Here is a 57,671-nt window from a genome sequence, read left to right as displayed (position 1 = left end):
GCTTTTAATTGTTCAAGATAAATATTATCAAGACCAGTCAACTCGTTTAATAGTCGATGCGCGGCATTATCAGTGCTTTCTTTTTTATAAATCCATCCTCCTGGAAGCCCCCATTTTCCTTTACTGATCCCTTCTCCATGCTGCACCAAAAGTACTTCAAGACTTCCTTTGTCAAAACCAAATATGACGCAGTCAATCGTGATGGCGTTCATCGCACTTTGTTCGCTTTTTGCGAAAGGTTTCTCATCTCCATTTTCGATCATAAGTTGCTATAAATTTTGACAAATTAAGCAAATAAAATGCTAAAGTGTCTTTGTTCGTTACTTAATATTTTTTTAACAAATTAAAATTTTGATAATCAAGGCTTTGAAATTCGTAAAAAGGAACTCTTTAAAATGAAATTCTTTTAAATACTTGATTGTCAAATTACTATTTAGCTATTTTTTATTTAAAAATTATTTCACTAAAACAAGTTCGCTTGTTATATTAATAAAAATGACTCCTCTTAAATCAGAATTAAAAAAAAATAACCTTAATATTTTGCTAAAATAGAAAAAAAGTTTTACACTTGTAGTCAAATTTACCATAAGATAAATTCAAATTGACTATAAGCAAAGATGGCAAAGATAAAACTTAACTTAAACTTACCACAATTGTTTTTTTAAATTGATTTTAAAAGTTTTTTGATAACAGAATTAAAAATCATAATACAAATCGATTTTGATGCTTTGAAAAACTCAGGTTTTTCAGGTTTCTGCTAATAGTTTTTCAAGTGTCTAATGTTAGAAATGAGATTCAGGCCCTCATTTGTAATAAGAATTGCTTGGGGAGTTTTCCAAATTTTCTTAGGGTAAATGATTACTAACTATAACTTAAACTTAATCATTTCTTATTATGAAAAGCAAAAATTGTATTAAAACAACAAAGCTTCCATATTTTTTGGGGCTGCTGCTTAGCGTATTTATGATACAGTTTGGATTTGCCCAAGACCAATCCAAAACTGTAAGTGGAACTATAACTTCGTCTGAAGACGGATTTGGAGTTCCTGGAGCAACTGTACAAGTAAAGGGAACAAACTCAAGTACTGTTACCGATTTTGATGGAAAATATAAAGTTGAGGCTAAAACAGGAGATGTTTTAGTGATCACTTTTGTTGGTTTTAGATCACAAAACATTACCGTAGGAACTCAGAAAGTAATTAATGCCGTTTTACAGCCCGAAACTTCGGAGCTTAAAGAAATTGTTGTAATTGGTTACGGTACTCAAAAGAAAAAAGTAAACACTGCCGCAACTTCATTAGTATCTGGAAAAGATATCCAGCAAGTAGCGAGTCTTGATGTTGTAAATGCTTTACAAGGTCAGGCTTCTGGGGTAAATGTTACTTCATCTTCGGGACAGCCAGGTGCGAATATGGTGGTAAATATTCGTGGTGCTGGTACAGCAGGGAACAGTGATCCTCTGTATGTTGTAGATGGTGTTGTGGTTGATAACGGAATCGGATACCTTGATCCATCTGTGATTGAAAGGGTAGACGTTCTTAAAGATGCTTCGGCTGCATCTATCTACGGAGCAAGAGCGGCAAACGGTGTAATTTTAGTAACAACTAAAAAAGGAAAAGATGGTAAAATGAATGTGTCTTTCAATTCTTATACAGGTTTTCAGCAAATTGCTAAAAAACTGGATTTGATGAATACACAAGAATATACAACAATAATGAACGAAGCTCGTGTAAATTCTGGATATTCTCCATTGTACACTAAAGCACAAATCGCTTCATTCCCAAATCACGATTGGCAGAATGATTTGTTTAATGAAGGTGCTATGAAACAAAACCATTCATTATTAATTACTGGCGGTGATCAAAAATCAACTATTGCTACAGGTTTGTCTTACTATGGACAAGAAGGTATGATTGGAGGATCAAATAATCAATCGCAATACGATCGTATTACTTTTACAGTAAACTCAACTTCTGAAGTAATTAAAGATTATCTTAAAATTGGTGAAAACTTTACATTTTCAAATGTTAAATCAAGCGGTGTTGCCGATGATGGTATTTACAGCAATGCAATTAGAAGTTTCTTAAATGCGGCTCCAATAGATGCAGCGTATGATGAAAATGGAGATTTTGCACGTTCTATTATTTCAGCAGATGTCAGCAATCCGGTTGGATCTTTGTATTACAATAACTTCAATCAAACGAAAACAAATCGTTATGTAGGGAATATTTTTGCTGAATTAAAAATTATCAAAGACCTTACTTTTAGAACAAGTTTTGGTGTTGATATGACAGACAGTAACTACAGATCTTTTAGACCAGTTTATTCTCTTTCTTCCAGCGATAACAATACGGTTTCTAGTGTTACACAAAGTGGTACAAAATCGATGGGATGGATTTTTGAAAATACACTTCAATATAAATTCAACATTGCTTCTTCTCATAATTTCGATATTTTGGCGGGTACTTCTGCTAAAAAGAATACTTCTGATTACATGGAAGGACAAGGAAGAAACTTGATTTTTGATGATTTTGCACATGCTTATTTAGACAATGCAAAAGATCCTACATCTAATGTTGTAAAAGGAAACCGTAAAGATTATGCGATCCAGTCTTACTTCGGACGTTTATTATACGATTACAATAACAAATATTTATTTTCGGCGACAATTCGTCGTGACGGTTCATCAGAATTTGGACCAGACAACAAGTATGCTATTTTCCCTTCCTTTTCTGCAGGTTGGAATTTAGATAAAGAAGCTTTCTTTAAAGAAAATAAAGTGTTGAACACATTTAAATTAAGAGCAAGCTGGGGACAAAATGGTAATGACCAATTCGGAAGAAGATTTGCTTATTTGTCAACTGTAAATTCTACAGACAAAACGTATCACTTTGGTACAGGAGACGAAACTTTATTAGTAGGTTCAAGCCCTGACCAATTGGCAAACCGTAACTTAAAATGGGAAACTTCTGAACAGTTAGACTTAGGTTTTGATGCGACTTTGTTTACCAACTTTACTTTGACTTTTGATTATTATGATAAAAAGACAAAAGACTGGTTAGTTTTAGCTTCGATTCCTACTTATGCTGGAGCAACTGCACCGTATATTAATGGTGGAGATGTAAGCAATAAAGGTTTTGAAATTGGTTTGGCATACAGAACGCGTTTTGGAAAAGACTGGAATTTTGGTATTAATGCCAACCTTTCTCGTAACCAAAACGAAGTACTTAGAATTGCGAACAATGAAGGAATCATTCACGGAGAAAGTAACGTTTTATTCCAAGGTTTAGACGAAATGAACCGTGTTGAGGTTGGTAAACCAATGGGTTATTTCTACGGATTAAAAACAAATGGTATTTTTCAAAATGCGGCAGAAGTTGCAGCGGGAGTTCAACCAAATGCTCAACCTGGAGATGTTCGTTTTGTTGATTTAAACGGAGACGGACAAATTGATGCTAACGATAAAACACAAGTTGGTAATCCAAATCCGGATGTTACTTATGGTGTAAATTTAGAATTGTCATATAAAGCTTTTGATTTCTCTATCAATACTTATGGTACAGCTGGAGGACAAAACGTTTTCGGAATTCATGATTATACACGTGCTTATACAAACAATACTACTGATATCTTAAACAGATGGACAAGCGAGGGGACTTCAAACTCAGTTCCGAGAGTAACTTATGGAACTGATGAAAACGGGAATTATACTAAATTCTCTGATCTCTATATTCAGGATTCTGATTTCTTTAGAATTAAAAACGCAACTATTGGATGCGACTTAACAAAGTTAACAGACAAATTGAGATTCTTCTCTAAGTTCAGAGTGTACGTTGCAGGAAATAACATTTACACATTTACGAAGTACAAAGGGATGGATCCTGAAATTGGTTTCGGAAACGTAAATCAATCTTGGGCAAAAGGAATCGATGTTGGGTATTATCCACAGCCTAGAACCTACATGATGGGTCTAAATGTTAACTTTTAAATTTTGAAAAACATGAAAACATATATAAAATTATTCGCTCTTTCAAGCTTACTTGTTTTAGGTGCTTGTTCGGAAGATTTTTTGGAAAACGAACCATATACTGATAAAGTAACAGAGAATTTTTATAAAACTCCGTCTGATGCTTTTGAAGGTTTGGTAGCCGTTTATGATGTATTGCAAAGAGAAGCTTACGGTACACAATTGATTGTAAGTGAGCAGGCATCTGATAATTGCTTTGGAGGATTTGGTATTGCAGATCCAACAGTAGATTTGCAGTGGGACCGCTTTCAATATACTACAGATAAAGACATGAATGCGCTGACGTGGACAAACTCTTATCTTGGAATTTACAGAGCTAACATTTTGTTAGAAAATTTAGATAAAGTAAACTGGGGAGCTAATACAGCTTTAAAAACAAGATACGAAGCAGAAGCACGTTTCTTGAGAGCGCACTTTCATTTCCAGGCAGCAAAAATGTTTGGAGATATTATTCCGTTGGATCATACAGTGACAACAAGCGAATTTCAATTACCAAGACAAACACCAGAAGTTACTTATGCCTTAATTGCTAGCGATTTAAAATTTGCAGCAGATAATTTAGGAAATGAAAACTATTCTCAGGCAGGAAATGCAAACTATGGGCGTATTACAAAATGGGCTGCAGAAGCTTATTTAGCAAGAACGTTTTTGTTCTATACAGGAGCTTACAACAAAACAGATTTGGCTGGAGTTGTTACAAAAGCACAAGCAACAACTTATATTAATGATGTGGTAAGCAACAGCGGACACGGATTGGTTCCAGATTTTGCTAATCTTTGGCTGGCAGCTTCTTTAGAAAATTTTGTTGGAGAAGATAATACAGAAATGGTTTGGGCAGTTCGTTTTAACGGATCTGGAAAAGGAAACTGGGATCTTCACGAAGGAAACCGTTTTCAAGTAAATATTGCACCTCGTGGAGGAGCAATCGGAAGATACGCAACAGGATGGGGAGGAGCAACTGTTAATCCTAAATTAGTTGCAGCTTATGATGCAGCAGATACTAGAAAAGCGGCTTCTTTTATTGATTATGCGAATGAAACTCATAACGGACAACCTTTAAATTTTGATCCACAAGCAAGAGAGCAACGTCAATACACAGGATATTCTTGGAAAAAATACTGCCCGATTACAAACGCGGCAGGAACTGCAGTTGTAGAAGCAAATGGAGGAAATTTCCAAATTGACAACTATCAAGATTATGCAATTATTCGTTTTGCAGATGTTTTATTAATGGCTGCCGAATTGAATTTGGACGGAAATGCAGGTTTAGCACAGACAGATTTTGACAGAGTTCGTGACCGTGCATTTAAAGACACTGCTCACAGAATTACTGTAACTAAATCTGTTATCATGGAGGAACGTCGTTTAGAATTGGCACTTGAAGGATTACGTTATTTCGATTTAATCAGACAAGGAATGGGTGTAATGAAAGCGGCTATTGATAACAATACTGGAGATCAGTTTGCTGTAACTTTTAGAACAGAAACTCAGGGCTGGTTTCCATTGCCACAATCTCAAATAGTACTTTCAAATGGTACCATTACTCAAAATCCGGGTTGGAATTAACTAAAAACAAATTGATTATGAAACGTATATTATATATAGTATTAGCGGCTGTAACGATCAGTTCGTTTTTATTCTCATGTGAAGCAATCGAAGATCGCGAAAGTCTTCCAGCAGTAACGCTTACGCCAGAGACCATTAAATATTCTGTGACTCAAAATGCGGCAAAAAAGAATGAAATAGTTTTAAAAAATGAAGATCCAACAGTGATTCCATTTTGGAAATATGTAGACGCACAAGGAAATGAGTTAGGACATTCTAACAAAAGTGAAGATAAAATTACTTTTCCATTTGCGGGTAAATACACTGTTTTTTACACAGCATTCGTTAGAGGAGGTTCAGTAGAAGCAGCACCAGTTGCAATAGATGTTCCAGAGAACGATAATACTTTTTTCAGTGATCCGAGATGGAACAAATTGACCAACGGACAAGCTGGAAAAACTTGGGTATTGTACATGACAGCTCCATTAGAATTTATTGGTAATACACCAAGCTATGTTAATAGAGCGGTAAGCGGTCCAGGCTGGTGGCCAAATCTTACTGATATTTCTTGGGCAGGTCTTGAGAATAAAGATTGGGGAGAAATAACATTCAATTTAGATGGAGGTTATAATGTTTCGGTAACACAAACGAACCCAGCTTTAGGAGCAACACAAAAAACAACAAAAACAGGGACGTTCAATTTTAGTTTAACAACGGGAGAAACAAATGACAGAATTTCGTTTAACGGAGGAACAGAAATGCTTCACCCAAATGAACCAAGTTATTTTAGCAGTTCGTTCAGTTTTACTAACGTAAAAATTGTTGAACTTACAGATACAAGTTTATGCTTTATTGCAATTAGAGCAGATGGTGATTATCTAATTTATCATTTAGTTCCAAAATCATAATTAGTTAGTTTTTGAAGTCTCAGTTTTAAATAAATATCCAAAAGATACTTTAAAGCTGAGACTTAAATTGTTTTTATGAAGAAATAAATGGACTCAATTTTTATTTCTATCTTCAAATTTCAAAAACAAAAAAATACCCATGCAAATTAGAAAAAACATAAAAAACGTAAGCTTATTAGTAGTGTCAGCTGGAATTATTTTCTTGAATTCCTGTGCCAAAAAAAACGATGCTTTTGTAAATAGAAAAGTTTCTTTTAATGCAGATTGGAGTTTCCATCTTAATGATAGTATTATTGATAAAGACACTATCGGCACAGCAACAAAATGGAGAATTTTAGATGTACCACACGATTGGGGCATCGAAGGAAAGTTTGATGAAAAAAGTCCGGCCGGATATGGTGGAGGATCGCTTAACGGAGGTTTAGGCTGGTACAAAAAGACATTTAAAGTTGCTGCAGAAGACAGTACAAAAATAACTTCAATCACTTTTGACGGCGTTTACAAAAACAGCGAAGTTTGGGTAAACGGTCATTATTTAGGAAAACGTCCAAACGGATATATTGGTTTTCAATATGAAATTTCTAAGTATTTAAATTACGGAGAAAAAAACAACGAGATTATTGTTAAGGTTGACAATTCAAAACAACCCAATTCACGCTGGTATTCAGGTTCAGGAATTTTTAGAAATGTCTGGATCGAAACCACAGATAAACTTCATGTTGGACAATGGGGAACGTACATTACAACTCCAAAAGTTACGGCTGAAAAAGCTTCTGTAAATATTGAAACTACAATCAAAAATCAATATCAAGAAAGCAAAAAAGCAACGGTAACTACAACCCTTTATAAAGAAGATAAAAAAGTAACATCGGTTACTCAAGATATAACCATCAATGCCAACGGAAATCAAACTGTAAAGCAATCAGCTGAAGTTGAAAATCCTGCATTATGGTCAGATGAAAATCCAGAATTATACACGGCAGTTACGGAAATTTCGCTTGACGATAAAATCATTGATCAATACAAAACGACATTCGGAATCAGGGATTTTAAATTTGATTTGAATAAAGGTTTTATTTTGAACGGAAAACAGGTCAAAATAAAAGGAGTTTGTATGCACCACGATTTAGGTCCGTTGGGTTCCGCAATCAATACGCGAGCACTTGAACGTCAGTTGGAAATTCTGAAAGAAATGGGCGTAAACGGAATAAGAACTTCTCACAATCCGCCTGCTCCTGAACTTTTACAGCTTTGCGACAAAATGGGTTTCATTGTCATGGATGAAGCTTTTGACATGTGGAAACAAAACAAAACCAAATACGATTACGCAAATGATTGGGACAAATGGCACAAACAAGATTTAATTGATCAATTGTTACGCGACCGAAATCACGCCAGTATTTTTATGTGGAGTATTGGAAACGAAATCCCGGAACAATGGAACGAAACGGGAATTGAAATTGCAAAAGAATTAGCTGCAATTACACGTCAATACGATAAAACAAGACCCATTACCGCAGGAATGAATCCGCCGGTAAATATGAATATTGATGCGGTGACTTTACAATTCGAGAAAAAAAATGTTTCGATTAATCCGCTTGCGGGATCTGGAGTTTTAGATTTGATCGGATACAATTATGCGCATCAGACATTTGAACATCATTTAAAAAACTTCCCAAAAACCCCTTTTATAGCAACCGAAACTACTTCAGGTCTACAAACAAGAGGTTATTATGATGCTGTTTCAGACACAATCAAAAAATGGCCAGTTAGTTGGGATAAAAAATTTGAAGGAGGAAATCCTGGAAATACGGTGTCGGCTTACGATCAAGTACAGACGCCTTGGGGTTCAACTCACGAAGCAACTTGGAAAATCATTAAAAAACACGATTTCTTAGCGGGAATGTACGTTTGGACAGGTTTCGATTATATCGGAGAACCAACTCCATACGAGTGGCCATCGGTAAGTTCGTATTTCGGAATTGTCGATTTAGCCGGTTTCCCGAAAGACGTGTATTATATGTACCAAAGTGAATGGACTAATAAAACTGTTCTTCACGTTTTCCCACATTGGAACTGGAAAGCCGGACAAACTGTTGACGTTTGGGCTTACTATAATAATGCAGATGAAGTGGAACTTTTCGTAAACGGAAAATCAGTTGGAAAAAGAGCTAAAAAAGGAGAAGATTTACACGTAATGTGGCGAATTCCTTTTGAAGCAGGAACGCTTAAAGCCATTTCTCGCAAAGGCGGAAAAGTGGTTTTAGAAAAAGAAATCAAAACCGCTGGAAATCCTTCACAATTAAAATTAACTGCGGACAGAAATACCATCAAAGCAGACAAAAATGATTTGTCTTTTGTAACCGTAGATATTTTGGATGCAAACGGAACGATAGCGCCAAATGCAAACAACGAAATCAACTTTTCATTAAAAGGAAGTGGGAAAATCGTAGGCGTTTGCAGTGGAGACCCAGTTAGTCACGAACCTTACAAAGGAACTAAACATACCGCTTTGGCAGGAAAATGTTTGGTAATTGTACAATCGGGAGATAAAAGCGGAAGATTAGAATTAACCGCTAAAGCGAATGGATTAAAACAAGCCACAATCGTAATTACAACAGAATAGTAAGTTTTACTATCCTAACAGGTTTCCAAAACCTGTTAGGTATCTATAAATTTTTATTAAGATAGTATATAAAATACCTAACAGGTTTTTAAAACCTGTTAGGATAACTAAATTAACCAATGAAAAACAGACAACTAACCACATTGTTTTCGGCTTTTATGCTTGGATTTGTTCTGACGCCAAAAGCATCAGCTCAAATTCAAAATGCAGATGTGCTGAATGCACCAATCGATATCAGTAAAGATTTTCAGAACTATCTGAACACTTTTTACTTTGCAGACGAACTAGCTTCTTTCGACCCTGCAACGGGAAAAGGAGCCATAAAATATTTGAGATACAACTATAAAACACGTCAGGCATTCAACAACATGATGATGAAACCCGATGTTGAAAAAGCAAACGAATTCCCAACAACAGAATATGCAGAATCACCAGTTTTGCCATTCGAAATTCAGTTTGTTTCTGATAGAACAGTTCGTATCAAAGCCACTTCTGGCCCGCAATTTCACCCACAAAAGGAATCTTTAATGTTGGTTGACGGCGTTGCGCCAAATCATCCGGAATTATGGAAATATGCTAAAATCGAAGGCGGTCACAGTTATACAAGCAAACACGGAAGAGTTGAAATTTTGACAAAACCTTGGCACGTAAAAATCTTCGATGAAAAAGGAAAACTGTTGACAAGCACCCTTCACGATACTGATTTTAAAAATACGTATACACCAACACTTCCGTTTTCATACGTTCGCAGAAACAGTGATTATTCAAGAAGTATGGGCGCTGCGTTCAGTTTAGAACCAGACGAAAAAATATTTGGTTGTGGAGAATCCTTCACGCAATTCAACAAACGCGGTTCAAAAGTAGTTTTATGGACAGATGACGCTAACGGAATCCAGAATGAAACGATGTATAAACCTATCCCGTTTTACATGAGTAGCCGCGGTTATGGCGTTTTCATGCATCATTCAACTCCAATTACAGTTGACTTCGGAAAGTATTTCTCAAGTGCCAACGAAATGTACATTGGAGACGACGAAGCCGATTTGTTTTTCTTCATTGGAGAACCAAAAGACATTTTAGATCAATACACTAATTTGACTGGAAAAGCTGCCATGCCGCCACTTTGGTCATTCGGTTTTTGGATGAGTCGTATTACCTATTTCTCAGAAAAAGAAGGACGTGACGTTGCGAGAGATCTGCGTAAATACAAAATCCCAACTGACGTAATTCACTTTGACACAGGTTGGTTTGATGTAGATTGGAGAAACAACTATGAGTTTGCAAAATCGCGTTTCCCAGACGCAACAAAAATGATGTCCGATTTAAAGAAAGACGGTTTCCAAGTTTGTTTATGGCAGTTGCCATATTTCACACCAAAAAATACTTTGTTTCCAGAAATTATGGATAAGAATTTAGCGGTTAAAGACAGAAAAGGAAATCTTCCGTACGAAGATGCAGTTTTAGACTTCTCAAATCCTGAAACAGTTACTTGGTACCAAGGAAAATTGAAAAAGTTATTCGATGAAGGAGTTGCCGTTTTCAAAGTAGATTTTGGAGAAGCAGCACCGCCAGACGGAATTTACCATTCTGGAAGAACAGGTTTCTACGAGCATAATTTATATCCTTTAAGATATAACAAAGCCGTTGCAGAAATCACTCAGAAGGAAAAAGGATATACTTTAATCTGGGCGAGAAGTACTTGGGCAGGATCACAGCGTTATCCGTTACATTGGGGAGGAGATTCTGAAACTACGAATGGTGCCATGTCGGCAGAATTACGCGGTGGACTTTCATTAGGATTAAGCGGATTCAGTTTCTGGAGCCATGATGTTGGAGGTTTCGCAACAAAATCTCCTGAGAATATTTACAGAAGATGGACACCATTCGGAATGTTGACTTCACACGTAAGAAGCCACGGAGAACCACCTCGCGAACCTTGGTTATACAGCAAAGAATTCTTAGAGGGATTTAGAAAAGCTGATAATATGCGTTATGAATTAATGCCTTATATCTACGCTCAGGCAAAAGAAAGTTCAGAAAAAGGATTGCCAATGATGAGAGCTTTATTTGTAGAATATCCAAACGATCCGGGAGCTTGGTTAGTGGATAATGAATATTTATTTGGTTCAAGTATGTTGGTTGCACCACTTTTTGAAGAAGTTGAAGAAAGAGACGTTTACCTTCCAGAAGGAACTTGGATTGACTATCAAACTAAAAAAGTATATCAATCTGGCTGGCATAAAATTAAAGCGGGCGAAGTGCCAATTGTAGTTTTAGTAAAAGATGGAACTGCACTTCCTCATATCGGTTTAGCGCAGTCTACAAAAGATATGGATTGGAGCAAATTGACTTTAAAAGTATATGCAAGCGATAAAACAACTTCGGCTTCAGCTAAAGTTTATTTACCAAACGGAGATGATTTACAAGAAATCAAAGTGACCAAAACCGGAAACAATTTTGACGTAAACGCAAATCCATTAAAAGGAAAAACCACTTTTAAAACGGAGTGGGTAAAATAAAAAGTTAGCCACGAATTGCACGAATTTTCACGAATTTAATTTGTGATAATTTGCGGAATTTGTGGTAAAAAAAATATAGCCACAGATTAAAATGATTAGAAAGGATTTTTTCTTTCTCTCACTTCCGATAACTATCGGGATTGCAGATTGAGCAGATTTTTAATCTTTTTTAATCCTTTAATCTGTGGCAAAAAAATAGTCAGAGATTTGAAAAATCAGTGGCAAAAAAACATAATACCAAAAAACATGAAAAACTATCTTATTCTCCCAGCCGTATTGTTTTCAATGACAATCGGCTACAGTCAAAAAACGAAAAGCGCTTACGAACTGGCATCGCCAAACGGAAAAAACAAAATCAAATTTGAGCTGGTGAAAAACGCTCCAAAATACGTCGTTTCTCACGGAAAGACAGAAGTAATTTCTCCTTCTGAAATGGGATTTGTATTAAAAGGAAATGAAGACTTAAGTTCAAATTTCGAAATCAAAGGAGCAAAAACTTCTACGTTTGACGAAACTTGGGAACAAGTTTGGGGAGAAAAGAAAAACATCAGAAATCACTACAATCAATTAGTAGTTGATTTACAGCAAAAAACAGGAAACAAAAGAAAATTACAAATTCAGTTTCGTGCTTTTGATGATGGAGTAGCTTTTAGATATGTTTACCCGAAACAAAATGTAAAAGACAGTATCTTCATTACAGATGAAAAAACAACTTTCAACTTAAAAGAAGACGGAAAGGCGTGGTGGATTCCGGCAAACAGAGAAAACCGTGATGAATATTTGTTTAAAGATGCACCCGTAAGTACGCTTGATACGGTTTTAACGCCATTAACAATCGAAAGCAAAAGCGGATTGGCTTTAAGTTTCCACGAAGCCAACTTGTATGATTTTGCTAGTATGACTTTGGTAAACACTAAAGGAACAGAATTAAAATCAGATCTAGTGCCTTGGCCTGATGGTGTAAAAGTTCGCGTAAAAGATTCGTTCACTTCATCTTGGAGAACCATTCAAATTGGAGAAAATCCGGGAGAATTGATTACTTCTTATTTGGTTTTAAACCTGAACGAACCAAACAAATTAAAGAACACAAACAGCTATTTCAAACCATACAAATATCTAGGAATTTGGTGGGGAATGCACATCGGTAAATATACTTTCTGGGAAAGCGACAAACAAGGTGCAACGACAAAACACGCCGAAGAATATATCGATTTTACGGCAAAAGAAGGTTTCCACCATTTACTAATCGAAGGATGGAACAAAGGATGGACGCCGGGCTGGTACGAAAACCGTATGCACATGTTCAGTTTCACGAAAAGCGCTGACAATTTCGACTTAGAAAAAGTGGTGGAGTATGGAAAGAAAAAGAACATCGAATTAATAGGATACCACGAAACAGGTTCTAACTTAATCAACTATTTAAAAGAAGTTGACGAAGGTTTTGCATTATACAAAAAATTAGGAATCCACACCGTAAAAATTGGTCACGTAGGTTCTAAATTAAATATGAAACAAATGCACTTCGGACAGTTTGGAGTGAATTATTTCAGATACATTTTAGAAAAAGCGGCACAATACGATTTAGCGGTTTTATACCACGAATCAATTAAAGATACTGGAGAAAGAAGAACTTTCCCAAACATGGTTTCAAGAGAAGCGGCGCGCGGACAAGAATATAACGCATGGAGCGAAGGAAATCCGCCGAACCATTTAAGTATTATTCCGTTTACAAGATTACTTTCAGGGCCAATGGATTTCACACCAGGAATTTTTGATGTTGAGGTAAAACAAGGTTATCCAGGAAAAAGAATTCAGGGAACAGTTGGGCAGCAATTGGCATTGTACGTTACGATTTATTCTCCAATTCAAATGTTGGCCGATCTTCCTGAAAATTATGAAGGAAAACCAGCTTTGCAATTCTTAAAAGATGTTCCGACAGATTGGGAAGACACAAAAATCTTAGAAGGAAAAATTGGTGAATACATCACGACAGCAAGAAAAGACAGAAACAGCGCAGACTGGTATTTAGGAACTTTAACAAATGAAAATCCAAGAAATGTAAATGTTTCATTATCATTCTTAGATCCAAATGCCACTTACGAAGCGCAAATTTATGTGGATGCTGAAGGAACAAATCAGAAGAATAATCCAGAAGCGGTAGCAATTTCGAAGAAAACAGTAAAAGCTTCAGATAAATTACAATTGAACTTAGGCGGTGCTGGCGGTGGAGCTGTAAGATTTAAGAAATTATAATTCGCAAAGATTTTCTGTAGAGACGCACTGCAGTGCGTCTAACATATAGTTGGACAATAAAACATTTAGCCACAGATTAAAAGGATTAAAAAGATTTAAATCTGCTCGATCTGCTAAATCTGCGAGAGAAAAGAAAAAAATCCTTTAGAATCCTATTAATCTGTGGCAAAAAATAAACAAAACTATTTTCAGATGAAAAAACTTTTAATACTAGCAACAGTTTTAATTTCTTCAATGAATTCGTTCGCTCAAGACCGAACCATAAAAGTGGATTTCAAAAAAGAAGCAGGAAAACTAAACACCATGTTCAAAGAATGCATTGGTGCCGGAAGAGCAAATGAAGGTTTGCGAGCAGATTGGCAGCAGCAATTGGCATTGGTAAAAAAAGAATGCGATTTTAAATACATTCGCTTTCATGGTTTGCTGACAGATGATATGGCCATTTACCGTGAAGACGAAAAAGGAAATCCAGAATACAACTACCAATATGTAGATGTTTTGTTCGATTACATTATAAGTCTGAAAATGAAACCTTTTGTAGAATTAGGTTTTATGCCAAATGCTTTGGCAAGCGGAAAAGAAACTATTTTTTGGTGGAAAGGAAATGTTACTCCTCCAAAAGACTATAAAAAATGGGAAGATTTAATTCGAAATCTAACGGCTCACTTTAAGGAACGTTATGGAGACGAAGAAGTAAAAACGTGGTATTTTGAAGTGTGGAACGAACCAAATCTTTCGCCAGGATTTTGGAGCAGTACGCAGGACGAATACTATAAATTATACGATTACGCAGTTCGCGGTGTAAAAGCAGTAAATCCGGTTTATAAAGTCGGCGGGCCAGCGACAGCAGGTGCGGCGTGGGTTCCAGAAACAATCGCTTTTTGTGAAAAAAATAATGTGCCGATCGATTTTATTTCAACACATACATATGGAGTAAAACATGGCTATTTGGACGAATTCGGAACTTCTGGAACGATATTGAGCAAAGACGAATTTAGCGTAAGCGGCGAAGTTATAAATTCACGCAAACAAATTACAGAATCAACCAAACCGAATCTTGAATTGCATTATACAGAATGGAGTGCATCTTATACACCTGCTGATCCAATTCACGACAGTTATCATTCGGCGGCGTATATTTTGCAGAAATTAAAACAAGTTGGCAATGCTGCAAACTCAATGTCGTATTGGGTTTTCACGGATATTTTTGAAGAAGCTGGGCCAAGATTTACACCTTTTCACGGTGGTTTCGGATTGTTGAATACGCAGGGAATTAAAAAACCAGCCTATTTCTCTTATTATCTAATGAATAAATTGGGAGAAACAGAACTTCAAAACAGTGATAAATCTTCTTGGACTTCTAAAAATGCAAAAGGCGATGTTCAGGTTTTATTGTGGGATTTTACAAATACCCATCCGGGCGATAAAGAGTTGAACCAGACGTATTACATTAAAGATCTTCCATCAAAAGAAAAAGGAAAAGTCAAAATTGAGGTGGACGGAATGCAGAAAGGTAAATATACTTTAGAAATCTATAAAGTCGGCTACAAAGTAAATGACGCTTACGCGGATTATTTAGCGATGAATAAGCCAAGTCAGTTAACACGTGAGCAGGTCAATTCAATAAAAGAGAAAAATAACGGAGCGCCAATTTCGACAGAAAAAATTACAATTGACGGAAAAGGAACTTTCAGCAAAGAATTCAAAATCAACGAAAATGATGTTGTAATGCTGAATTTAATCAAACAATAAACTAAAAACAAAAAACCACAAACAATATAATATTAACAGGATTTACAGATAATGCGTGAGGAATCAAAATCTTTAAGTCTAAAAACATCTAACTATCTATGAAAAATAAAATGATCATGTTGTCAGCGGTTGTTTTGGCATTATTTGCTTCTTGTAAAAATGATGCGCAGACTTCAGCTTCAAATTCGGCGGAGACCGAAGAATACGTTGGAAAAGAAATAGGAACAGAACATGATGCTGAAATCGACAAACTGATTTCGCAGATGACTTTAGAAGAAAAAATCGGAATGCTTCACGGGAACAGTATGTTTGCCAATGCAGGCGTAAAACGTTTAGGAATTCCAGAATTAAAAATGGCAGACGGTCCGTTGGGAGTTCGTGAAGAAATTTCACGCGATAACTGGGCTCCAGCTGGTTTGACAAACGATTTTGCAACGTATTATCCAGCGGGCGGTGCTTTGGCAGCCACTTTTAATGCAGAAATGGCGCATACTTTCGGAACCAGTTTAGGAGAAGAATTACGTGCAAGAGACAAAGACATGTTACTTTCGCCAGCAATCAATATGGTGAGAACTCCACTTGGAGGAAGAACTTACGAATACATGTCGGAAGATCCGTTTTTAAATAAAAAAATCGCTGTGCCTCTGGTTGTTGGTTTACAGGAAAAGGATGTGATGGCTTGTGTAAAACATTATGCAGCAAACAATCAGGAAACGAATCGTGATTTTGTTGATGTTCAGATTGACGAGCGTACACTTCGCGAGATTTATCTTCCAGCTTTTGAAGCTTCAGTAAAAGAAGGAAAAGCATACAGCATTATGGGTGCTTACAATAAATTCAGAGGTGAATATTTATGTGAGAACGATTATATGCTGAACAAAATCCTTCGTGATGAATGGGGATTCAAAGGAATTGTAGTTTCTGACTGGGCAGCCGTACATTCGACAGCAAAAGCTCTAAAAAGCGGACTGGATATCGAAATGGGAACTCCAAAACCTTTCAACGAATTTTTCTTAGCCGATAAATTAATTGCTGCGGTTAAATCAGGAGAAGTTTCAGAAAAAGAAATTGACCTTCATGTAAAACGTATTTTACGTGGTTTATTTCATATAAAAGCAATGGGTGGCGGAACTCGTGCAAAAGGAAGTATCGCAACCGAAGCACATTACAAAGACGCTTATGATATTGCTGCCGAGGCAATTGTTTTATTGAAAAATGAAAATAATGCGCTTCCGCTAAAATTAGACGGAGTAAAATCGATTGCCGTTATTGGAAACAATGCAACAAAGAAAAACGCTCTTGGCGGATTTGGAGCTGGTGTTAAAACAAAAAGAGAAGTTACGCCTCTTGAAGGTCTTAAAAACAGACTTCCTTCATCAGTTAAAATCAATTATGCTGAAGGATATTTAGAGCGTTATGATGAGAAAAATAAAGGAAACTTAGGAAATATTACTTCTACAGGGCCAGTTACAATTGACAAATTGGACGAAGCAAAAGTTAAGGAAGCAGTAGAAGCTGCTAAAAACTCAGATGTTGCGATCATTTTTGCGGGATCCAACCGTGATTATGAAACAGAAGCTTCAGACAGAAGAGATTTACACTTGCCTTTCGGACAAGAAGAATTAATCAAAAAAGTATTGGCTGTAAACCCAAAAACGATTGTGGTAATGATTGCTGGAGCTCCATTTGATATTAATGAAGTAAGCCAAAAATCTTCTGCTTTAGTTTGGAGCTGGTTTAACGGTTCTGAAGGTGGAAATGCTTTGGCTGATGTGATTTTAGGAAAAGTAAATCCGTCAGGAAAATTACCTTGGACAATGCCAAAACAATTGAAAGATTCTCCTGCACATGCCACAAACAGTTTCCCTGGAGACAAAGCTGTAAATTATGCAGAAGGACTTTTGATTGGATACCGTTGGTTTGATACTAAAAATGTGGCGCCGTTATATCCTTTTGGTTACGGATTATCATATACCAACTTTGCTTTTGGAAATCCCAAGACTAATAAGACGAATTTCACTTTAACAGATGTGATTGAAGTTTCTTTAGAGGTTCAAAATGTCGGAAATGTTAAAGGAAAAGAAGTGGTTCAGTTGTACACTTCAAAATCAGATTCTAAAATTACTCGTGCCAAACAAGAATTGAAAGGTTTCAAAAAAGTTGCTGTTATAGCTGGAGGTTCAGAAAAAGTAACCATCAAAGTTCCGGTAAAAGAATTAGCCTATTATGATGTTGCCTCTAAAAAATGGACAGTGGAACCAGGGAAATATACTTTGAATATAGGAAATTCCTCTAGAGATCTGAAATTCAAAATTGATGTAACAGTTAAATAAAACTTTTTATTGCTATAAAATAATCAAACCGTCAACGCCAGCCCACTAAAAGCTGGCGTTGATTTTAAAAACTTACACTTAACTTAAACCAAACCAAATGAAAAAAACAATTAAAGATTACCTGATAAGTATATTTTTATGCTTTGCATTTTTAGGAGTTTTAGCTTGCAGTTCTGATAAAGAAACAGCACAAAACTTAACTGTAAAAGGGCTTACAATAAGTACAGATAAAATCGATTTTCAGAGCGCCGAAAGTAACGCTGAATTAACAATTAATAGTGAAGTAACTGCATGGTTGCTGCAAAGTTCTGGAACAAACTGGATAAAAATTAATAAAGTGGCGGGTTCAACCGGTACTACAGTGGTTCAGGTTACAGCATTAGAAAACACAACTTCAAGCGCAAGAACTGCTGTTATCACGTTAAGTTCTGGCGAAGCAAATTCGTTGCAGATAAAAATTTCTCAGGCAGCAGGAAAAGCAGCTGATGGGATATATCCAAGCTACAATACAAATCCACTTCCTGCAGATGCCACAGGAATGAACAGCACAGCAGTTCAATTGGTGGCAAAAATGAAATTAGGCTGGAATATTGGAAATACGTTAGAAGCAACAGGAGGAGAAACCGCATGGGGAAATCCAAAAGTTACAAAACAACTAATTGATTTAGTAAAAGCGAATGGTTTTAATGCAATTAGAATTCCGTGTTCATGGAATCAGTATTTAGCTAATGCTGAAAAAGCGCAAATAAAAGCAGATTGGCTTAACAGAGTAAAAGAGGTTGTACAATATTGTGTGGATAATGATATGTATGTTATTGTTAATATCCACTGGGATAGCGGCTGGCTTGAAAATAATGTTACAGAAGCTAAAAAAGATGCTAATAATGCTAAACAGAAAGCATTTTGGGAACAAATTGCTACAACATTACGCGATTTTGATGAGCATGTTCTTTTTGCAAGTGCCAACGAACCAAATGTAGAAAATGCAACACAAATGGCAGTTTTAAAGTCATATCATCAAACTTTTATTGATGCTGTTCGTTCTACTGGCGGAAAAAATGCTTATCGTAATTTAATTGTTCAAGGACCATCAACAGATATCGAAAAAACGAATAAGTTGATGACAACTTTGCCAACAGATAAAGTGCCGAACAGAATGATGGCAGAAGTTCATTATTACACTCCTTATCAATTTGCATTAATGGACAAAGATGCTGATTGGGGAAAAATGTTCTACTATTGGGGAAAAGACTATCACTCAACAACAGATGCGACTCGAAATGCTACTTGGGGTGAAGAAGCAGATTTAGATAAATTTTTTCTTTCTATGAAAACACAATTTGTAGATAAAGGAATTCCAGTAATTTTAGGAGAATTTGGAGCAATAAAACGTTCTAACTTGACTGGAGATGACTTAACTTTACACTTAGCATCAAGAGCTTACTTCTTAAAATATGTAGTAAAACAATCTAAAGCTAACGGACTAATTCCTTTTTATTGGGATGCAGGAAATTTAGGTGTAAATACAATGTCGTTATTTGACAGAAGCAATAATACTGTTTACGATATACAAGCTTTAACTGCTTTAAAGGAAGGATTACAGTAAAAATCTTTTTAAAATCATATAAGTGATATAAGTAAATTTAAGCGCAATCTAATTCAAAAACTTAAAATGTCTTATATCACTTATATGGTTTAAAATATTAAAATTTAGAAAAAATGAAAAAGTGTATTGTTTTTATTTTGTTGATATTTAGCGTAATATCGAATGCTAATGTGAGAATGCCTTTAATATTCTCTGACGGAATGGTGCTTCAAAGAGACAAACAAGTTCCGATTTGGGGTTTTGCGGATGCGAATGAAAACATAGAAGTTCATTTCAACAAACAAATCAAAAAAACAACAACCGATAAAAACGGAAAATGGACATTAAATTTAAGTCCAGAAAAAGCCGGCGGACCATTCGAATTAATTGTTATCGGAAAAAATAAAATCACGATCAAAAATGTTTTGGTCGGCGAAGTCTGGATTTGCAGCGGACAATCGAATATGGAATTTCAGGTTTTCAAAACAATGAATTCCGAGAAAGAAATTGCCGATGCGAATTATCCAATGATCCGTCATTTTGGTGTGGCGCAAGATTTAAGCGGAACTCCAAAAGACGATTTAAAACAAGGAAAATGGGAAGTGGCAAATAAAGAAAATGTCGGCAACTTTACAGCAGTCGGTTATTATTTCGCCAGAAAATTATATTCAGAATTAAAAATCCCAATCGGAATCATCAATACTTCTTGGGGAGGAACGAACGTAGAAACCTGGACAAGCCGTGAAGCATTCGAAAAAAGCGACGAATTCAAATCAATGATTGCCAATGTTCCAACTGTTGATATCAATGCCATTTTCGAAACGTATAAAAAATCAGTTTTAGACAATCTGAAAAAAGTACAGGGATTTGATGTTTCGATGGAAAATGAAGAGCAGTTTAAAAATCCAAACTTTCAAGATAAAAACTGGCCAGAAATAAAAGTCCCTTCACTTTGGGAAAACCAACAAATTGGTAATATCGACGGAATTGTCTGGATGCGTAAAACGATCGTTTTAACCGCAGATCAAGCCAAAAAACAAGCTGTTTTACATTTAGCAAAAGTAGATGACGAAGACAAAACGTATGTAAATGGAGTTGAAGTGGGAACTAATAATCTTTGGGATGCAAAACGAGTTTACCAAATTCCGGCAAACGTCCTAAAAGAAGGAACAAACGTAATCGCAGTAAGGATTACAGATTATAGCGGAGGTGGCGGAATCTACGGCGATCCATTCGATTTAAAAATCGATTTTAAGGACTCGAATCTTCCGCTAGAAGGACTTTGGAAATTCAATGTTATCAAAGTAAGAATCGAAGTTTCGCCAAACAGTTATCCGTCGTTATTGTACAATGCAATGGTAAATCCGTTGGTTCCGTATGCCATGCAAGGCGTTTTATGGTATCAAGGCGAAGCCAATGTTTGGAGAGCCAAACAGTATAAAACGGCATTTCCGTTAATGATCAACGATTGGAGAACGAAATTCAAACAAGGTAATTTTCCATTTTATTTTGTACAGTTATCGACTTTCGACGAATTTGGCGGGAACAGCCAAAAAGGAAGTCGTTGGGCAGAACTTCGTGAAGCACAATCTGAAACACTAAAATTACCAAACACAGGAATGGCCGTGACAACCGATATCGGAAACGCAAAAGACATTCACCCAACCAACAAACAAGACATCGGATTGCGTTTGGCGGCAATTGCGATGAACGATATTTACGGCAAAAAACAAGTTCACAGCGGGCCAACCTATAAATCTCAGGAAATAAAAGGAAGCCAAATTATCCTAACTTTCGACAATATCGGCAGCGGATTATCAACCCCAAATAACGATGAATTAAAAGGTTTCGAAATCGCAGGTGCAGACAAAGTTTTTCATTCCGCGAAAGCGATAATCAAAGACAACAAAATAATCGTTTCCAGCGATAAAGTTCAAAATCCAGTTGCAGCTCATTACGGCTGGGCAGACGACGATACCGAAATCAATCTTTTCAACAAAGAAAAATTCCCTGCATCACCATTCAGAACCGATAATTGGGAGATGATTACGGCAAACGAGAAATACAGTGTAAGTAAATAAGTTATTAGTACTTAGTTCTTAGCGATTAGTCCCTAGTCCCAAGTAAGACCCAATCAAAACATAACGATAAATGTTCCATTAGGAACAATTCGTAGGTAAAAACGAATGAAATCCGTTGATGAAAAATGTTCTGTTAAGAACATCTGATCGGTAAGTAAAAGTTCATTAGGGCGTGACCCTGAACCGTCGAGAGGGCAAACATACTTTGCGTTTATTCGCCCTCTCAACGGTTCAGGGTCGGGCTATCCGCGCTACTTCGGTAGCTAGCTCCTATCCCTCACGCATGCAAACAGTAATAGTTTTTCTATCCTAACAGGTCTCCAAAGACCTGTTAGGTGTTAAATTAAATCTTATTTTAGCTTTTATAAATAAAAATATACCTAACAGGTTTTAAAAACCTGTTAGGATAACACAAAGAATATAAAATGTTTCACATGAATTCAAACATCCTAAAAAAAACATTTCTCCTCTTACTTTTCACATTTTACGCAGAAAACATTTCGGCACAATCCAAAGATGTTTTATGGTACAAACAGCCCGCAGAATTCTTTGAAGAAAGTTTGGTTTCAGGAAATGGAAAAATGGGAGCAACGGTTTTTGGCGGCGTGAATTCAGAGAAAATCTATCTAAATGACATTACACTTTGGTCAGGCGAACCTGTAAATGCCAATATGAATCCGGAAGCCTATAAAAACATTCCGGCAATTCGTGAAGCATTGCAAAACGAAAACTACAAACTGGCCGAAGAATTAAATAAAAAACTTCAAGGGAAAAATTCCGAATCGTATGCACCTTTAGCGACCTTAGAAATCAGCAATGCAGAAAAAGGAAAAGCGACGAATTATTACAGAGAATTGGATATTTCAAAAGCTGTAACAAAAGTGAGTTACGAACTAGACGGAATAAAATTTACCCGCGAATATTTTGTTTCGGCGCCAGATCAGATTATGGCGATCAAATTTACAAGCAGTCAAAAAGGCGCTTTAAATTTTGATATTAATTTAAGAAGTCTCTTGAAGTCTAATCTTGAAATCAGAAATAATACCATGATGATGACGGGCAACGCGCCCATTCATGAAAATGCGGGTTATAACGTACAGCCAAAATATCTTCAGATACCAGAAAGAGGAACAAGATTTACGACTTTACTTCAAGTTAAAAATACCGAAGGAAAAGTGAGCAATAACAGTTCGACATTGACGGTAAAAAATGCCTCAGAAGTTATAATTTACATTTCGGTTGCTACAAGTTTCAATGGTTTCGACAAAAATCCAGCGACAGAGGGTTTGGATGATGTGACTATGGCTTGGCAAAACCTGAACAATGCGGTTTCAAAAACCTTCAATAAACTAGAAGAAAGACATATTACCGATTATCAGAAGTTTTACAATCGTGTTACTTTAAATCTCGGAAAAACAACCGCACCAGATTTAGCGACAGACGAACGTTTATTGCGTTATGCCGACGGAAAAGAAGATAAAAATCTTGAGATTTTATATTTCAATTACGGAAGATATTTACTAATTAGTTCATCGAGAACCTTGGGCGTTCCTGCCAATTTGCAGGGATTGTGGAATCCGCATTTGAGTCCGCCTTGGAGTAGTAATTATACGATGAACATTAATCTGGAAGAAAATTATTGGCTGGCAGAAAATACCAATCTTTCAGAAATGCACGAATCGCTTTTGAGCTTTATAAAGAATCTTTCGGTAACAGGAAAAGTTACCGCAAGAACTTTTTACGGCGTAAACGAAGGCTGGGCAGCTGCGCACAATTCAGACATTTGGGCGATGACCAATCCCGTTGGACAATTCGGAAAAGAAGATCCAATGTGGGCGTGCTGGCCAATGGCAGGCGCATGGCTGAGCACACATATTTGGGAACATTACATTTTTACCCAAGACAAAGATTATTTGAAAAAAGAAGGATATCCGCTGATGAAAGGGGCAGCACAATTCTGCCTGAATTGGCTCGTAACTGACAAAAAAGGAAACTTAATTACGTCGCCATCGACTTCACCAGAAAATCAATATAAATTATCAGACGGCTTTGTTGGTGCGACTTTATACGGAGGAACGGCAGATTTAGCTATGATTCGCGAATGTTTTGATAAGACAATTAAAGCATCGCAAATTCTAAATACAGATGCTGCTTTTAGAACAAAATTAGAAACGGCACTTGGAAAACTACATCCGTATCAAATTGGAAAAAAAGGAAATCTGCAGGAATGGTATTTTGACTGGGAGGATAACGATCCGAAACACCGTCACCAATCGCAGTTGTTTGGACTTTTTCCTGGGAATCATATTACACCCGTTAAAACTCCAGATTTAGCGGAAGCATCGAAGAAAACTTTAGAAATAAAAGGCGACGAAACCACAGGCTGGTCAAAAGGATGGAGAATCAATCTTTGGGCGAGACTTTGGGACGGAAACCGCGCTTATAAAATGTTCCGCGAATTATTACGCTACGTAGATCCAGACGGTAAAAAAACGGCAACACCAAGAAGAGGAGGAGGAACGTACCCGAATTTATTTGACGCGCATCCGCCATTTCAAATTGACGGGAATTTTGGCGGTGCAGCAGCGGTTGCCGAAATGTTAGTGCAGTCGGACGAAAACGAAATCAGATTACTTCCCGCTTTACCAGACGCTTGGGAAGAAGGTTCTGTAAAAGGTCTTTGTGCTCGCGGCGGTTTTGAAATCGAAATGAATTGGAGTAATAAAATACCACAGAAAGTAATTATTTCGTCTAAAAAAGGAGGAAAAACAACATTGATTTTTGGAGATAAAAAACAAGATATCGTTTTGAAAAAAGGAGATAAGAAAGAAATTATTTTTTAAAACAAGATCCAGCGGAGCGATATGTTTATAGAAAAACAATCATTCCAGATATAAGAGCTCCAGCGGAGCGACATATAAATTATTTACAATCAAAATATGTCGCTCCGCTGGAGCTTTCTTGTGTTTGCATAAATGATATCTATAAATATTTCGCTCCTCTGGAGCTTTTTCCATTTGGATGCTGAATTTCTATAAATATGTCGCTCCGCTGGAGCTTTTTTATGTGCGGAAATCATGTCTATAAATATTTTGCTCCTCTAGCAAACGCGACAGGTTTTTAAAACCTGTCGCGTTTGCCCTTGTCAATTTTTTAAACACATAGAGACATAGGTATTCTGTACGTAGAAAGGCATTTCACTTATATAAATAAACATAGCTACAGCTATGTGTGAAAGCTAGCTTTTTAAATTATCCTTTCCATCAGTTTGTAAAAAATCTATGTTTCTATGTGTTTAAAGACTATCAATCCAATTTATAATTATAACCCAATTGTACATAAAACGGAATCATCGGTGTCGTTTTAAAATCCTGCGTCATGATTTTTCCAGCTCTTAACGTCAAATCACTTTTGCTGAAAGAATAACCGCCTTGGATTCCGAAATTAAAATTTCCTCCAGTTGCGGGTTCAAACCAGCCATTTTTTACTTCGGGATAAACATCTTTATAAATCTGAGAATGTTTAAAATGGGTTACAATGGCTTTGTCAAAACCAAATTCGCCCGCGATAAAATATTTCGTTTTGTAATAACCAATAACTGTTATGGCATCGGCTCCAAAATTTTGTAAAGTAACCAATGGATTTTCGTATCGTCTATAAATACCGTGAAGGGCTAAAATGAAACGGAAATTTTCAATTTGATAGACATTTATCTGCCCGCCGATTTTGGTTTTAAAATCATCAAAAATCACTTCGCCCGACGACAGCGAAAAAGAACTTTCGATTATAATTGGCATTTTGGTTTTGAGATGATAACCGTAACTTAAACCATAAACAAAACCATGCTCCCAACCCGCATTTAAGTTCAAAATATGTTTCTCCTCTTTTTTTAAACCTTCCCAATTGATGGTCTGTGATTGTAAAATATTGGTAAAAAGTAAAAAGAGAGAAGTGATTAATATTAGTATTGCTTTCATGACAGATTATTTTAGTTCATTTAAATAAAACAGGACAATCGGATGTACATTTTCCCATTTGAAATAAATCATTTCGTGTCCCGTTCCTTTTACTTCTTTAATTTGGGCGTTCCGAAAATACATGGCTTCTTTTCGGGCAAAACTATAGCCGTACGATTTGTTCCATTCTCCATACACAAAGAGCACTTTGGTGGTATATACATTTAAGTTGGTGGTAAAATCAAAACCGTCGTTTTCTGCAATGTCTATAAAACTGTTTAAAACCGCCGTTCCCATTCGCCAGAAAGGAGATGGGCCTTCAATACCTTCATCATTTCCTTTTGCGTATGAAAAGCTTGTTGAAACGCCCATTTTATAATCGAGAATTTCATGCTGATTTTCTTTTCCTGTTAAAAATTGATCGATATAAAATAGATTATTTGTGGTCTCAGAAAACAAATTGATTTTTCGGCTTGTTTCACCGTATTCATCGAGCAGTTTTTTATTAAGTCCGCCTGGTTCTGCCAGAATTAATCCGTCTATCCTATTTGGATATGCATTGACATAAGCTGCTCCGAGCATTGCGCCCCAAGAATGTCCGAACAAAAACACCTTTTGATTAGGAGATGTTCTGTAATGTTCGATGATTTCGGTTAAATCGTCCAAAACTAACTGGATAGAATACGTGTTTTTGTCATGTCTTTTAGATAATCCAGAACCTCTTTGGTCGTAAAAAATGATATAAAAGCCATCATCAGCAAGTTCTTTTGCGTTTAAAGCATTTCGATAATCCGATCCTGGACCGCCATGTAAGAAGACCACCATCGGATCGTTGGGATTTCCAAAAGTTTCAGCATGAATTTGTGTCCCGTTTATTTGAATCGAAGGAAGTGTCGGATCTTGATCGACCGTTTTTGGAACTAGATTTGCGACTTCGTTAAAGTCATTTTCGTTTTCGCAACCTAAAAGAAAAAAAATCGAAAGGGTAATTAAAGCCGAATTAAATACTTTATTTTTCATTGCATAGTTTTTAAAAGTTTATGCAAAGATGTTGTTCAAACGTATATTGGTCGCCCCAACTTGTAAGGTGGGTCTTTTTTAAAAGGCTAAGTTATTAACGAGCTAAGTTTTTTGTGATGAAATTTGCTCGCAAAGTCGCGAAGTCGCAAAGTTTTTTTTATGCCACAGATTAAAGGATTAAAATGATTAAAAAAAAATTTGTTTAAATCTGCGAAATCTGCGTGAAAAAAACTTTGCGCCTTTGCGTCTTTGCGTGATTAAGAAAAACTTACTTCAAATATTCAGAAGGAGAAAGGCCCGTAACTTTTTTGAAGTTTCGGTTAAAAGCTGTTTTTGAATTAAAACCACATTCAAACGCAATAGAAAGCAATGTGAATTTTTCGTTTTCAGGTAAAAGAATTAATTTTTTAAATTCTTCAACGCGTTGCAAATTAATATAATCGTAAAAGTTTTTTTCTTCAACTGAATTGATTACCTGCGAAAGAACATTGGGATGTACATTTAGTTTTTGAGATAATTCGGCTAAAGTTAGATCAGGATTTTTGTATAGTTTTTCATTCCTCATAATTTCAGTTAATTTTTGATGAATCGAAAGAAGTTCGGTATTTGTTAAACCAGATTTTTCATATTTTATTTTTTCAGAAACGTTTTCAGCTGCTGGGTTTTCTACCGAAGGAATATTCAAAAGATTATTTTCAGAAACAGTCTGATTGGTAAAAATTCCCACCTGTTTGATTCCGAAATACCCAATAAACATAAGATAAAAAACAACTACAGAAAAGATGTATTCGTCATCATAAAAAACAACCACAAACCAAATAATGCTGGATCCTAAAATTAAATACTGCAGCCATCTCAAATTGATTTTTTCATTAAAAGAAAATTGATCTGAAATATTTTTTTGATGTTTGGAAAGTTTATGAAGTAAAACGAATGCGTATGTTATTCCAGAAATTAAAATAGCACCATACAACATCAAAATCAGGTTTTCGTATCCTTTGCCTTCATTTTCAAAAACCTTTAATTTTTCAGAAAAAGGAAGTGTGAAAAAAGGTATTAAAAACAAAACGGCAATTACAAAAGGAACAAAATGCAAAAGATTGTATTTTTTGTTTTGATTTTGATTAGTCAAAGCCGAAGTATACAAATACAAAAACGGACCTTGAAGCAACGGCATTGGAAGTTCTAAACCTAATAAAAACGGAAACGAAGTAAAATCTTTTTTAGAATGCAGGTAATATAAAAACAAATGAAATCCAGTAGCAAATAACCAAAGCGCCAAGATATTATCGGCTTCGCTTTTATTCTTTTTACTCGCCAGAATCACAACCAGAAAAAAAGTGATGATAATGCCCGTTAAATACAACATGCTGGTTTAGATTTTTGGTTAAATCGATCGTTGGAAATAGTGAGCAAGATAAAATATTTCCTGCAAATATTTGAAAATGAAATGTTTTGTATGTATTAACAAAAACAAGCTTCAGAGAAGCGAAATATTTATAGCGAATAATTTTCATTTAAGGGAAAGAGCTCCAGCGGAGCGACATATATAATTTTCCGCAATCAAATATGTCGCTCCGCTGGAGCTCTTTCGTACTCGTAAATTGAATTTCTAAAAATATTTTGCTCCGCTGGAGCTTTTTTGGATTCGTATAATTGAATTTCTACCAATATTTTGATCAAGCTGGGGTTTTATAGAAATGAAGAGGTATTGTAAAAAAATTAAACCCGACAGGTTTTAAAAACCTGTCGGGTTTACTAACGAAAATTATTCTTTTTCTGAAGTTTCTTTTTCTTCAGGTTTCTGAGAATGTTCTTTTTTAAAACTCTCATACCATTTTTCAATAGAAGGATATACAAAAGCAGCCACTTTTTTCACTGGATTATAAAAAATAGAATTATCTAAAGTTTCCTTTTTCGCAAAAGTATTATTGAAGTTTATTTTTTCGAACAAAGCAATAAAAATACTCAAAATCAAAATCGTTTTTAAAACCCTGAAAAATCCGCCTCCGAGTTTATTCATCCAGCCCAACATAGCAAAATCAGCAATTCCAGTTAAAATTTTGGCTAAGAAATAAACGCCGATTACAACTAGAATAAAAGTCAGGATAAAAGCCGTGATTTGAATATTAGTCGGATTCCAAGAAACGTGTTTTGAAATCATTCCTGTCATTAACGAAGAAAATTTAATAGCAAGATAAATTCCTAAAAGCAAAGAAATAAAAGAAGCCACTTCTACAAAAAGTCCGTTTTTAATGCCTTTGTATAAACTATAACATAAAAGTACAGAAACGATAATATCAAAAAAACTCATGTTTGGTTTGTATTTATTGAGGCGCAAATATAGCTGTTTTTTAGGTTGAGAGTTGCAGAGCAGCAAAGGTTCAGCTGTTTTATGTTTTATGTGATTAAAATTTTTGGGTACATTGAATCTGAACTATGTATCTTTGCAAATCAAAATTTAGAATTAGATTGCTATTCTGCCCCCTCAGAATTGGATTTTCAGCAATCTAAAATCTACAATCAAAAATCATAAATTAAAATGTCCAGAGATACACAATTAAAAGAGCGATGGGAAAAGCTCGTTGATATACTTTCTAATCAATTTTCGCAAGGAGAAGATTTAGATTTAGACGCCATAATTTACCTAATCGGAGTTCAGGAATACGGAAAAGTGCATCGTGAATACAAGAAAGACGAGAAACTAAACTTAATGCATATCGCAATATGTAGATTATTAGAACCATACGGATTTTATGAATTCGAATATTTTGATACTGAAGGATGGCCGCATTATAAAGTAAAAGAAGAATTACCGCCGTTAAAAGCAGGTGAACAATCGGTTTTGATGAAAGAAGCTATCGTAAATTATTTTTTGGAAAGAAAATTAATTGACTAGATTTTAAAAGTGTTCAGTGTACAGATTTTTAGTCGTCAGTGGTTTACTTGATCACAGTTTACATCACTAATCACTAAAAATCTGTACACTGAACACTAAAAAATCTGAACACTTAATACTAAAAAAATGTGTAGATACGCAATGACATCCTATAAACCTCATTATGCTTGTTTTAATTGCCGAAAGACTTTTAAAAGACGGTTAATGAATGATATTAAAAAGGGAGAAGAATCAGTTTTTGAAGCCAAATGTCCGCAATGTTCAGAATTAATGGCTAGCATGGGACGTGATTTTGAATCGCCTAAAAAAGATGATATTAAAAAGTGGGAGCATCTTAAAACCTTATATTCTGTCGGAATTGCGTTTCACTCTTGCGGATGCAGCGGCGGGGGATATATTCCAAATTCAAAAGAAAAATTAATCGAGTATTTTGAAGAATTAAGAGAAAGTTATTTTAAAAATCTTGATTTTTGGAGAAACAGAACAATACCTTCGACGAAAAAAGAGATAGATAAGGAAAATCAAAGAAGCTGGTATGAATTAAGCAGCGTATCTTCAAATTATAAAAAAGAAGCTGTTGAAAATCAGGAAGGAATTAAATATTGGCTCGAACGAGTTAAAGAAGTAGAAGCTAAAATAAGTTTGGTGAAATAATTCTAAAACACTTTTTAAAAACGAAAAAAGTTAGATTTTACTGGTTTTCTTTGCAAAAAGAAACTGTTTTTGAAGACTTTAAAACATAAATTCGCTGTAACTCTTTACTGTAAAGGAAACTTTAAACTTTAAACATTAAACTTGAAACAAATTACTTAAATTTGTATTCTCAATTATTGGAGGAAAATGATAGACAAGATAAAACAACATATAGAGGAAGCGAAGGCCTTTAATGAAAAAAACAAAGAATCTTTAGAACAGTTCCGTATTAAATATTTAGGTAGCAAAGGTTTATTGAAAGAACTTTTTAATGAGTTTAAAAATATTCCGAACGACCAGAAAAAAGATTTTGGACAAGTAATCAATACTTTAAAAGCTGTTGCTGAAGAAAAAGTAAAAACAATTCAGGAAGAACTTGAAAGTAAAGAAGAATCAAAAGGAATTTTTGGAGATTTAACACGTGCGGCAGAACCGGTAATTATTGGTTCACGTCATCCTATTTCTATAGTTAAAAATCAAATCATCGATATCTTCGCGAATATCGGATTCAATGTTTCTGAAGGTCCAGAAATCGAAGACGATTGGCATAACTTTACGGCATTAAACTTACCAGAATATCACCCAGCACGAGATATGCAGGATACGTTTTTCATTCAAACAAACCCAGATGTTTTATTGCGTACGCATACATCATCGGTTCAGGTGCGTTATATGGAAAATCATAAACCGCCAATTCGTACTATTTCTCCGGGACGTGTTTTCCGTAACGAAGCAATTTCATCTCGTTCACACTGTATTTTCCATCAAGTGGAAGGATTGTATATTGACAAAGATGTTTCTTTCGCCGATTTGAAACAAACGTTGCTTTATTTTACAAAAGAAATGTTCGGAAAATCTAAGATTCGTCTTCGTCCGTCTTATTTCCCATTTACAGAACCAAGTGCTGAAATTGATATCTATTGGGGACTAAAAACAGAAACCGATTACAGAATCACAAAAGGAACAGGCTGGTTAGAAATTGGAGGTTGCGGAATGGTAGATCCTAACGTTTTGAAAAACTGTGATATCAACCCAGACGAATACAACGGATTTGCTTTCGGAATGGGAGTAGAGCGTATCGCAATGCTTTTATACCAAATTGGAGATATCCGTATGTTTTACGAAAATGATGTTCGTTTCTTAGAGCAGTTTAAAGCTAATATTTAATTTTAGATTTCTGATTTTAGATTTTAGATTGATTTGAAATCTTAATCATAATTATAACACCAAACCTTTGTTGAAGTTTCAGGCTTTGACAAAGGTTTTTAAAATTTAATAAAAATGAAAAAAGATATAATTATTCCAGAAGTTGAAAACGTATTCTTGGCAGCTGTGCAGGAATGGAGCGACGATTTTATGGAAAAAGTGTGGTACGCTTATTTAGTAAACGACAGTGATTTTAATTTAGACAGCGTCATGGTCGTTTCAAAAGCTTTTGGAACAATCGACGGCGAAATGAAAAAAACATCGATTCTTCGTCATGCTTTTGTTGAGGTTCCGTCTGTTTCTGTCGTGAAAATAGAATTGGTAGAAAAAAGCCTTTTAGCATTGAATAACGAATTTATGGTAACTTTCTTTATCGGAAATACTTTGTACGATAAAAAATTCATCTTTAAAGCCAATTCGCTTGACGAAAACAATACGGAAGAAGTGCCGATTTTGTTTGTTGAGGGGATTATGGTGAAGTAAAGAAAATAGAAAATAGAAAATAGAGTATAGATTGCTATACTTTGAGGATAGAAGAGAATCAGGACAGAGTTATAAAAACTGTTTTTGATTCTCTTTTTTAGTCTATTCTCTATATTCTATTTTCTATATTCTTTAAAAATCTATTGCGGTAAAACAGGCGGGCGCATTTTATAAGCCCCAGTTGATAAACTTGTAATGAAATCTTCTAATGCGGTTAATTCAGATTGACTTAGTGCGATTTTTTTAATAAGCTTTGAAGTAGTAGGAAACAAAGTGTCGTTCTTCTGGCTTTCTTTTCTTTTTGGCTGTGGCATTCCGGCATTGTACATATTTAAAACACCACGTAAATTTGGAAAAAGACCATTATGCATATAAGGTCCATTTTGCGCGGTTCCTCGTAAAGACTGTGTTTTAAATTCGCCTACATTTTCTGCTTTTCCTGTAACATTGTATCTTCCTAAATCTTCATATTCTCTTCCGTAATAAGTCAGACCAATATTATGGAATTTATTATCGGAGAAATTTGCCGTATTATGACAATTGATACAACGCGCTTTAGTACGAAATAAATGAAGTCCTTCAACTTGTCTATTGGTTAATTGCGTAGAATCTCCGGCAATAAATTTATCAAATTTACTTTTCGGACTTATTAATGTTCTTTCGAAAGTAGCGATAGCTTTTAGAATTTCTTCCTGAGTTAGTTTTTCTTTTCCGAAAGCTTTTTTAAAATACGGTTTGTAACCTTTAATTTTATTTAAACGTTTTGTTGCTAAGTCAATATGGAAATTCATTTCTTTAGTGTCTTGAATAGGAAAACTTGCCTGATCTTCTAAAGTTGCAGCTCTTCCGTCCCAAAAGAAAACTTTAGAATAGGCAATGTTCATCAAACTTGGCGCATTTCTGTTTCCTTGCAATCTTCCTTCTCCGTAAGAAACTCTTCTCGCATCGCCCCAGTTTAATTCGGGATCATGACAGTTGGCACACGAAATTTGCCCAGATTTAGACAATCTCGGATCAAAGAAAAGCACTTTACCTAATTCAGCTTTTTCTTCGGAATACGGATTGTTTTCTGGAAATTCAGGTTTACCTAAAATTCCAATGTCTTCAAAACCCTGCGCATAAACAATCGAATCCACTTCTGGTTTTGGCCATTTGGTGTAATCGCCTCCACTGTAAAGCCTTTTTAATTCAGTAATAGACAGATTCGGTTCAATCTTAGAATACGAAAGGATAATCAGTGAAAATAACATTGCCACAATAGCAATAAATTTTGGTTTCATTTTTAATAATTTAATTGTACACCCATTTGAACCCAATAGGTGGTATTGGTATTAATACTGATTGGATAATCAGTTTGTTTTTTAAGTGCGATTTTCTCTTTTAGATTAGTAAAGAAAACCACTGTTTTGTTGTTTTTTGTTGGATAGCTATATTGTAAACGTAATTCCGGAGCAAAATAATTGGTTGTGTTGACAGCGTAATCGTGAATAATGACTTCATTAAAAAATCTGGCATTTGTTCCTCCTGAAGTATCATAATATTCCAGTTTTGATGAGGGAAGTGGGAAATACATGTTGAAACTTACCGTTGTATTCAATTTACTTTTATCGAATGAAAAATCTTTACTTCCGAATATTCCTGTTTTTAATGAATTTAATTCAATATGAACTGCCGCCAGAATATCATTGTATTCGTTTTGCTGATAAAGCATATTCAAACCAAATAAATAGTCGATTTTAGAATTTGTTTTTTTAGAGAGAGAGGTTGTCCAATTTATTTTATTTAATGAATTGGTATAATTGTAACCATTACTTTGTTTATCAAAATTTTTCGCATCGCTTTGATCAAATTGCAAAGTAGATTGGATTTCTTTTTTATTCCATTTATGAAAAGCAAACAATTCAGCATGATTGCTTTTTGTTTTTATTTTCATTCTTTCATTTGCTGTTAAATCATTTGAACTGGTGTAAAAAATGTTATTTGAATTCTGAGAGTAATAAAGGGCAGTGAAAATTGAATTTTTGCCTGTCATCGTATAACCCAATCCGATTTTATCTATGATGTCTTGGTACAAGTAACCCGCATCGCTACTTTTAAAAGAATTGAGTATTCTGCCATAACCCGCATTAAAGCGTAGATAAGTTTCGGGATATACTTCATAGTTTAAGTTGATGTTGTTGTAGGTAAAATCAAAATCTTTTTGGTTTTCGGCATAACTGCCTAAAGCAAATACTTTATGGGTTTTAGTTATTTGATAACCAATTTGCATTTCTCCTCCCAAATTTCTGTTTATAATTTGCGACCTGGCATCTAAGTTTCTGCTAAATTTTTCTGCACCATAATTGGCTTTGACAGCAACAGATAAATGAGAGGTAATATCTTTAGAAAAACCGCCGCTCAAAGCATAAACCTGATTGTCCCAATTGGCTTTTCTTGGAACATAAAAATAATGTGGAGCAATAACTTCAATGTCTTCGGCACGATCATCAGTAAGCACCCAGCCAAGATTTTTTTCTAATATTTTTTGGATGGACAAATCACCAAATAATTTCCATCTAGATTTTGTTGTAAAGTACCCTTGTGCTAAAAACTGATAGGTATTGATTTCGTTAGCAACTTGTTGTCTGGCGAATTCATTTTGCTGATGTTCATAAGAGACTTCAGTAAAAGTAAAATCCTTTATAGCTGGAGTTGTGTAAATGATCGGATATTTAAAAATTTGATTTTTGATCTGATCATCTACAATATGATTTTGCACTTTTATAGTGTCTTGTGCATTCACTTTAAAAACGAAAGAAAACAACAAAAGAAGTAATGCCCAGTATTTCCAGGCATTACTTTTAGTGTTATTTATTTTAATCTTATTGATTTTCATTAAAGAAAATTTTTAGTTGAATCCTTTAGGATTTGCAGTTACTTCCACAAAATCATTTGTAGAGTTATTTGTGTCCTGAAGAACGATTCTTCCAGCAATTGTTGTTTTAGTTTTTCTCATTACCGATTTTGAAGAATACGCTCCAGAAGGAGTATAGGTATTTCCTCCATCAATTTGAGATGGCAATTTTTTAGGAACTAAAAGTGATCCCAAATCTCTTGTTGTGTCAACACCATCGATAAGAACTGCCACTGGAATTTGAAGCGCTAGGTTGGCATCTCCTTTTGGGTTTTTATATTTTTTCAATGCTGCAAATTCTGCATCTGTCATTTTGAAAATAGAATAGGCTTGTCTTCCTAATGAATCTAATATCAAATCGTTGTTACTATTTCCCCAGTAAGCAATTTCTACATCTGGAACAGCTGGATTTTGAATGTCATATTGATAAGTGCTGCCTGCATATGTGCCTAAAAATGCTTCGAAATCTGCAGTACTTAAATCTACTGTTAACTCAGGACTTAAAATACTAACCGATTTACCATTATTGTCAATATAGTTTGATTTATGATTAATAGCATTTTGTGCAATTACAATGCTTTGGCCTGGTTGAACAGGATGTTGCGTGCCGTTACCAGGAATTTTAATAATGTTGATTGCATATACATAATCCGTGTTTGCAGCGCTTCCTAAAGTCATTCCTTCTGATTTGCTCCAGTCAAACTGTCCATTCGGTAAAGAATAAGCCAATACGGTTGTAGATGTAGATCCCGTTAACTGCGCCATGTATAAACCATCAGCATACTGAACGGTATTCGAGTTATTGTAGATTTCGATAAACTGATCTCTAAAAATAGCTCCTTTTTTAGTGTCAGATCCAGCGTAGTAAATTTGTTTAATTACAAAATCACCCACTTTAGAAGTTTTCATTTCAATATTAAGAGTAGGAGTAGTAGCGTTTACAATAACACTGCTTTCAGCACCATTAAAATTAACTTCAGCTTCTGTTGGCGTATACCCAAACGTCTCTGTAAATTCAGCTGATTGTATTACTTTGGTAGCAGTAATAGAATAGGTTCCAGGCAAAATTTGTTTAAAAAGAGCAACACCAGTTTCGTCAGATTCAACGGTATATTTATTGGCTGTTTCTGTATTCACAATAGTTACGCTTGCTTTTTTAGCTGCTAGACTATTAAAAGTAGCATCATATTTAAGCGAAACACTAAAGTCAACAGGTTTTAATGCTTCACTTTCGTTATCATCATTACTGCAAGATTGAATGATTAGCGCAAACAGCATTATAAAAATAGAGAGTGTTTTTTTCATAGTATATAGATTTAAAATTGATAATTAATTCGGGTTCCAAACGAGAAACGGGCTATGTCATACGCGGACTTTATGTTGTTTTTTTCGTAATAAGGTTTTAGATTTAAAAAATTGGTAGCATAAAAAGAAACACTAAAGCCATTTAAGAAATCTTTAGAAAGACGCAGATGGAAATTATGAAGCACGTGATCAAGCTTAGTTTGCGAACTATTTATAACTCGAAGAATGTGTCCGTATTTTTGCATGTCTGTACGGTCTGCTTCTGGAATTTCATGATAAACTAATTCAGTATCCAAATAACCATTTGGATAATCACTTGTAGCAATATAAGAAGTGCGTAATAGAATATGATCGGTTCTCAAGGACAATAATAGACCGGCTTTCGGAATATGATAACTGAAATTGAAGCTCGTAGTGAAATTCTCGTTTGTTATGGGCATTGAAGGATATACTCCATACCTTTCTGCCGACAGCAAGCTTGTGGAAGCGTAATAAATTACATTTTTATTCTCATCTTTAGTTTTTACATAAGAAGCATTCATACTAACATCAAGGTTGAGAGCCTTGATTTTGCGGAAATTTATTATGGTTTCCAGCCCCATATCTTCCGAATTAGAATTGTTTTGAATGCTGTTTGTTAGATAATACAAATTTTCTGTTCCAACAACCTCATAAGTTGGAATTTCTGCTCCGTTTGTTATTACATTTACTTTAGGAATTTCTTTAGTGACAGCCACCTGTTGTCCGCTAAATCCATTAGTGAGTTTGTTGTAATATCCCGTTAGGTTTATATTGGCAAAAGGAAAATCTATATCTATACCGCCTTCTGTTTTGTACGATTTAGAAGGTTTTAAATTCAGGTTATCGCCAGAACTTACTACAGTCAAAATCCATGCTTTTTGGTAAACTCCTGGATTTACATAAATTCCGTTCCCTAATAATCGGTCTAAGTAACGATCTCCAGTGTACAATTGATTAAGTGAAGGAGCTTTAGATGACAATCCAAATCCGCCTCGAATTCTAAAAGTTTTGTTTAAGGAATATGAGGAATTAATACGCGGTTGAAACGACATATTTCCCGATTGATTTTCATATCGTATTCCATAATCAATATTTAGAATTTTATCTTCCTCAAATTTTTTATAAACTTTATCTTCCAGATAAGCAGAAAATTGGTTTTCAGTTCGAGTTCTGTTAAAATCATAATCTCTATAACCAAGTTTGCTGTCGCCTTCTTGCGCAAGAACATAGAAATTTATTAATCCTGTTGCACTGCTTTTTCTTCCTTCTCCTTTGTTTGAACTAGATCTTCCTGATAGTCCAAATGCCAGACTATGAATCCAATTGGCTTTATTGGTAATTGTTTTTGTAGTTTCGAGATTCACATAAGTTGAAATCGGAATACCTTCTACGGTACTTATACTGTTATATTGCGATGGAAGAACAATTGCCTCATGAATTCCTTCTTCTTTACTATCAGTTGCAGCAGTTAAAGATCGATTTATCCATCTATCTCTTCTAGAAAACTGCTTGTCATAAGAGAAACCACTATTTAAATTGATACCGTCAAGCCATAGATTAGAAGGCTTCCACATAAAATTATTAGAGATAGAAACACCTTGTTTTTCATTTTTTACAACGTCAGCCGTGATATCGTCAGGGTCAAATTTTGAATCATCAAGATTGTATCTTAGAGATAGATTCACCGTGTTTTTTACTTTAGAAAGTTTATCGGTAGTTTTCCATGCTAAACTTCCGCCAATACGTTTATAACTCAATATATTATCTCTTGCATCTGCTTTAGAATCTAGGAAATTGATCCCTAAATTCATCGAGTTATTTGAATTTAATTTTACTCCTTTTGTTAAGTTCAATTCACTTGTGGCATCTCTTATAGAAGCAGAAACTCGGTACGGACTGTTTCCGACTTTAGTTGTTATTAGAACTAATCCAGAAGTTAAATCACCATATTTTGCAGAAGGAATCCCTTGAATAACTTTTATTTCTTCAATGTTATTGGTTGAAATTTCCCTAAGGTCGACACCTGCATTTGGATTATTAAAAGGAACTGTGTTAACTCCATAATCACTGCCGGCTAAAGTAGGTACATTGGGATTTAAAGCCTGCATATTTTCATTGTTTGAAATCGGAATATCATTAATAACAAATGAAGTTCCAAAGGCTTTAATTTTTGAAGGATTTGCTGTTCTGAAGACAATATTTTTATAAGAATTCAAATTAAAACTTGTCGTTGTCTGTCCTGGAAGCTGTTGCAAAACATCATCAAGGGTAAATGCTTGGACATTATTTATAGCATTTGTTCCTAGCGTTAATTCAGAATATTTACGCTCTTTATTCGCCGTGACCATTACTTCTTTAAGATGAAGCGTATTGTCTTCTAAATAAACTGTTATGGTATTTTGCCCGTTTTTTAAGGTTTGATTAATGTCTTTTTTTCCAAGAATAGAAAAGTTAAGTTCAATATCTTGAAAATAAGGAAGTGTGATTGTAAAATTTCCATCTTTATCTGTAATCGTCCAATTTTCGGTTTTCGTATCTCGGACAAAAACGCTAGGTAAGGCAGTAGAAGTTTCTTTTGATAAAACTTTACCAGAAATTACTTTTTGGGATAAAACGATTTGTGTAAACAAGAAGAAAATTAGAATAAAACGCATCTGTTTTTAATTAGAACGAATAAAAATAGCGATGCAAATCTATCAATAATTCTTTGTCAAGCAATAAGAAATAAGGAGTTTGTAGTATATTGTGTGTGCTGATTTGTGAGAAAACGATAGCTAATAACTTTTAAAAACAAGAGTCTATGGTGTTGAAAAACAATCAAATGGCTTTTTTGCTATTTTGTAAGATTAGAATATTAACTTTTTTTTCACAAGATGTAGGTTTGATGTATTTTGAAGTAAAATATTTCTCGTTAAATCATTTGTTTTTTTATGAATGATCAATTTAAAATGAACTTTAAACAAAAAAAGAGCCGGAAATAACTCCGACTCTTTTCTCTATTTTTCTTTATTCTATTCTCTTAAAAAATCTTAATCCAAAGATTCTGTTAATTTTCTAAAGACAGATTTAGCATCTTTTCCATCGTATAAAACAGCATAAACCGCATCGATAATTGGCGTTTTGGCACCGTAACCTTGATTTAGTTTATAAGCACTTTTTGTTGCATAATAACCTTCGGCCACCATGCTCATTTCCATCATCGCACTTTTTACGGTATAGCCTTTTCCAATCATATTTCCGAACATTCTGTTTCTCGAGAAAACTGAATATCCCGTAACCAATAAATCGCCCAGATAAGCCGAATCATTAATGTTACGTTTCATTTTATGCACTTTTCTGATGAATTTTTTCATTTCACGAATAGCGTTACTCATCAGAACGGATTGAAAGTTGTCACCATAACCTAATCCGTGTGCAATTCCGGCAGCGATAGAGTAGATGTTTTTCAACATGGCCGCATATTCTGTACCGATAATATCATCTGAAATTTTGGCTTTGATATAATTTCCAGAAAGTGTTTTTGCCACGATAGAAGCTTTTTCTGGATCGCCGCAGGCAATTGTTAAATAAGAAAGTCTTTCTAACGCAACCTCTTCGGCGTGACAAGGTCCTGTAATAACCCCGATATTGTAGTATGGAATGTCGTATTGAATGTGAAAATGTTCGCCAACGATTAAACTCGTTTCTGGAACAATTCCTTTGATCGCAGAAAAAATAATTTTATCCGCTAAAGAAACAGTTAGATTTTTAAGTTCAGCATCTAAAAACGCAGACGGAATCGCAAAAATGATGTAATCTGCATAAGCTACTGCTTCATTAATATTATTAGTTAATTTAAGTTTGTTAATGTCAAATTCAACAGAACTCAAATAGTTTGGATTGTGTTTGTATTTCTGAATGTGCTCGATTGCAGCATCATTACGCATGTACCACGAAATTTCGGAAAGATTTACACATAACATTTTTGCAATTGCCGTTGCCCAGCTTCCTCCACCAATCACTGCAAATTTTAAATTTTCGCTCATTATTTTAATAATTTAAAACAAAAGTACTTAATAATGTGCTAATAAAGCAAAACCTCATTTAAGAATTTTTAAAAAGTCCTTTAATTACAATGAGTTTCAAGAGTTTCAAAAAAAATGAAATTTTTTTCGCACTTCACACAATAAATATTTTCCCCTTACGTTATTGATTTTGTACATTAAAAAATTTTAATGTTGACAAAAACTCAGTTAGTTAGTTTTGTTTTAGTATTATTAAAAAGGCGTTCTATAGTAGTATGAACGCCTTTTTTTTATAAAAATTCTAATTTTTTCTCAAATCCCAATCTCAGAATATAGTCGGAATTTGGAATTTTCAAATTGTAATTTCATTAATAAGAAAGTTCAACAATAGCTTTTACTTTATCTAAAGTTACCAATTGCTTTTCGCCAAGACCTCTCCAATTTCTTTCTTCGAAACGATTTACAATAAAATCAGCAGTTTTTGAATAATCTTCTGTGTATTGCGAAAGTTTCGTATCCATTCCCATTGTATGGAAAAACTCAACTGTTTTGTTGATCGCTTCTTTTGCAACTTCGTCATCAGAACCGGTTAGGTTGAAAATTCTTCTTCCGTATTGTGCCAGTTTTCCTTTTTTAGTTTCAAACATTACCGTATACAAACTTGGTCCGATAATCGCCAAAGTTCTAGCGTGGTCAATTTCGTAAAGTGCTGTTAATTCGTGACCAATCATATGCGTAGCCCAATCGCTTGGAACGCCTTTTTGAATCAATCCGTTTAAAGCCATTGTACAGCTCCACATAAAGTTGGAAGCCAAAGTATAATCGGTTGGATTTTGCACAATTCCTGGGCCAACTTCAATTAAAGTCTGTAGAATACCTTCGGCAATTCTATCTTGCAAAAACGCATCGTGAGGATACGTTAAATACTGCTCCATAACGTGTGTATAAGCATCTACAACACCATTTTCGATTTGTCTTTTTGGTAAAGAAGCAATAACTGTCGGGTCGCAAATTGAGAATTGAGGAAATAAAGCGCTTCCGCCAGAAGATAATTTTTCCTGAGTCGCTTCAATCGTTACAACGTATCCAGAATTCATTTCGCTTCCTGTTGCCGGAAGTGTCAAAACAGTTCCAAAAGGCATTGCATTTTCTTTAATCAAAATACGTTTCTGCAAAATATCGATTGGATTTCCGTCAAAATTAACGGCTCCCGAAATAAATTTCACACCATCAATTACAGATCCGCCGCCGACAGCCAGAATAAAATCGATTTTTTCTGCTTTAATAACATCAACAGCTTTCATTAAAGTTTCAAATCTTGGATTTGGTTCGATACCGCCAAATTCCACAATATCAAAACCTTTTAAAGCATTAATACCTGATCGTAAATTCCGTTTTTAAAGATACTTCCGCCGCCGTAAGCCAATAATATTTTAGCATTTTTTGGAACTAAAGTCGAAAGTTTTTCAATTTGTCCTTTTCCGAAGATTAAATTCGTCGGATTGTATAATTCAAAGTTGAGCATGATTTTTTTTATTTAGGTACATAGGTACATAGGAACAAAGTTACAAAGGCTCAAAGCTTTCTTATCTTTGTGGCTTTGAACCTTTGTTCCTACATTATTAATTAATTCAATTTTTTCAATAATTTTCCAGCTACCAATTTAGATGATGCTGGATTTTGACCTGTAATTAAAAGTCCGTCTTCTACTGCGTAAGGCGCCCAGTTTGGTCCTTTAGAGAAAACTCCTCCGTTTGATGCTAAAGCGTCTTCTAACAAAAACGGAACTACTTTCGTTAAGCCAACCGCTTCTTCTTCGTCATTAGTAAAACCAGTTATTTTTTTGCCTTTCACTAAATATTCACCTTTTACTTTTACGTTTTTCAAAACTGCTGGAGCGTGACAAACAAAAGCAACGGGTTTGTTGTGTGTGTAAAACGATTCGATTAAAGCAATTGAACTTCTATCTTCAACTAAATCCCAAAGCGGACCGTGACCTCCTGGATAAAAAACAGCATCATAATCTTTTTGGTTAACTGTTGAAAGTTTTAAAGTGTTTTTTAATTTTTCCTGTAAAACTTTATCAGCGTCAAAACGTTTGGTGTCTTCAGTTGCCGATGCAGGATCAGCACTTTTCGGATCAATTGGCGGTTGTCCTCCAAGTGGAGATGCAATTGTAATTTCAACGCCTTGATCTAATAATTCATAATAAGGTGCAGCAAATTCTTCTGACCAAAATCCTGTTTTTTCTCCTGTGTTGCCCAGTTTATCGTTGCTGGTTACAACAAATAATACTTTTTTCATTCCTTTTTTATTTGATTTTTGAGCCAAAGCCGAAGTGCTTACGGCTGTAAATGCAATTATTGCGAGTAATGCTATTTTCTTCATAAGATTAAATTTTGAACAAATTTACAGCTTATGTGATATCAGTAAAAATAAAATAAACTATGTTTGTTATAAACAAATTTATATCATGGTAAATCTAGAATGGTACAGAACATTTAAGGCGGTTTATAAAAATGGTAATTTTTCGGTCGCTGCAAAAGAGCTGTTTATGAGTCAGCCTGCCGTCAGTCAGCAGATATCAATGCTCGAAGCTCACGTTGGGAATAAGTTATTCAATCGAAAATCTAAAGGAGTAGAACCAACCGAGTACGCTAAGTTACTGAATAATTTGATAATAGATGCGCTTGATCGTCTTGAAAGCGTAGAAACAGGTTTTCGGGCAAAGGCAGAAGATGCGAACCGATTGATTTCTGTCGGAATCTCCAAACATCTTTTTGACTGCGTTGGAAATCTCTTGATTTCAAAATTCGATTTAATCGATTTTACATTTGCAGAAAACGACGAACTTTTTGCATTGGTCGATGCTAAAAAACTGGATTTTGCTATTACCACCAAAAGGTTTGACACTTTTGATACTACTTACGAAATCGTCGGCAAAATTAAACTGATTATGGTTGCGCCAGCAAATTTAGATATAACAGAATTCCGCCAAAGATTAAAAGCAGATAATTATACCGAAATAGAAAAGTGGCTCAACGAACAAAAATGGTACAGCCATGATGCGCGTATTCCGCATATCAAATTATTCTGGCTCCATGCTTTTAATAAAAAAAGACCGTCGATGGTTCCTAATTATATTATTCCTTCTGAATCTGAAATGCTTCGGCTTTTAGCTAAAAATGAAGGTGTGGCGGTAACGTGGAATTGTAACGCGAGAAATTACATTAAAGAAAATAAACTACAGCTGGTATGGAACAGTTTTCACGTTCCAGAAGAATTTGTGTATTTGCTAGCGCCAAAAAACAATAATGTCAAATCAATTTTTGATGTAATAGAGAAAGAGCTGAAATTGTTTTTTGGTAATAGATTATAGAATTTTTAGCCACTAATTGCACTAAATTTTTACGAATTAATTTTAGATATTCTAAAGAAAAAACTAGTGAAAATCGTGGCCAATCATATAAGTATTAAGATTATGGAAAATCTGCAAAATATTAGAGTTGCGGTTGACGCTATTGTTTTTGGATATCAAAACAGTCAGCTGTATGTACTTTTAATTCAGCAAAAATTCGGTTCTGCTAACTCTTATTGGGCTTTGCCTGGTGGATTAGTAAAAAATGATGAACCTTTAAAAGATGCTGTAAAACGAGAGCTGAAAGAAGAAACCAATGTTGATGTTGATTATTTTGAACAGCTGTTTACGTTTGGAGATAATGTCGAAAGAGATCCGAGAAACCGCGTTGTTTCTGTGGCGTATTTTGCTTTAGTCGATCCTTCGAAATTAGAAATCAAAGCCGATTCGGATGCCGAAAAAGTACAATGGTTTAAAATAAATGAAGTTCCAAAATTGGCATTCGATCATAATATAATTCTCAAACAAGCAGTTGAACGCCTAAAAGCAAAGCTTACTTATGAGCCTATTGGTTTTGATCTGCTTCCAAAAGAATTCCTTTTTTCGGAACTCGAAAACCTTTATTGCACTATTTTAGAGAAAGAAATCGAACGCAGAAACTTCCGAAAAAAAATACTCAGTTTCGGAATTGTTGAAGAAACAGAAAATTATTCTCCAATAAAAACAGGTCGTCCAGCTAAATTATTTTGCTTTAATAAATTGAAATATAATGAATTAGCTAAAGAAGGCTTTCACTTCGAAATAAAGTTTGCGTAATTTTTACACAAAATAAATTGTTTATCTAAAATTAATTTCTACATTTGCGTATAATTAACGCAAACCTAAAAACTATGATACTAAATCTCGACCCAAAATTCGCTCCTTTTCAAAATCAGGAAGAAATCAAATTTCAAAGTTTTACTTTCTCTGGAGGAGAACCGCACATCAAAATTGTTCCAGATTTTGATCCAAACAGAAAAGTAACTATTACACATAGATTGAATTCATTCAACGATTTAGGATTATTGTGCGTAACAGTTGATGCGCTTCGCAGAATGGATGTAAAAATGATCGAATTGTTTATTCCGTATTTTCCGGCTGCAAGACAAGATCGTGTTATGATTCCGGGAGAACCGTTGTCTGTAAAAGTGTATGCTGACATTATCAACGCCATGCAGTTGAATAAAGTTTATGTTTTTGATGCGCATTCTGAAGTGACTCCAGCGCTTTTAAATAACAGTACAGTAATTCCGAACTACACTTTTATTAAAGAAGTTATCAATAGAATTGGCAGTGATGTAAAATTGATTTCTCCAGACGGAGGTGCTTTAAAGAAAATCTACAAAGTATCTGAGTTTTTAGGTGGTGTTGAGGTTGTAGAATGTAGTAAAAGCCGTGATGTAAAAACGGGAAAACTATCTGGTTTTAAAGTTTACAATGATGATTTGGAAGGAATGGATTGTTTAATTGTAGACGATATCTGTGACGGAGGAGGGACCTTCGTAGGATTAGCGGAAGAACTAAAAAAGAAAAACGCCGGAAAATTATACTTAGCAGTAAGCCACGGGATTTTCAATAAAGGTTTTGAAGTTTTAAATTGCTTCGACGGAATTTTTACAACCAACTCTTTTAAAGATTTTGAAGGAGAAAACGTCGGGGTTGTAAAATTAGAATTATGAATAAAAATTATAGAGTAGAAATAGCAAATAAAACCTTAGAAATCATTAAAAATGGTTTTTATGAGTACAAAGGAAAAAAGATAGTCATAGAGCGAGAGCTCGAAGAATCTAAAAAAAATACGTTCACCATTGCACCAAACGATTGGGATGCAATCTTAAAAATGCCGATTGAAAATAAGTTTGAAACAGCATTTGTAACAAAAAACTGTTCGACAATTGAAGCTGTTGTTGAAGAGGAAAATGGCAAAATTGGAGTTTTGAATTTCGCTTCAGCGAAAAATCCAGGAGGCGGATTTCTAGGCGGTGCTTCGGCTCAGGAAGAAAGTCTGGCAAGATCATCCAATCTTTATGAAACGCAGATTAAAGACAATACAATGTATGATTTTAATAGAAATCAGTCTTCGTTTTTATATTCAGATTACATGATTTACAGTCCGAATGTTTTGTTTTGGAATGATGATAATGGAAATTATTTTGAAAAACCATTTGTTGTAGATGTGATTACAGCACCAGCGCCAAACAAAGGAGCGATGATACAGCATGACAGAACAGAAGAAATTGCTGCGACAGAAAAAGTTTTCAAAGCAAGAATGGATAAAGTATTAGCAATTGCTGCGAAACAAAATATTGAAACATTGATTTTGGGAGCTTGGGGCTGTGGTGTTTTTAGAAACGAACCCAAAGATGTAGCACTTCTATTTAAAGAAATTATTGCAGAAAAATATACTGGCGCTTTCAAAAAAATAGTTTTTGCTATATACAGTGGTTCTGATAAAAAACCAAATTTTAAGATTTTTGAAGAAGCTTTTTTATAGTTTCAAGTTTCAGGTTTCATGTTATTTCAGAGAACTTGAAACTTGAAACAAAGAAAACCTGAAATAAAAAAGAACTATTAACCGTTCCAAGTTTAAAAACCAATTTTAAGTTCATCATGACAACTTGAAACTTGAAACCTGAAACTTGAAACAAAAAATAAAAGCCAAAAAATGATACTAGAAGCCGCAATAGGAGATGCATACGGTGCAGGATTTGAATTTCAGGGGTTAGATTATATCATTAAAAACAATGATTTAACCCAATATCATAAACACGGAATGTATACTGAAATCTACAAAAGATATACAGATGATACACAAATGGCCATTGCAATCGCCGAACTTTTATTAGAAGATGATAATTGGAATGAAGTAAAAGTAGCCGATAAGTTTGTAGAAGTTTTTCACAGAGATAAAAGAAGAGGTTATTCCGACCGCGTTTACAATGCATTAGATGCCAGCAAAAACGGAAGTGATTTTTTAAAAATAATCGATAACAGAAGCAGCGGTAACGGATCTGCGATGCGCGCATACTCAATCGGATTGCTGAAAGATATTCCTCAAATACTTGATTTCTGTGAGATTCAGGCCAAAACATCTCACAATACGGCAGAAGGTATCAGTTGTGCTAAAAGAATTGCTTTAGCGGTTCATTTTTACAAATATCAACTAGGAGATAAAAGTTCGTTAATCGATTTTATAAACGATACTTTAAAAGAAAAAGAAATCTATAAAGTAACATCCCCAATCGATATGCACGGTTATTTTACCACGCAGGCTGTTATCAAAATCGTTTCTGAAGCCGATTCTATGAAAGATTGTTTGAAAAAAGGAATTGATTTTGGCGGAGATACAGATACTGTTGCAGCGTTGTGTATGGCGATATTAAGTCAGAAAGAAAATTGTGAAAAAACACTGCCAAGTTTTTTATACGATGAATTAGAAAACGGCAGTTATGGAAAAGATTTCCTTATCAATTTAGATCTTAAATTAACGGAGAAGTTTGAATAAGATTAAAAAGTTTCAAGTTGATTTTGAGAATCTGAAAAAAAATCTATTAACCGTTTCAGGTAAAAACCAAATTTCAAGTTCAGTGTAAACCTGAAACTTGAAACAAGAAAAACCTGAAACAAAATTAAAACAACCAAAAAACAATGAGCGACGATTTAAAACCAAGATTTATTGAGTCTTTAAGAAGAAACAATGATCAGATTAGAGAAGACAGAGCCAAAACAATTGGTGAAGATTCTGAATTAATTTACAGAAGAAGAGTCGAAGATATCGAATTAAAAATCAAAAGACTCGAAAGAGAACAAGAAGGATTGATTGACATTAGTCCGCTGGATAGAAATAGTTTGACATTTGCCGATTTTCAGCCAGAAGCTTTCGTTCAGAAAGACATGGAACTTTCGCTGACGATCAGAAATTTAAACATCCAGTTTGAAGTTACAAAAAAGAGATTTGAATATTTATTTGGTAAAACATTTTAGTTATGGGAGGTACAAGATATGATTTCGGAGCTCGCGAAAGCAGAGCAAAAAAAGTAGGTTATGCCAGCAAATCAGCTGCAGAAATATTTACACAAAACGCATTACATGTGGCTCATGAATCTATGAATCCAAACGGAGTGCTTTTTAGAGAAGCAAGAGATTCTGATGTTCATCCAAATACAGTTCCGATTATTTTAGGATTGGACGTTACGGGAAGTATGGGACATATTCCACACGAGTTGATTAAGGAAGGATTACCTAAATTAATGGGTGGCATTATTCAGGGAGGTGTTCCAGATCCAGCACTTTTATTCTTAGGAATAGGAGATCACGAATGCGACAGATTTCCGCTTCAAGTGGGACAGTTTGAATCTGGTGACGAAGAATTGGACATGTGGTTAACAAGAACGTACATCGAAGGCGGAGGTGGAGGAAATGCAGGCGAAAGTTATCTTTTAGCCTGGTATTTCGCAGCATTTCATACCAAAACCGATGCTTTCGAAAAAAGAGGTCAAAAAGGATTGTTGTTTACAGTGGGTGATGAACCAGGTTTGAAAACACTTCCAGCTTCAGCAATTAAAGAAATTATGGGGCAGGGACAACAGACTTATACACATCTTGAATTATTAGCAGAAGCGCAAAAAAGATACGATGTATATCACATTAGTGTGTTGCATTCAGGACAAGCGATCAATGCCGATGTAGAATGGAAAGAATTATTGGGACAAAATTGTTTATCTATCGAAGATCACAGGGAAATTCCAAACGTAATCAAAAAGATCATCTGTGATAAACATAAAAGTTCTGGGTTAGGAACGATACCAGCTTCTGATACAATAAGTACAGGTTTAGATAATATAGAAATGCTTTAAAATTAGCGACTTAGCGAGATTAGAGCATGAAGTTTTTTTGTCTCAGCAATGAAATTTGCTCGCAAAGTCGCAGAGGCGCAAAGATTTTTAATTGGATTGTTTTAAATAAAAACTTTGCGATTTAGCGACTTTGCGAGATTAAAATAACAACAAAAATGAAAACAGCGAAAATAGTTATAGGTTTAGGATTTGGAGATGAAGGAAAAGGCATAACAACAGATTTTCTGGCAAAACAAAACCCTGAATCTATAGTTATTCGCTTTTCGGGAGGACAACAAGCCGCACACACGGTTATGATCGATGATAGAAAACATGTGCATTCGAGTTTTGCAAGCGGTGCACTTCGCGGACTTTCGTCTTATTACAGCGAGCATTGCACGATTCATCCGCTTTTTCTTTATAACGAAAGAGAAGAATTAAAAGAAAAAAATGCTAATCTGGATTTGTATATTCATCCTCTAGCAAAAGTTACAACTCCTTTTGATGTCTGGCACAACAGAGGAAATGTGCGAAACATCGAAAACGGAACCTGTGGAAAAGGCATTGGTTCAACGATGAAAAGAAACGAAGGTCCGTACAAATTGTTTGCCATCGATTTGATTGCGCCTCGCGAAATGCTTTTAGAAAAACTAAATCAGATTGCTTATTACTATGGTTTTTTAAATGAAAGTGAATTAGACGAAGCAGTCCAGCAATATCTGGAAGCAATCGATAAAATAAAATGGAATATTGTCGATTACAGTTTTCTTTCAAAATACGAAAATCTAATTTTTGAAGGAAGTCAGGGAATTCTACTCGACATGGATCACGGTGTTTTTCCGAATGTAACGTATGCCAATACCACTTCAAAAAATGCGATTGAAATATGCAATAAACTAAAGATTGAAGAGGTAGCCATTTATTACGTAACCCGAAGTTATTCAACCCGACACGGACACGGTTGGATGGCGAATGAAGGAGAAATTAAATTAAAAAACAACGGAGAAGAAACCTGTGTTTTTAACGAGTACCAAAAACATTTACGTTTTGGATCTCTCGATTATAATTTGTTGAATTACGCTCTAAAACTCGATGCAGCATACAGCCCAATGGTAAAACGAAATTTGGTTGTAACCTGTATGGATCAGCTGGAGCAGGATTATGAGTTCGAAAATCTCACAACAACATTCAATGAAATCTACGGATCATTTTCACCAGATTCAAAAGATTTCAAAAACATAACTTCTTTATACCAATAAATAGAAAAAATGAAATACAATATAGATACTATAGCTCCAGAAAGTAAATTTTTATTTTTCTGGGGACATCAGCCAAGTAATGACGGTACGATTACCAAAACCTGTTTCAGCCAATGGTGGTTAAGTTCTTTTGAAGTAGAAAATGTTACTTACAAAACAGCTGAACACTGGATGATGGCTAAGAAAGCAGAATTATTCAAAGATCAGGAAATTTTAGAAAAAATCATAAAGTGTAATTCTCCAGCCGAAGCTAAGAAATTAGGCAGAAAAGTTAGAAATTATGATGACAAAATCTGGTTAGAAAACCGATTTCAAATTGTAAAGCAAGGAAACTATCATAAGTTCAGTCAAAATCAAGACTTAAAAGAATTTTTAGTTAATACATACAATCGAGTTATTGTCGAAGCAAGTCCGGTAGATCCAATCTGGGGAATAGGGATGGCAGGAGATCACAAAGACGCTTTAAATCCTGAAAAATGGAAAGGATAAATTTATTAGGTTTTGCTTTGATGGAAGTTCGAGATGAATTGAGATAAATGAATTATGGAAACAACAAAATTATATCGCCCTGTTGGATTAAAAGAAATGGAATTAATCGCGGAGTTGGATTACAATGCATTTCCGCCAAGATTAGAATGGCAGCCTATTTTTTATCCAGTAACGAATCAGCAATACGCAGAACAGATTGCCTTTGAATGGAATACTGTTGATGAGTTTTCGGGATTTATTGGAATTGTAACTGCTTTTGAAGTTAACTCAGATTTTTTGAAAAAGTATGAAATTCAGAATGTCGGCGATAAAAACCATAATGAACTTTGGATTCCGTCAGAAGATTTGAATGAATTTAATTTTAATATAGTTGATGGTATTCAAATCGTAAATGTTTACTTCACAGATCGTTCTTTGGTAAGCGAAAACAAAGGACTTAAGGACAAACTCGATAGTTTTAGAAAATGATTATAGAAATCATTAAAGGCGATATAACACAAATAAAAGCTGATGCAATTGTAAATGCGGCGAATACTTCTTTGCTTGGAGGCGGTGGTGTTGATGGAGCGATTCATCGAAAAGGAGGAAAAGCAATTTTAGACGAATGTATTCAAATCCGTAACAAGCAAGGAGGTTGTAAAACAGGTGAGGCTGTCATAACAACAGCGGGAAATCTTCCTTCAAAATATGTTATTCATACGGTTGGGCCTTTTTGGAAGAATGGAAAAAGTTTGGAAGTAGAATTATTGCAAAACTGTTATTTGAGTACTTTAGAATTGGCAGTACGAAATGATGTTAAAACAATTGCTTTTCCAAACATAAGTACAGGGATTTATAAATTTCCAAAAAAGTTAGCAGCAGAAATTGCATTGGATATTGTTGATCGATTTGAAAATAAAGAGCAAATTGATAAAATTATTTTTGTTTGTTTTGATGATGAAAATTTCAAAATTTATAATGACATAATAGATGGTGATTTTGAATACGAAGTAAAATCGGGTTTGTTTGGTCTTGCAATTGGAGATGCTCTGGGAGTTCCAGTAGAATTTGAATCTAGAGATTATTTAACGAAAAACCCAGTTACAGAAATGTTGGGTTTTGGAACTCATCATCAGCCAGTCGGAACCTGGAGCGACGATAGTTCACTAGCTTTTTGTCTGGCAGAAAGTTTATGTTCAGGTTATGATTTGAATGATATTGCTAAGAATTTTGTCAAATGGTTTAGTGGAGATTTATGGACTCCGCACGGAAAAGTTTTTGATATCGGAATTGCAACCCGCCATGCCATTCATAATATAGCAAAAGGATATGAGCCAGATTTATGCGGTGGTGTTTCTGAAAGTGATAACGGAAATGGATCTTTAATGAGAATTCTGCCTTTGGTTTTTCACCTTCAACATGAAACGGATGTAGAGGTTATTTTCAAAAAAGTAAAAGAAGTATCTTCAATTACGCATGCGCATTTTAGATCTGTATTTGCTTGTTTTATTTATGTTGTTTATTGTTTAGAAATTTTGAAACAGAAAGATAAAATCAAATCGTACAAAAAAATGCAGGATGTTGTTTCTAAGTTTTTAGAGAATAAAAATTTTAATCCTGAAGAAATTAATCTGTTTGATAGAATTTTAAGAAATGATATCTCAAAATATCCAGAAACTAATATTCATTCTTCAGGATATGTTTTGGACAGTTTGCAAGCGAGTTTTTGGTGTTTTCTAAATTTCAATACTTACGAAGGAACGGTTTTAAAAGCAGTGAATTTAGGTGAAGACACCGATACAACTGGGGCAATTGCTGGCGGATTAGCAGGACTGTATTACGGATTTGATGCCATTCCTCAAAAATGGATTGAGGTATTAGCAAGAAAAAATGACATTGATGATTTATGCGAAAGATTTTCATCAAATTTGAAAACAGAAAGAAAAAATAGGAGTCATCATTAAAGATTTTTAAACAATAAAAGCATAAACCATAGAGTATGCTTTACTGTTTTAAACGCAATTAAAAATATGGTGTACTAATAAAAATGAAAATAGAATTAAAAAGATATAACGAGCAATTAAATGAATGGCCGAAATCAGGTTATCATATAATGGCGCAGTATGACGATGAAAAAATAATAGTGTATCAGTCATATCGAAAAGAAATAGGTGATTTTGCCGTAAAGAATCAGTTTTTTGGCGGGGCTTTCAGTTTGGATAGAATGACTTGGATAAAACCAAATTTTCTCTGGATGATGTACAGAAACGGATGGGGAACAAAAGAAGGTCAGGAAGTAGTTTTGGCAATTCATCTGAAAAGAGATGCATTCGAAAAATACCTTGAGAACGCAGTTTATTCATCTTATAGTTCCGATTTAGGAATTAGTAACGAAGAATGGCAGTCGCAGGTAAAATCATCTTCGGTGAGGTTGCAATGGGATCCCGATCACGATCCTTATGGAGGAAAATTAGAAAGAAGAGCCATTCAGATTGGTTTACGAAATGAATTTACAAGATCTTTTGCAAAAGAAGATATAGTGTTGATTGAAGACATTTCAAATTACGTAGCCGAACAATATCAGTTTGTTCAGAAAAGAGAATTAGAAAATTTGAACATTCCGGCAGAGAAACCATTTCTTTTTAAGAATGAAGAATTGAATAAAAAATTAAAGTTAGACAAGTTATAAATCCAAACATGTTCCATCGGAACATTTCATTGGTAGAAAAAAAATAAGATGAATGAAAATATAGCAAAGAGCGTCAGCAAGTTTTTAAGTCTGGTGCTCAGACATTCACCAGAAAAAATCGGATTAAAATTAGACGAAAACGGCTGGGCAGATGTTGAAGAATTAATTATAAAATGTAATAAAAAGGGAAGTTTGAATAAGATGACGACCGAACTTTTGGATTACGTTGTAGAAAATAACGATAAAAAACGTTTTGCTTATAATGAAGATAAAACCAAAATCCGTGCAAGTCAGGGACATTCTATTTCGGTAGAGCTAAATCTGGAAGAAACAGAACCTTTGGAATATTTGTATCACGGAACAGTTGGCAAATTCATGGAAAACATTCGAAAAGAAGGTTTGAAAAAAATGAGCCGCCAGCACGTGCATTTGAGTAAAGACAAAGAAACAGCGACAAAAGTGGGAAGCAGAAGAGGAATTCCGCAGATTTTAACCGTAAGAAGCGGCGCTATGCACAGAGACGGATATAAATTTTATTTATCTGAAAACAATGTCTGGCTGACAGATGAGGTTCCGGCAAAGTATATCGAATTTGCATCCTAACAAAAGATCTTCTTTCGAATAAGACTTTACAAAACTATTTAAGTAACCATAAATGTGTAATCATGATAGACATTATTAATGAAGAAATGGAAATTTATACCATCGATAATTTTCTAACGGTTGATGAGTGTAATAAGTTGATAGAAAAAAGCGAGCAGATAGGTTTTGAAGAAGCAGGAGTAAATGTTGACGGTGCACAAAAAATGATGAAAATGGTTCGCAATAACGAACGTATTTTATTTGAAGATCTTGAATATGCATCTCAATTATGGCAAAAATTGCAGTCTTATGTTAAACCTGAAATAGAAAATAGTAAAGCTGTTGGTTTAAACGAAATGTTCCGATTTTATAAATATAATCCAAGTCAGCGTTTTAAAATGCACCGAGACGGAAGTTTTAAACGAAATGAATCTGAATTTAGTTATTACACATTTATGATTTATTTGAATGATAAGTATGAAGGCGGTGAAACAAAATTTGCTTCGGGTGAAATTATTACACCCAAAACCGGAACAGCACTTATTTTTGAACACAGCCAGCGTCATGAAGGCGCGGCTTTGATTTCGGGAATTAAATATGTTTTGCGAAGTGACATTATGTATAAACTCAATAGTGATATTTAATTAATGAAAAGAACACTTGTTTTTGGTGATATTCATGGAGGTTTTAAAGCCTTGATTCAGTTATTGGAGAAAATTGATTTATCTGAAAATGACAGATTAATTTTCCTTGGCGATTATGTAGACGGCTGGAGCGAATCGGCACAGGTTATCGATTTTCTTATTGATTTAGCCCAAAAACAAGAATGTATTTTTATAAGAGGAAATCACGATGTCTGGTGTCACGAATGGCTTCAGAATAGTGTCGTAAACGAAATCTGGTTTATGCACGGCGGCGAATCAACCATAAAAAGTTATCAGAATATGGATCTTTCGCGAAAGCAGAAACATCTTGATTTCTTTATTAATATGAAAGATTACTTCGTCGATGAAAATAGCAATTTGTTCATTCACGCCGGATTCTCATCCATGCACGGACCAGAAAAAGAACATTATCAAAGCAATTTTTCTTGGGACAGAACACTTTGGGAAATGGCTTTGACGATGGATAAAAGAATTAAAAAAGATTCACTTTTATACCCAAAGAGATTGTTGCTTTTTAATGAAATTTATATCGGGCACACGCCAACAATTCATTACAATGTAGAAACTCCAATGCAAGGCTGCAATGTCTGGAATATTGATACAGGAGCAGGTTTTTACGGAAAACTTTCTTGTATGGATGTCGAATCAAAAAAGTTTTGGCAGAGCGATGTAGTGCAGACATTTTATCCAGATGAAAAAGGAAGAAACAAGTAACAAATGAAAAACACAATTAAATCTGGTTTATACGGTGTTGCCGTTGGTGACGCTTTAGGAGTTCCGGTTGAATTTAAAACAAGGGAATATTTAAAACAAAATCCTGTTACAGACATGATGGGATTTATGTGCTGGAATCAGCCGCCTGGAACATTTAGTGATGATAGTTCATTAGCTTTTTGCACTGCCGAAAGTTTATGCAGAGGTTTTGATATTGAAGATATGGCTCAGACTTTTGTAAAGTGGATGCTGGAAGGATATTGGGGGGCTCATCATAAAGTATTTGATATTGGCGGTACCACCAAACATTCTTTACTTCGTGTAGTAAAAGGAGAATCGGCGGCATTTTCGGGTAATTTTTTTGATGAGGATAACGGAAATGGTTCATTAATGCGTATTTTGCCTTTGGTTTTTTATCTTCAAAAAGAAAAAGATATTGAAATCATTTATAAGAAAGTCAAAGCAGTTTCATCCATAACGCATGCGCATTTCCGCTCAGCGTTTGCCTGTTTTATTTACATTGTTTTTTGTTTGGAAATTCTAAAAGATAAAGATAAATTCGAAGCTTATAAAGACATGCAAAATGTTCTTTCAAAGTTCTTGGAGAATAAAAGCTTCAATCCAGTCGAAATTCAGTTATTTGATAAAATTTTGAATAATGATATCTCGAAGTATGATGAAAGCGAAATTCAATCCTCGGGTTATGTGCTTCATAGCTTAGAAGCGAGTTTTTGGTGTTTTCTGAATTCCGATTCATATGAAGAAACAGTTTTAAGAGCAGTTAACTTAGGCGGAGACACCGATACAACTGGGGCAATTGCAGGAGGACTGGCAGGAATTTATTTTGGACTTGATGATATTCCGAAGAAATGGATTGACAAATTAGCAAGAACAAACGATATAAAAGATTTAGCAGAACGTTTATCAAATAAAATAATACTATAAAATATATGAACCCACTATTATTAACCGATGGTTACAAAGTTGACCACAGAAGACAATATCCAGACGGAACAACATTAGTATATTCTAACTGGACACCAAGAAAATCTCGTATAGAAGAAGTTGATGAAGTAATCTTTTTCGGATTGCAGTATTTCATCAAAAAATATATCATTCATGATTTTGAAGAGTCTTTCTTCAAAAAACCGAAACAAGAAGTTACTAAAAAATATGCCCGAAGAATCAATAATTATTTAGGCGAAAATTTAGTTGGAATCAAACATATCGAAGATTTACACGATCTTGGATATATTCCGATGGTATTTAAAGCATTGCCAGAAGGAGCAAGCGTTCCGTTAAGAGTGCCAATGTTTACGATGTACAATACGATTCCAGAATTTTTCTGGCTGACGAATTATTTCGAAACGTTACTTTCTGCGGTGGTTTGGCTGCCTTGTAACTCAGCAACAATTGCAAAAGAGTATAGAAAAGTATTGGATAAATTTGCAGCAGAAACTTCTTCTGTTCCAGAATTTGTAGACTGGCAGGCGCATGATTTCTCAATGAGAGGAATGGGCGGCATCGAAGCAGCTTTGACTTCTGCAGCTGGACATTTGTTGAGTTTTACAGGATCAGATACGATTCCAGCAATTGATTTCTTAGAAGAATATTACAATGCCAATTCAGATCAGGAGTTAGTTGCAGGTTCAGTTGCCGCAACAGAACATTCTGTAATGTGTATGGGAACGACAGAAGGCGAGTACGAAACTTTTAAAAGATTAATTACAGAAGTTTATCCAAAAGGAATTGTTTCTATCGTTTCTGATACTTGGGATTTGTGGAAAGTTTTAACCGATTATCTTCCAAGATTAAAAGACGCTATCGTTTCTAGAGAAGGTAAAGTTGTTATTCGTCCTGACAGCGGTGATCCGATTTTAATAATCTGTGGTAATCCTGACGGAAAAACAGAACAAGAAAGAAAAGGTGTGATCGAATTGCTTTGGGATGTTTTTGGCGGAACTACAAACGATAAAGGATTTAAAGAATTAGTTCCTCAGATTGGAGCAATTTATGGAGATAGTATTACCGTAGCAAGAGCAACTCAAATCTGTGAAAAATTAAAAGCGAAAGGTTTTGCTTCTACAAACGTGGTTTTAGGAATTGGATCTTTTACTTATCAATATAACACTCGTGATACTTTTGGTTTTGCAATGAAAGCAACTTACGGAGAAGTAAATGGAGAAGGAAGAGCCATCTTCAAAGATCCAATTACAGATGACGGAACTAAAAAATCGGCTAAAGGATTAATGAAAATCGATCTAATCGACGGGAAGTATCATTTAACAGATAATGTTTCTTGGGAAGAAGAAAAACAAGGCGAATTGAAGGAAGTTTTCAGAGACGGAAAACTTTTAGTTGATCAATCGCTAAGTGAAATCAGAACAAGAGTAAAAAGCGACGTTAGTATTGAAGCTTAATTTGCAATAAGTCCCAGAGGGACGACATATTTATAGCATTTTATAAAGTGTCAACAATAAAAAGCCCCGTAGGGGTGATATATCGCTCCGCTGGAGCTTTGTATTATGCACTGTTTTTTTGCTATAAATATTTAGCGCCGCTGGCGCTGTTTGAGGAAATATCTCTGATAAAATAGTAAAGCCTGAATTTTAAATTCAGGCTTTTTTATGATTTGTTTTTTCGCCCTGTTTGTCATTCCTGACAAGATTGTGTATCATCTTGTGATGAATTACCTCCAGTTTTAACTAGAGGTAAATATTGATGTTTTTAAATTGGCTTTAGCCAAAATCGAATTATTTGCTAAAGCCATTTATTGCTGAAAATTAAAAACCTCCAGCTAAAGCAGGAGGCAATTCATTTTTTTACTTCTTATAAAAATTATTATGATCAATATATTCCCAGACTTTTGGAGGAAGTAGAGGTTGAATATTTTTACCTTCTTTAATATTATTTCGAATAAAAGTCGAAGAAATCTCTACAATTGGCGCATCAAT

General features: G+C 34.8%; 43 protein-coding genes and 2 pseudogenes (2 of these 45 only partly in view). 32 read left to right on the top strand and 13 right to left on the bottom strand.

Going from position 1 to position 57,671, the window contains the following annotated elements; all coding sequences use genetic code 11:
• Positions 1 to 263, bottom strand: partial view of an NUDIX hydrolase gene (locus tag ACFSC2_RS01525; protein WP_379817489.1) — the 5' portion only. It extends 454 nt beyond the left edge of the window; only the first 263 of its 717 coding nucleotides appear in the window; it begins with the start codon at positions 261 to 263; its stop codon lies beyond the left edge, outside the window.
• A 631-nt stretch (positions 264 to 894) separates the two neighbouring features.
• Here ACFSC2_RS01525 and ACFSC2_RS01520 point away from each other — a divergent pair.
• The 11 genes from ACFSC2_RS01520 to ACFSC2_RS01470 all read left to right on the top strand — a co-directional run bounded on the left by ACFSC2_RS01520 (position 895) and on the right by ACFSC2_RS01470 (position 24,471).
• Entirely contained in the window at positions 895 to 3,987 is a 3,093-nt protein-coding gene (locus ACFSC2_RS01520) for a SusC/RagA family TonB-linked outer membrane protein (RefSeq protein ID WP_379817488.1), read from the top strand.
• Between the two features lie 12 nt (positions 3,988 to 3,999).
• Positions 4,000 to 5,592: a RagB/SusD family nutrient uptake outer membrane protein gene (locus ACFSC2_RS01515; RefSeq protein WP_379817487.1), complete on the top strand. Its 1,593-nt coding sequence runs from the start codon at positions 4,000 to 4,002 to the stop codon at positions 5,590 to 5,592.
• Between the two features lie 17 nt (positions 5,593 to 5,609).
• Complete coding sequence (locus ACFSC2_RS01510) at positions 5,610 to 6,479, top strand: hypothetical protein (protein WP_379817486.1); 870 nt, start codon at positions 5,610 to 5,612, stop codon at positions 6,477 to 6,479.
• Between the two features lie 139 nt (positions 6,480 to 6,618).
• A complete protein-coding gene (locus ACFSC2_RS01505) occupies positions 6,619 to 9,105 on the top strand; it encodes a glycoside hydrolase family 2 TIM barrel-domain containing protein (protein WP_379817485.1) in 2,487 nt (828 codons plus the stop codon).
• Positions 9,106 to 9,224: 119 nt separating this feature from the next.
• Positions 9,225 to 11,624 (top strand): glycoside hydrolase family 31 protein, encoded by a 2,400-nt coding sequence (locus ACFSC2_RS01500; protein WP_379817484.1) that lies wholly within the window; start codon positions 9,225 to 9,227, stop codon positions 11,622 to 11,624.
• A gap of 246 nt (positions 11,625 to 11,870) precedes the next feature.
• Entirely contained in the window at positions 11,871 to 13,877 is a 2,007-nt protein-coding gene (locus ACFSC2_RS01495) for a glycoside hydrolase family 97 protein (protein ID WP_379817483.1), read from the top strand.
• Positions 13,878 to 14,069: 192 nt separating this feature from the next.
• Positions 14,070 to 15,629: a GH39 family glycosyl hydrolase gene (locus ACFSC2_RS01490; RefSeq protein WP_379817482.1), complete on the top strand. Its 1,560-nt coding sequence runs from the start codon at positions 14,070 to 14,072 to the stop codon at positions 15,627 to 15,629.
• Positions 15,630 to 15,727: 98 nt separating this feature from the next.
• A complete protein-coding gene (locus ACFSC2_RS01485; RefSeq protein WP_379817481.1) occupies positions 15,728 to 17,962 on the top strand; it encodes a glycoside hydrolase family 3 C-terminal domain-containing protein in 2,235 nt (744 codons plus the stop codon).
• Positions 17,963 to 18,059: 97 nt separating this feature from the next.
• Positions 18,060 to 19,568 carry a cellulase family glycosylhydrolase gene (locus ACFSC2_RS01480; protein ID WP_379817480.1) on the top strand — a complete coding sequence of 503 codons (1,509 nt, stop codon included), beginning with the start codon at positions 18,060 to 18,062 and terminating at the stop codon, positions 19,566 to 19,568.
• 113 nt (positions 19,569 to 19,681) lie between these two features.
• Positions 19,682 to 21,628 carry a sialate O-acetylesterase gene (locus ACFSC2_RS01475; RefSeq protein ID WP_379817479.1) on the top strand — a complete coding sequence of 649 codons (1,947 nt, stop codon included), beginning with the start codon at positions 19,682 to 19,684 and terminating at the stop codon, positions 21,626 to 21,628.
• Between the two features lie 434 nt (positions 21,629 to 22,062).
• Positions 22,063 to 24,471, top strand: a complete 2,409-nt coding sequence (locus tag ACFSC2_RS01470) for a glycoside hydrolase family 95 protein (RefSeq protein WP_379817478.1) — start codon at positions 22,063 to 22,065, stop codon at positions 24,469 to 24,471.
• A 462-nt stretch (positions 24,472 to 24,933) separates the two neighbouring features.
• Here the strand turns inward: ACFSC2_RS01470 and ACFSC2_RS01465 are convergent, their stop codons facing one another.
• The 4 genes from ACFSC2_RS01465 to ACFSC2_RS01450 all read right to left on the bottom strand — a co-directional run bounded on the left by ACFSC2_RS01465 (position 24,934) and on the right by ACFSC2_RS01450 (position 28,918).
• Positions 24,934 to 25,605 carry a hypothetical protein gene (locus tag ACFSC2_RS01465; protein ID WP_379817477.1) on the bottom strand — a complete coding sequence of 224 codons (672 nt, stop codon included), beginning with the start codon at positions 25,603 to 25,605 and terminating at the stop codon, positions 24,934 to 24,936.
• Positions 25,606 to 25,611: 6 nt separating this feature from the next.
• Positions 25,612 to 26,604 (bottom strand): alpha/beta fold hydrolase, encoded by a 993-nt coding sequence (locus tag ACFSC2_RS01460; protein WP_379817476.1) that lies wholly within the window; start codon positions 26,602 to 26,604, stop codon positions 25,612 to 25,614.
• Between the two features lie 268 nt (positions 26,605 to 26,872).
• Complete coding sequence (locus ACFSC2_RS01455) at positions 26,873 to 27,973, bottom strand: helix-turn-helix domain-containing protein (protein ID WP_379817475.1); 1,101 nt, start codon at positions 27,971 to 27,973, stop codon at positions 26,873 to 26,875.
• Between the two features lie 399 nt (positions 27,974 to 28,372).
• Positions 28,373 to 28,918: a CvpA family protein gene (locus ACFSC2_RS01450; protein WP_379817474.1), complete on the bottom strand. Its 546-nt coding sequence runs from the start codon at positions 28,916 to 28,918 to the stop codon at positions 28,373 to 28,375.
• A 228-nt stretch (positions 28,919 to 29,146) separates the two neighbouring features.
• Here ACFSC2_RS01450 and ACFSC2_RS01445 point away from each other — a divergent pair, with 228 nt between their 5' ends.
• From ACFSC2_RS01445 to ACFSC2_RS01430, 4 genes are all read left to right on the top strand, one after another.
• Positions 29,147 to 29,503 (top strand): hypothetical protein, encoded by a 357-nt coding sequence (locus tag ACFSC2_RS01445; protein WP_379817473.1) that lies wholly within the window; start codon positions 29,147 to 29,149, stop codon positions 29,501 to 29,503.
• A 204-nt stretch (positions 29,504 to 29,707) separates the two neighbouring features.
• Positions 29,708 to 30,157, top strand: coding sequence for a hypothetical protein (locus ACFSC2_RS01440; RefSeq protein WP_379817472.1), 450 nt, complete (start codon positions 29,708 to 29,710; stop codon positions 30,155 to 30,157).
• 186 nt (positions 30,158 to 30,343) lie between these two features.
• On the top strand, positions 30,344 to 31,363 hold the full coding sequence (gene pheS / locus ACFSC2_RS01435) for a phenylalanine--tRNA ligase subunit alpha (RefSeq protein WP_379817471.1): 1,020 nt from the start codon (positions 30,344 to 30,346) through the stop codon (positions 31,361 to 31,363).
• A 114-nt stretch (positions 31,364 to 31,477) separates the two neighbouring features.
• On the top strand, positions 31,478 to 31,885 hold the full coding sequence (locus tag ACFSC2_RS01430; protein ID WP_111365565.1) for a hypothetical protein: 408 nt from the start codon (positions 31,478 to 31,480) through the stop codon (positions 31,883 to 31,885).
• 140 nt (positions 31,886 to 32,025) lie between these two features.
• Here ACFSC2_RS01430 and ACFSC2_RS01425 read toward each other — a convergent pair whose 3' ends face one another.
• The 7 genes and pseudogenes from ACFSC2_RS01425 to ACFSC2_RS01395 form a co-directional block, all read right to left on the bottom strand.
• Complete coding sequence (locus ACFSC2_RS01425) at positions 32,026 to 33,165, bottom strand: cytochrome-c peroxidase (protein WP_379817470.1); 1,140 nt, start codon at positions 33,163 to 33,165, stop codon at positions 32,026 to 32,028.
• Positions 33,166 to 33,167: 2 nt separating this feature from the next.
• Positions 33,168 to 34,760 (bottom strand): DUF6850 family outer membrane beta-barrel protein, encoded by a 1,593-nt coding sequence (locus tag ACFSC2_RS01420; RefSeq protein WP_379817468.1) that lies wholly within the window; start codon positions 34,758 to 34,760, stop codon positions 33,168 to 33,170.
• 12 nt (positions 34,761 to 34,772) lie between these two features.
• Entirely contained in the window at positions 34,773 to 36,083 is a 1,311-nt protein-coding gene (locus tag ACFSC2_RS01415; protein ID WP_379817467.1) for a DUF4876 domain-containing protein, read from the bottom strand.
• A gap of 11 nt (positions 36,084 to 36,094) precedes the next feature.
• Positions 36,095 to 38,758 (bottom strand): TonB-dependent receptor, encoded by a 2,664-nt coding sequence (locus ACFSC2_RS01410; RefSeq protein ID WP_379817466.1) that lies wholly within the window; start codon positions 38,756 to 38,758, stop codon positions 36,095 to 36,097.
• Between the two features lie 375 nt (positions 38,759 to 39,133).
• Entirely contained in the window at positions 39,134 to 40,129 is a 996-nt protein-coding gene (locus tag ACFSC2_RS01405; RefSeq protein ID WP_379817465.1) for an NAD(P)H-dependent glycerol-3-phosphate dehydrogenase, read from the bottom strand.
• Between the two features lie 347 nt (positions 40,130 to 40,476).
• Positions 40,477 to 41,633, bottom strand: a pseudogene (locus ACFSC2_RS01400) (iron-containing alcohol dehydrogenase).
• 101 nt (positions 41,634 to 41,734) lie between these two features.
• The gene (locus ACFSC2_RS01395) at positions 41,735 to 42,496 is read right to left on the bottom strand and encodes a type 1 glutamine amidotransferase domain-containing protein (protein WP_379817463.1); all 762 of its coding nucleotides are present in this window, start codon (positions 42,494 to 42,496) and stop codon (positions 41,735 to 41,737) included.
• A gap of 85 nt (positions 42,497 to 42,581) precedes the next feature.
• On the opposite strand from ACFSC2_RS01395, the gene ACFSC2_RS01390 reads away from it, so the two are divergent.
• From ACFSC2_RS01390 to ACFSC2_RS01310, 17 genes and pseudogenes are all read left to right on the top strand, one after another.
• Positions 42,582 to 43,487, top strand: coding sequence for a LysR family transcriptional regulator (locus ACFSC2_RS01390; RefSeq protein WP_379817461.1), 906 nt, complete (start codon positions 42,582 to 42,584; stop codon positions 43,485 to 43,487).
• 102 nt (positions 43,488 to 43,589) lie between these two features.
• A complete protein-coding gene (locus ACFSC2_RS01385) occupies positions 43,590 to 44,282 on the top strand; it encodes an NUDIX hydrolase (protein ID WP_379817460.1) in 693 nt (230 codons plus the stop codon).
• 74 nt (positions 44,283 to 44,356) lie between these two features.
• Entirely contained in the window at positions 44,357 to 45,184 is an 828-nt protein-coding gene (prs, locus tag ACFSC2_RS01380) for a ribose-phosphate diphosphokinase (RefSeq protein ID WP_379817459.1), read from the top strand.
• Positions 45,181 to 45,999: a TIGR02452 family protein gene (locus ACFSC2_RS01375; RefSeq protein WP_379817458.1), complete on the top strand. Its 819-nt coding sequence runs from the start codon at positions 45,181 to 45,183 to the stop codon at positions 45,997 to 45,999. Before prs ends, ACFSC2_RS01375 begins: the two co-directional genes overlap by 4 nt.
• A gap of 171 nt (positions 46,000 to 46,170) precedes the next feature.
• On the top strand, positions 46,171 to 47,010 hold the full coding sequence (locus ACFSC2_RS01370) for an ADP-ribosylglycohydrolase family protein (RefSeq protein WP_379817457.1): 840 nt from the start codon (positions 46,171 to 46,173) through the stop codon (positions 47,008 to 47,010).
• 143 nt (positions 47,011 to 47,153) lie between these two features.
• A complete protein-coding gene (locus tag ACFSC2_RS01365) occupies positions 47,154 to 47,489 on the top strand; it encodes a hypothetical protein (RefSeq protein WP_379817456.1) in 336 nt (111 codons plus the stop codon).
• 2 nt (positions 47,490 to 47,491) lie between these two features.
• A complete protein-coding gene (locus ACFSC2_RS01360; RefSeq protein ID WP_379817455.1) occupies positions 47,492 to 48,361 on the top strand; it encodes a hypothetical protein in 870 nt (289 codons plus the stop codon).
• Positions 48,362 to 48,516: 155 nt separating this feature from the next.
• Positions 48,517 to 49,599: an adenylosuccinate synthetase gene (locus ACFSC2_RS01355; protein WP_379817454.1), complete on the top strand. Its 1,083-nt coding sequence runs from the start codon at positions 48,517 to 48,519 to the stop codon at positions 49,597 to 49,599.
• A gap of 9 nt (positions 49,600 to 49,608) precedes the next feature.
• A pseudogene (locus tag ACFSC2_RS01350) lies at positions 49,609 to 50,135 on the top strand (NADAR family protein).
• A gap of 7 nt (positions 50,136 to 50,142) precedes the next feature.
• Positions 50,143 to 50,556 (top strand): ADP-ribosylation/crystallin J1, encoded by a 414-nt coding sequence (locus tag ACFSC2_RS01345; RefSeq protein ID WP_379817453.1) that lies wholly within the window; start codon positions 50,143 to 50,145, stop codon positions 50,554 to 50,556.
• A complete protein-coding gene (locus ACFSC2_RS01340; protein ID WP_379817452.1) occupies positions 50,553 to 52,031 on the top strand; it encodes an O-acetyl-ADP-ribose deacetylase in 1,479 nt (492 codons plus the stop codon). Before ACFSC2_RS01345 ends, ACFSC2_RS01340 begins: the two co-directional genes overlap by 4 nt.
• 83 nt (positions 52,032 to 52,114) lie before the next feature.
• Positions 52,115 to 52,756, top strand: a complete 642-nt coding sequence (locus tag ACFSC2_RS01335) for a DUF4291 domain-containing protein (protein WP_379817451.1) — start codon at positions 52,115 to 52,117, stop codon at positions 52,754 to 52,756.
• Positions 52,757 to 52,804: 48 nt separating this feature from the next.
• Positions 52,805 to 53,359 carry an RNA 2'-phosphotransferase gene (locus ACFSC2_RS01330; RefSeq protein ID WP_379817450.1) on the top strand — a complete coding sequence of 185 codons (555 nt, stop codon included), beginning with the start codon at positions 52,805 to 52,807 and terminating at the stop codon, positions 53,357 to 53,359.
• Positions 53,360 to 53,421: 62 nt separating this feature from the next.
• Positions 53,422 to 53,982, top strand: a complete 561-nt coding sequence (locus tag ACFSC2_RS01325; protein ID WP_379817449.1) for a 2OG-Fe(II) oxygenase — start codon at positions 53,422 to 53,424, stop codon at positions 53,980 to 53,982.
• A gap of 3 nt (positions 53,983 to 53,985) precedes the next feature.
• The gene (locus ACFSC2_RS01320) at positions 53,986 to 54,717 is read left to right on the top strand and encodes a metallophosphoesterase family protein (protein ID WP_379817448.1); all 732 of its coding nucleotides are present in this window, start codon (positions 53,986 to 53,988) and stop codon (positions 54,715 to 54,717) included.
• A 3-nt stretch (positions 54,718 to 54,720) separates the two neighbouring features.
• Positions 54,721 to 55,662 (top strand): ADP-ribosylglycohydrolase family protein, encoded by a 942-nt coding sequence (locus tag ACFSC2_RS01315; RefSeq protein WP_379817447.1) that lies wholly within the window; start codon positions 54,721 to 54,723, stop codon positions 55,660 to 55,662.
• 5 nt (positions 55,663 to 55,667) lie between these two features.
• On the top strand, positions 55,668 to 57,137 hold the full coding sequence (locus tag ACFSC2_RS01310) for a nicotinate phosphoribosyltransferase (protein WP_379817446.1): 1,470 nt from the start codon (positions 55,668 to 55,670) through the stop codon (positions 57,135 to 57,137).
• Between the two features lie 402 nt (positions 57,138 to 57,539).
• Here the strand turns inward: ACFSC2_RS01310 and nadD are convergent, their stop codons facing one another.
• On the bottom strand, positions 57,540 to 57,671 hold the end of the coding sequence (gene nadD / locus ACFSC2_RS01305; RefSeq protein WP_379817445.1) for a nicotinate (nicotinamide) nucleotide adenylyltransferase. It continues 450 nt past the right edge of the window; only the last 132 of its 582 coding nucleotides appear in the window; the start codon falls outside the window, past its right edge — the gene reads right to left on this strand; the stop codon is at positions 57,540 to 57,542.

It is taken from the genome of Flavobacterium artemisiae (assembly GCF_042678225.1).
Taxonomy (GTDB): domain Bacteria; phylum Bacteroidota; class Bacteroidia; order Flavobacteriales; family Flavobacteriaceae; genus Flavobacterium; species Flavobacterium artemisiae.
This window is presented reverse-complemented; position numbering and strand designations above follow the sequence as displayed.

Bases quoted from the DNA above. Each gene is read 5' to 3' on its own strand.
- ACFSC2_RS01520 (WP_379817488.1), top strand. From the start codon at position 895: ATGAAAAGCAAAAATTGTATTAAAACAACAAAGCTTCCATATTTTTTG.
- ACFSC2_RS01515 (WP_379817487.1), top strand. From the start codon at position 4,000: ATGAAAACATATATAAAATTATTCGCTCTTTCAAGCTTACTTGTTTTA.
- ACFSC2_RS01510 (WP_379817486.1), top strand. From the start codon at position 5,610: ATGAAACGTATATTATATATAGTATTAGCGGCTGTAACGATCAGTTCG.
- ACFSC2_RS01505 (WP_379817485.1), top strand. From the start codon at position 6,619: ATGCAAATTAGAAAAAACATAAAAAACGTAAGCTTATTAGTAGTGTCA.
- ACFSC2_RS01500 (WP_379817484.1), top strand. From the start codon at position 9,225: ATGAAAAACAGACAACTAACCACATTGTTTTCGGCTTTTATGCTTGGA.
- ACFSC2_RS01495 (WP_379817483.1), top strand. From the start codon at position 11,871: ATGAAAAACTATCTTATTCTCCCAGCCGTATTGTTTTCAATGACAATC.
- ACFSC2_RS01490 (WP_379817482.1), top strand. From the start codon at position 14,070: ATGAAAAAACTTTTAATACTAGCAACAGTTTTAATTTCTTCAATGAAT.
- ACFSC2_RS01485 (WP_379817481.1), top strand. From the start codon at position 15,728: ATGAAAAATAAAATGATCATGTTGTCAGCGGTTGTTTTGGCATTATTT.
- ACFSC2_RS01480 (WP_379817480.1), top strand. From the start codon at position 18,060: ATGAAAAAAACAATTAAAGATTACCTGATAAGTATATTTTTATGCTTT.
- ACFSC2_RS01475 (WP_379817479.1), top strand. From the start codon at position 19,682: ATGAAAAAGTGTATTGTTTTTATTTTGTTGATATTTAGCGTAATATCG.
- ACFSC2_RS01470 (WP_379817478.1), top strand. From the start codon at position 22,063: ATGAATTCAAACATCCTAAAAAAAACATTTCTCCTCTTACTTTTCACA.
- ACFSC2_RS01465 (WP_379817477.1), bottom strand. From the start codon at position 25,605: ATGAAAGCAATACTAATATTAATCACTTCTCTCTTTTTACTTTTTACC.
- ACFSC2_RS01460 (WP_379817476.1), bottom strand. From the start codon at position 26,604: ATGAAAAATAAAGTATTTAATTCGGCTTTAATTACCCTTTCGATTTTT.
- ACFSC2_RS01455 (WP_379817475.1), bottom strand. From the start codon at position 27,973: ATGTTGTATTTAACGGGCATTATCATCACTTTTTTTCTGGTTGTGATT.
- ACFSC2_RS01450 (WP_379817474.1), bottom strand. From the start codon at position 28,918: ATGAGTTTTTTTGATATTATCGTTTCTGTACTTTTATGTTATAGTTTA.
- ACFSC2_RS01445 (WP_379817473.1), top strand. From the start codon at position 29,147: ATGTCCAGAGATACACAATTAAAAGAGCGATGGGAAAAGCTCGTTGAT.
- ACFSC2_RS01440 (WP_379817472.1), top strand. From the start codon at position 29,708: ATGAATGATATTAAAAAGGGAGAAGAATCAGTTTTTGAAGCCAAATGT.
- pheS (WP_379817471.1), top strand. From the start codon at position 30,344: ATGATAGACAAGATAAAACAACATATAGAGGAAGCGAAGGCCTTTAAT.
- ACFSC2_RS01430 (WP_111365565.1), top strand. From the start codon at position 31,478: ATGAAAAAAGATATAATTATTCCAGAAGTTGAAAACGTATTCTTGGCA.
- ACFSC2_RS01425 (WP_379817470.1), bottom strand. From the start codon at position 33,165: ATGAAACCAAAATTTATTGCTATTGTGGCAATGTTATTTTCACTGATT.
- ACFSC2_RS01420 (WP_379817468.1), bottom strand. From the start codon at position 34,760: ATGAAAATCAATAAGATTAAAATAAATAACACTAAAAGTAATGCCTGG.
- ACFSC2_RS01415 (WP_379817467.1), bottom strand. From the start codon at position 36,083: ATGAAAAAAACACTCTCTATTTTTATAATGCTGTTTGCGCTAATCATT.
- ACFSC2_RS01410 (WP_379817466.1), bottom strand. From the start codon at position 38,758: ATGCGTTTTATTCTAATTTTCTTCTTGTTTACACAAATCGTTTTATCC.
- ACFSC2_RS01405 (WP_379817465.1), bottom strand. From the start codon at position 40,129: ATGAGCGAAAATTTAAAATTTGCAGTGATTGGTGGAGGAAGCTGGGCA.
- ACFSC2_RS01395 (WP_379817463.1), bottom strand. From the start codon at position 42,496: ATGAAGAAAATAGCATTACTCGCAATAATTGCATTTACAGCCGTAAGC.
- ACFSC2_RS01390 (WP_379817461.1), top strand. From the start codon at position 42,582: ATGGTAAATCTAGAATGGTACAGAACATTTAAGGCGGTTTATAAAAAT.
- ACFSC2_RS01385 (WP_379817460.1), top strand. From the start codon at position 43,590: ATGGAAAATCTGCAAAATATTAGAGTTGCGGTTGACGCTATTGTTTTT.
- prs (WP_379817459.1), top strand. From the start codon at position 44,357: ATGATACTAAATCTCGACCCAAAATTCGCTCCTTTTCAAAATCAGGAA.
- ACFSC2_RS01375 (WP_379817458.1), top strand. From the start codon at position 45,181: ATGAATAAAAATTATAGAGTAGAAATAGCAAATAAAACCTTAGAAATC.
- ACFSC2_RS01370 (WP_379817457.1), top strand. From the start codon at position 46,171: ATGATACTAGAAGCCGCAATAGGAGATGCATACGGTGCAGGATTTGAA.
- ACFSC2_RS01365 (WP_379817456.1), top strand. From the start codon at position 47,154: ATGAGCGACGATTTAAAACCAAGATTTATTGAGTCTTTAAGAAGAAAC.
- ACFSC2_RS01360 (WP_379817455.1), top strand. From the start codon at position 47,492: ATGGGAGGTACAAGATATGATTTCGGAGCTCGCGAAAGCAGAGCAAAA.
- ACFSC2_RS01355 (WP_379817454.1), top strand. From the start codon at position 48,517: ATGAAAACAGCGAAAATAGTTATAGGTTTAGGATTTGGAGATGAAGGA.
- ACFSC2_RS01345 (WP_379817453.1), top strand. From the start codon at position 50,143: ATGGAAACAACAAAATTATATCGCCCTGTTGGATTAAAAGAAATGGAA.
- ACFSC2_RS01340 (WP_379817452.1), top strand. From the start codon at position 50,553: ATGATTATAGAAATCATTAAAGGCGATATAACACAAATAAAAGCTGAT.
- ACFSC2_RS01335 (WP_379817451.1), top strand. From the start codon at position 52,115: ATGAAAATAGAATTAAAAAGATATAACGAGCAATTAAATGAATGGCCG.
- ACFSC2_RS01330 (WP_379817450.1), top strand. From the start codon at position 52,805: ATGAATGAAAATATAGCAAAGAGCGTCAGCAAGTTTTTAAGTCTGGTG.
- ACFSC2_RS01325 (WP_379817449.1), top strand. From the start codon at position 53,422: ATGATAGACATTATTAATGAAGAAATGGAAATTTATACCATCGATAAT.
- ACFSC2_RS01320 (WP_379817448.1), top strand. From the start codon at position 53,986: ATGAAAAGAACACTTGTTTTTGGTGATATTCATGGAGGTTTTAAAGCC.
- ACFSC2_RS01315 (WP_379817447.1), top strand. From the start codon at position 54,721: ATGAAAAACACAATTAAATCTGGTTTATACGGTGTTGCCGTTGGTGAC.
- ACFSC2_RS01310 (WP_379817446.1), top strand. From the start codon at position 55,668: ATGAACCCACTATTATTAACCGATGGTTACAAAGTTGACCACAGAAGA.